Source organism: Bacteroidales bacterium, assembly GCA_029210725.1.
Classification (GTDB): Bacteria; Bacteroidota; Bacteroidia; order Bacteroidales.
The window spans coordinates 943-49,477 of the sequence record JARGFM010000026.1 but is presented as its reverse complement, the minus strand read 5'-3'; the positions used below and the strand labels follow the sequence as shown (position 1 = coordinate 49,477).

Sequence of the window (48,535 nt, the reverse complement as noted above, 5' to 3'; positions counted from 1 at the left end):
TCGGATTGAAGATCAATGTGGACCCGCTCCTCATTAAGCGGAAAGTCCTTGCTACAAGTTAGTACTCATAATATTAATGACCGGCACGCTATTAAGGACCGGCACGCTATTAAGGACCTGCACGCTATTAAGGACCTGCACGCTATGAAGAACCGGCACGCTATGAAGAACCGGCACGCTATGAAGAACCGGCACGCTATTAAGGACCTGCACGCTATGAAGGACCTGCACGCTTACCGTCCCGCCTATGCTCTTTTTCTCCCTAACTGACGCCCTTACAAGATAATAGGACACCCAAAAATATAAAAATCAACCGCCTAAAATGCGGATTTTCTTAATTCTAATAAATCACTCCGAAAACAGTGATGAAAACAGGGGTAATGGCCCTGCTTATGAGGACTTTTATTTTTGCAAAACCCCTCTGGCTTCCAGTATGGGCACTATATTCCTTGTTAAATACAGTGTTAATTATTCAATTAAACGTTTACTTACAGCCGATGCGCTCGTTATTTGTTTGTTCAAAACAGTGTATCATGGAAAAATTCCTCATAGAAATTATGAATGAATGGCGGGGACCAGTCCTCCTGCCTGAGATCCATACATTCCTTTTTGTCCACCCGGACTCATTATGTAAGCAGTGCCGAATGGGGGTGTAGGGAGGGCGAAAATAAAGCCTGGCTAATTATTAAAACCACCAACAGCAATGATGCCATGCGCATCATACCGGCCGCGTACCGGCAGTATGCAAAAATTACCAGACTGCATAAATTCAAAGAGAAAGAAATAGATGACAGCATGCTGAATAAGCAAAAGTTATCCTGGCAGACAGTGGAATTCGACGATATGACAAAGGCTTAAGAACAAGCTCCTTATTACAGAAAAACATATTCAGGACCCCGGAGGACCGCATTGCTTTCTGGACAAACTCTTATGGAGTTTGTAAAAAAATCAATAAATTTATGTCGTGTTTACTTGTCATTTTGTATGTTTTAATTATCTTTGTGTAAATATTAATTTACATATAGTAAAATTTATTATACATAATCTGAGAAATCATGAGCTATCAGGAAAAACAGAACATCGTAAATATTTTCAGCGGATTGCTTATAACAGCGATCTTCGCCTGGATTGTCTACCAGAGACAGTTGCAGGGGGTATTTGATTTAACAAAAGACTTCAGTAAATGGGGCCTGATCTTTCTCCTCTTTATCGGAGTCTCCGTGGTGGCCCGTATCATCATCCAGATTTTCTTCCATATCTTAAATGCCATAGCCACCCGTATGGAGGATGTACCCAAGGAGGATGAACGGGACAAACTGGTTAAGCTGAAAGCCATGCGAAATTCCTACTATGCCTTCACCGGCGGATTTGTACTCGCTGTTATGGCACTGGCCCTGGGAATGCCGGTCTACGGAATATTCATTGCCTTTGTGGCAAGCGGACTGATCGCAGAGATCATTGACAATGGTTCGCAAATATATTATTACCGGAAAGGAGTCTGAAATGGTTAAAAGCAGGATTCAAAACAACATCCGGCGACTGCGTTTTGAGGCCGGGGAGATGACCCAGCAACAACTGGCAGACCTGGTTCATGTATCCAGGCAGACCATCGTGGCCATCGAGAAGGGGAACTACTCCCCTTCTCTGGAACTGGCCTTTCGCTTTGCCCGTATTTTTAAAACCCCTCTGGAGGAGGTATTCACTTATGATCCGGGTAAGGACAATTAATTGATTCGAATCAATAATATAGAGTTAGTTCTGGCTGGGTCGCTAAATTATCATACATTTATATAAGCCATAAAATATATGATATGAAAACCCTGGCAACACTATGCATTGTGCTGTTTTTTGGCAGCAATCTTTTCGCCCAGGAGGATCATGCAGAATTTATTGAAGGTCCTTTTGCAAGCCCCCGGGAAGTTACAGAAACCTGCCTACTCTGCCACGATGGCATTGACAAAGCCATTATGAAAACCAGGCACTGGAACTGGCTGGGAGATACTTTTATCAATAAAGAAGGAGTGAGCATGCAACTGGGAAAACAAAACCTCATCAACAGCTTCTGCGTCTCCCTGCCCTCCAACTGGCCCCGCTGTACCAGCTGCCATATCGGATTCGGATGGAAAGATGAAACATTTGATTTTGAAGATCCGAACAACATTGATTGCCTGGTTTGCCACGACCGGACCGGAACCTATAAGAAGGTACCCACCGGAGCGGGCATGCCGGATCCTGAAGTTGACCTGGTCAGGGTGGCAAAGAGCGTTGGAAAAACCACCATCAGAAGCTGCAGTGCCTGTCATTTTAACGGGGGTGGCGGACCGGGTGTAAAACACGGGGACCTTACCGCCAGTATGTCCAACCCATCGCCCGCCCTGGACTTTCACATGGGGGAGCTTGGTTTCTCCTGTTCCGATTGCCACGCCGGAGAGAATCACATGATCCTGGGTGCAAGTCACGGATCCATGGCCAGCGGCACCAATCATATTTCCTGTCTGGACTGCCACTCGGAAAAGCCACACAGGAAAAAGGTGGTGAACGATCACATCAGCTCGGTTGCCTGCGAAACCTGTCATATTCCGGCCTTCGCCCGCGAAGAACCAACAAAGATCTGGTGGGACTGGTCCACGGCCGGAGAGGACAAAACGGTAGAGCCGGATGAACACGGCATGCCGGTATATGACAAAAAGAAAGGTGATTTCACCTGGGAGAAGAACGTGATTCCGGAATACAGATGGTACAACGGGAAAGCAGATTATTATCTGATGGGAGATAAAATCAATCCGGAAAATGGAGTGGAGATAAATAAACTCTCCGGAAACATCTATGATAAGTCGGCTAAAATAGCCCCTTTCAAAATGATGCGGGGTAAGCAAATCTACGATGTAAAAAACCGTTATCTGATCACTCCGAAAATGTACGGGGAAGGCGGATACTGGTCCGACTTCGACTGGAACGGGGCCGCTGAAAAAGGAATGGCTGCAAGTAAGCTGGAATATTCGGGAGAGTATGGCTTCGTACTGACAAAGATGTACTGGCCCGTAAACCATATGGTGGCCCCCGCTGCTAAATCTTTAAAATGTACAGATTGTCATACCCGGAAAGACACTAAACGACTCAACTGGCAGGAACTGGGATACGAAGACGATCCCATGCGCATTGGCGGCCGGGCCAGATAAACGACCAAATATGAAGAAATCACTATGCTTCCTGATCCTCTCCGTCTGGCTGGGATCAACCGCATGCAACAGCCCCGAAAAGGCTGAATCAGGCAGCGAAACAGCTAACGCAACTCCCGAAGAAGCGGGGATCTCATCCCGGTCCATTCTCCAGTTTGTGGAGGCCCTGGAAACAGCTCAGCCAGATGCCATTCACAGCTTTATGCTTCGCCGGCATGGCCAGGTAGTGGCCTCCGGCTGGTGGGGTCCCTATAATCCCGAAAGTCCCCACCTGCTGTGGTCCCTCTCCAAGAGCTTTACCTCCACCGCCATCGGAATGGCCCAGGATGAAGGATTATTAAGCATAGACGACCTGGTGATTTCCTTCTTCCCGGAGGAGGTTCCGGAGGAAGCATCCGCCAATCTGAAAGCCATGCGCATCAGGGATCTGCTCCGGATGAACACGGGACATGCCGTGGAGCCCGGTTTCCGGCAAATGCAGTCCGATAACTGGGTAGAAGCCTTCCTGGCCCACAAAGTCGATTTTAAGCCGGGAACCCACTTCCTGTACAACAGCATGGCCACCTATATGTGCTCGGCCATCATCCGGAAAGTGACCGGTATGACTACCCTGGACTACCTGACGCCCCGCCTCTTTGAACCCCTGGGTATTGAAAATCCCACCTGGGAGACTTGTCCCCGGGGGATCAGTGTGGGTGGATGGGGACTTAGCGTTCGCACCGAAGATATCTCCAAACTGGGTCAGCTTTACCTGCAGAAGGGCATCTGGGAAGGCAGGCAGCTGGTCTCCGAAGCCTGGGTCGAAGAGGCCACCGGCTACCAGACTTCCAATGGCAGCAACCCGGAGAGCGACTGGGACCAGGGTTACGGCTACCAGTTCTGGCAGTGCCGTCACAATGCCTACCGGGGCGACGGGGCATTCGGGCAGTACTGCATCGTTTTGCCTGAACAGGATGCGGTGCTTGCGATGACCTCAGGCTCCGACGATCTGCAGGGAATCCTGAATGTGGTCTGGGAAGAGCTTCTGCCTGCCATGCAGGAGGGCATCCTCCCGCCCGACGAGGATGGATTAAAGCAACTGAATCAGAAGCTTCAGGAATTGTCCATCTCCCCAGTCGCGGGCGAAAAAAGCTCTCCCCTGGCTTCAGAAGTAAGCGGGCTTATCTACAGCCTGGAACCCAACCAAGGTTCCATCCGTTCCATCTCTTTCAATTTTGAAGCTCCCGCCACAGAGATCACCATCCACACCGTTCAGGGAGAATCGCTTCTCAGGGTGGGATATCTGGAAACGGAACCCGGGGTACTGGCCGATCCACGCGTAGTTTCCGATAAGGTGGCTGCCAGTGGTGCCTGGACGTCCGGGGATACCTATGTGCTTAAGCTTATTTACTATGAAACACCGCAGAGCCTGACCTTCAGCTTCAGGTTCGAAGAGGATAAACTGTACTGGGATACAGAATACAGGGCCTCGTTCGGACCGGTGAATCCGGGACAAATCACAGGCACAGCGACGGATTAGCAAATCCGTCCATGAATCTGCTCACTCTACAACTTCGGTGAGCTCCAGGACCACGCTTGTTCTCCGGAGCGACAGGCCAGGGTTTACCCCGACCTTCATCAGGAAGTCGCCCGAATAAATCCTGTCGCCATTGAACCTGGAACGTGTCCCGGGAAAAAGGTTGATCTCCCGGATTCGATATTTCCGGGAGGGATCCAGCCCTTCCAGCTGAATGGGCTCCTCTCTCGCCGTTATCATGAATCTCTGATTAACCAGGTAGTTAAATACAACAGCCCTGCTTTGCTCCTTATTCACAAATATCATGGAGGATAAATCGTCCGTATGAGGATTTACAAGCCGGTAGAGGTCGCCATGCCAGACCACCTCTTTAAAGGAATGATAGTTTTTTACCGCTTCCCTGCAGAACTGCAGATCATCGGCCGACAATTCACCGGCCACAATATCAAATCCCAGCTTTCCCATACTGGCCACATCCACTTTAAATTTCAGGGGCTGGTCCCCCCAGTTGGTCACGTGACAATCGGTCGCTATAGCCGGAAAAAAGTAAGAATAGTCCCACTGCATATAGACCCTTTCAAGGGGATCCGTATTATCGCTGGGCCAGAATTCGGTGAAATATTTCAGGAGCTCATAATCTCCACGGCCCCCGCCACCTGAACAAAGCATCATGGGAACCCCGGGATATTTTTCCCGGACCCGCTCCAGGACGCTGTACAATCCCTTCACATATTCGATATAGAGATGAGACTGAGGAATCCCGTTTCTCTCCAGGTATTCCGAATAAGCGTTAAATACGGGCGCATTACAATCCCACTTAATAAAAGCCAGGCCTGGATTCTCAGTAAACAGGCCATCCACCACTCCGAAAACAAAGTCCCGGACTTCCGGGTTGGACAAATCCAGTACCAGCTGGGTACGAAAATACTTTTCAGGCCTTTCGGGTTGCCGGATCACCCAGTCCAGGTGATTCTCATACAATTCGCTTTTGGGATTCACCATCTCGGGCTCTATCCAGATCCCAAACTTCACTCCTGCTTTCTCTGCCTCCGTTACCAGATAGCCGATCCCCCGGGGCAATTTCTTAACATTTTCCTGCCAGTCGCCCAGACCGGCCCTGTCGCTGTTCCTGGGGTACTTGTTTCCAAACCATCCGTCGTCCAGCAGAAAGAGATCCACACCCAGCTCCCTGGCATCCTTAAACAGCCCGGTAAGTCGCTCTTCATCAAAACTGAAATACGTGGCCTCCCAGTTATTCAGCAGCGTCAGACGACCGCCCTCTCCATCCAGCACCCGGTATTTTCTTGCCCAGGAATGAAGACCCCGGCTGGCGTCTCCTGCTCCACTGTGAGAGATGGCATAGATCAGGGAGGGTGTTTTAAAAATCTGGTCAGCAGAAAGCTCATATTCTGAAGCATAGGGATTGATTCCTCCGATAAACCGGAGATTCTCGTAAGAGTCCAGTTCAAATTCCAGTTTGAAATTCCCACTCCAGGCCAGATGTCCGAGAATAACGCTTCCCTGATTCTCTGCTGCCGGCTGGTCAAAGGAGAGAATAAAATGGGGGGCCTGCAATAGCATGGCCCTGGTTCCCAGTTTGGAATCGACCGACCGGGTCCCGCGGGAAAGCTTTGTTTCAGATGGCTGCATCTCTTTGGCCCAGCTGTTATGGAAGGTGGTCAGGTAGAAATCCTTACGGGAGAAATAAAGATTTGCCGAGGCAAATTTTTTCATAAGCACCGGTCCGGACTCCCGATGCTCAATTTCTGCCCATTGCTCAATGACATTTTCCCTGATCCAGCTCTTATAGAACAGGGCCACCCGGAAAGGATAGACCTCATCCTCAAGCACCACGGTTGTAAGGGTGCAATTCGCATCAACCTGCTCCTGCTGATGGCTCACATATTTCAGATCCAGGGAGCCGTTCCCGTCTGCGTGAACCACCTGGATGGCCGGCTCGGCCAAATTCCAGGTCCCGGCCGGAGTGTAAACGGCATTATAAATCCCGGCATTGGAGTCCATATATTGAAATCCTTCCTCCACCAGGGCATGCTCCCCGGTGTCCTTCAGCGGTTCTCCAAAATAGATGGTCCGCAGGCGCTGATCCCGGTCGGTCTGCAGGAGCATCAGGCTGTTACCGGTCGAAACCGGGATGCATATTTCCTGGGCCATGAGGACGGATAACGCCCCTGAAAGGAACAGGACAATCATTACTCTTTTCATATCCGGATCTTCATAGTTATTGTAAACTCAATCTGAACGTGCCTTCTGAACCCAGGCATGGGGATTCACATCCACGGCGCCGGTGATCAATTCGGGCCGGTTATAGGAGTAGAAGAACGAATGGTAAAAACCGGGATTCCGCTGGGGAATCAAAAAGGGTTTCTGAAACTCTCCCTCTTCGCTCAGGTAGCTGATATATAGTTTTGTATATCGACCATCGTACCTCCTGCTGCTGAACACAATCCACCGGTTATTCTGTGCCCAGCTGTGGTAGCTGTCTGTATCACCGGAGTTTACCCTGTCCGTTGGCTTACGCTCTCCGCTGAGCAGATCGACCAGGCAAAGATCGGCCTCTTTATGCCAGATGGGGAAGGTACCGTAATCATGCAGGGTGCACAGCAGGTACTTTCCATCGGGGGATATCCTGGGGAAGGAGGCACTCTGCCCCTTTTCCGATGCAGGCAGGACCGGCTCGGTCTCCCCAAACACCCCTCCTTCCGCATCAAAAGCGATCCGGTATATATCGTATCTGATTGAATCAAAAGGCGTTGCTGCATCTGCCTCTGTTCTGCTGAAGTACAGCATTTTTCCATCTGGCGACCAGCTGGGGAAAGTCTCCATAAACCGGTCGTCCTCAGTACCCGGCACATGACTTATCTCTCCGCTGGCCGTATTGTATAGGACCAGGTCGGATTGCCTGTCCAGGACCTCAATGTCTTTTTCAGGACGTGCATGAAAATACTGCTCGATCCGGTTGGTGGAGAATGCAATGTATAAGCCGGAAGGGTGCCAGGATGGATAGACTCCTGCCGAAAGGGTCCCTTCTCTGTTCAGATCCACCTTCCTGATGTCGTTGCCCTGTTTAATCATGGTCCCGCCCATGGTACCCCTGATATGAAACATCATCTGTTCGCTGCTGCCATTCCTGAAAGAGTGGCAGTTCACACAGTTATCCTCGATATGCCGGTTCTCGATGATGGGACGCTCCCTGAAAGAGCTAAGGTCGCGCTGATAGAGCCCCATAGAGGACCAGGTTTCATAACCCGGCGGAATCAGGCGGTAGACCAGGCTGGGATCGATGGCTTCCGGAGCCACCTGGAGAGCGAAGGACTCAAATCCTGCCCATTGCCCGTCCGCTTTTACAAATACCCGGATCCCGATCCGAGTTCCCTGGTTCTCCTCCAGAAACCGCCTCCACTTTTCAGGCGGGATCCTGAATGTCCTTCCTCTGGCTTTCAGCTTTATCTCCACCCCCCTGGCTCCCTCCAGCCTTGCAGCAAAACGCTCTCCATCCTCTTCTACCCTAAAATTAAGCGGTGCGATATTTAAGGGAATGGTAATATCTTTATAGTCCGGAAATATCCGGGGAGAGCCTTCCAGGCTGGCAATCTGCCCACCTCCTGCGCGGGGTGGCCCTTCGCAACTGCTCCAGAAAAAGATCATCCCCAGCAAAAGCATCCATGGAAAACCGGGTCGTATATCATTGCTTTCAGCGCTACTCATAGGTCAATTTCTGGTTAAAGAACTGAAATTCAAATGAAACCAGAATGAACTCCCAAAAGCCGGGTAGAGCATCCTGGCGGCCTCTCCGGGATTCTGATACTGGCGCAGTACCCGGGAATATGCCTGAAACCTCTCCCCGGTGGCCCGGGATACCCGGATGTCAAACAGGCTGTCCTCCGGATGGGTGATCTTATAAACCAGGAGGCTTTCATCCAGCAACACAGGCATCCTGCCTGCACGGATATTCAGATATGCAGGGAGGTTTTCCGCTATCTCATCTATCCGCTTCTCCAGCAGGAAGAGGGCCATCAGATAATCAAAGGCCTGAGGGTTTGCAGGATTGTTCCAAAGCAAGAGGCTGAGATTCTTCTCCAGGTCCGATCCTTCCGCAAAGAAATCCTGGTCCACCCTTATTTCCATCCCCGGACCGAATTCAGGATCCGTCAACATGGCCTGCGGCTTATTTAGAAACTGCCTGTAATGCTCCGCTGTCTTCCGCTGAAAAAGCGCACTTTCCAGATGATCCATATACTTCTCTGCAATCTTATGGTTGCCTCTGACCAGTTCGGTTTGTATAAGCCTCCGGAGGTTCCGCCGGGTAAAACCATCAATCACCATCGACTCATAGGCCCAGTGATGCGCCTCATTCACAAAGCGAACCGTCCAGTAGAAGTCACTTCCCCTCCGCAGCATCTCCCCTTTTGCATCCCACTCAAAGCAGAGGCCCCTTCTGCCAAAGGACTGTGGATAGCGGAACAGGTCGGAACAAAGCCTGTTGCTGTTCACCAGGGCCAGATTTGTATAGAACGAACCAAAAAGATTCCTGGAGGGGTGCTTTTCAGCGTACTGCAACACACCCTCCCAATCCTCCTCTATGGCCCGCTTCTCGATCTGGAAAAATTCTGCATTCTTCCGCTTAAAGGAAAAATGCAATACCAGGGCAGCCACTGCCAGAGAGAGGATGATTTGGGAAGCATAGCTCCAAACAGGTTTCAGCTTTACCATAAGATGGGTCAGTCCCGCCAGAACCATGTATAGCAATATCCAGAACAAAAACAGAAAAGGCCAGGGAGAGGCTCCGTAGCTATTACCAAAAGGTAAATGCATTAGCATAAGCTCCTGCAGAGTATCCAGGTAAATCAGCCGTGCCGCGGCCACGACGAGGATAGCAGGATAAAGCGAAGAGAGCAGCAGGCTTATATAGTCCAGTCGCCTGTTTCTCACCATATCCTCTGCCAGGATCAGTACACAGAAAACCCATACAAATCCTCCGCTCAGCAGATAGACAAGGGGGATCGCGATAGCCAGGAACACCCTCCTCCTGCTTCTTTGTACCGGGACCATGGCCACCAGCCCCATGGCCAGAAAAAATCCCAGCGAATGAATGATCTGATGCAAATAAAAGTTATGCATCCCTATAACAAGTATGGGGGTCAGGATACCCGGGATCAGAAGCTCTTTTCTTCCCGAGATCCGTTCCACGATCCCTGTGGATATATAATACCCGGCCAGTGACAGGCCTGCCAGCAGCAGGGCACCAGCAAAACGGAAGCGCAAAAACTGGTTCAGAAAGCTGCCCGCATATTCCAGCAATCCGCCCGGACGATCCAGGAAAGTAAGCAGGAACTCAGGCTTAAGGATAAAGAGGCCCAGGTCCTGATTGGCGATCAGGGCATACTCGCCCGGAAAAAAGAACCACAGAAAAGATAAGACAGTCACCAAGACTCCTATGACTCTCTTCAGGATTATGGGATCATATGTCCGGACAGGCTCTTTCAAATAGTCTCTTTCAGCTATCTACTGTTCGGTCAGATAGGTTTCCCCGGAAAATTCACTGACTGGAATCATTTTAAATGAATAGGAGTAGCTCTTTTCCGAAAGCCTGTACTCCGGATGTGTCCGGGCTCCCCAGCTATTATCGCCCCCCACTCCCATTTGTTTGTAGTCCACATGAACGGAGGTGAGATCTTTGGGTACCACATCCACCGTGTGCCTGTTTACAGGCTTAACCCCGTCGACGTGCCTTCCATCGGTTCTCTCGGGCGATTCAAAATCTTCTGTCAGATTATGGTGGGCAGAAAAGGCAATTTGGGGATTCCCCTTGAATACCAGTCCCCTGCCACTCTTATCGACGATGCTAACCCACCTGACATCTTCCCGGTTCCCGTTTTCCTGCGGCCGAATATAGGGCCAGCAGAGGTCCGCCACCGAACTTGTATAGAGATCCACGAAGGCGCTGGTTTTCCTGTCCCAGTAAGATTCATGAGGCCCGCGGCCCAACCAGGTGACCCTGTCGAATGCCCGGGGCATCAACAGGTTCATCCCAAACCTCGGCATATCGGGAAGATCCTCTGCGGTCACTTCAAAATCGCTGGAGACAGTCACCTCCCCAAATCCATTCACAGAATAGGTCGAATTATACCGGGCTATCGGGTTTGACTCCCCGTCGTTCAGGATCATTTTGAAAATAACCGAAAGCTGACCGGGATGATCACGGACAAGATTCACCTCCCGGACCATCCTGCCGGCAGCCGCTCCTCTCCATACTCCTGCGCGCTTGTGATTGTTGTTTCCAAAATCATTGTCAGTGGGGGCCCTCCAGAAATTGGGCTCAGGACCTTTCAGCAAAAGCTCTTTCCCCTGGTAAAGGAACTGTGACATCACTCCTTTTTCAGTGTCAAAACGAATGGTAAAGTCTTGTCCGGTCAGGGTGATTGACCGGTCGTCCTGACCGGAGGACAGATCCGGCACCTCTCTTTTTTGAGCGACCCCATCCCACTGGTAAGGCAGCTGAAACTGCTCACGGGCCATTATCGTACCGGCTTCCAGGATCCCGGAAGCGGATTTCAGGGAAGCCTCAATGACCAGGAAGTATTCCCGGTTCCCTTCCGGTGCAAACTGGTAACCCAGTTCGACCAGGGCCTTCTCTCCTGCAGGAAGATTCAGGTTATCAATGAATCCCTGCTGAAGGGTATGCCCGTTTGAACTGAGACTCCATTTAAACCAGAACTGGTCCAGGTTTAAAAAGGAATACTTATTATGAATGTTCAATATGCCGCTTTTCAGATCTTCTGCCTCGAACCCTATGTTCTGGTATACCTTCTTGACTTCCAGCAGAGTGGGTTTGATGCCCCGGTCGGGATTAACAATCCCGTTCAGGCAAAAGTTACCGTCGGATGGCACATCGTCCGGACCAAAATCGCCTCCATAAGCCCAGTACTCCTCTCCTTCCGCGTTGGAGACGAGAATCCCCTGGTCCACCCAGTCCCAGATAAATCCGCCCTGCAGGGCATCGTATGTTTCAATAAGATCCCAGTAATCCTGGAAGTTCCCCAGGCTGTTTCCCATGGCATGGGCGTATTCGCACTGAATCAGGGGTCGGTCCGGTTTTCCGTTTTCACTTTTCGCATATGCTTCCATTCGCTCCATGGTCATATACATGGGACAAATAATATCCGTATTATCGGCCCTGTGCGCCTGTTCATACTGCACAGGCCGGGTTCCATCCACCCCTTTCAGATAATCATACGTTGCCTGGAAGTTGATCCCGTTGCCGGCCTCATTCCCCAGCGACCAGATGATCACCGAAGGCTGGTTTTTATCCCTTTCGAACATATTCCGGGTCCGGAACAGGTGGGCTCCCATCCAGGTGGAGTCTTTGGCGAGCGACTCTTTCCCGTAACCCATTCCGTGGGATTCAATATTGGCCTCATCCACCACATAGAGCCCGTATTTGTTGCACAGCTCATACCACCGTTCGGGCTGGGGATAGTGAGAGGTGCGTACCGCATTCAGGTTGTGGCTCTTCATCAGCAAAATATCTTTCAGCATGGTGGCTTCATCCACCACATGTCCGTTTACATGATGATGTTCATGGAGGTTCGCGCCCTTCAGATACACATATCTGCCATTCACCAGCAATACGCCATTCCGGATCTCCACGCTACGAAAGCCCACAGCCTGCTCCATGGCCTCAATGAACCCGCCCTGTTCATCTTTCAGTGTCAGGATAAGGCGGTACAGACTGGGGATCTCCGCGGACCATGGCTTCACCTCCGGAAATGTTTGTCTCATGCCGGCTGTCGCTACTCCATCCTTCAGGTTTACAGGCAGGTTTTCCTCATAGAGCACCTGATCCAGGTCGTCCAGCAATTGAGCCTGCACCGTGCAGACTGGGGCCGCATCTTTATCCAGGTTGACCACCTCCACCTCCAGGTTCAGGATTCCATCGGTGTAAGTTTCATCCAATCCGGCCACTACCCTGAAATCCCGGATATGCTGGAGATTCCGGGCCACCAGGCTTACATCCCTGGTGATTCCTCCCATCCTCCAGAAATCCTGGTCTTCCAGGTAACTCGCATCGCTCCATTTATAGACTTCCACCGCCAGGCTGTTTTCGCCCGGATGAATATAAGGGCTTATGTCAAACTCTGCCGGGGTCTTGCTGTCCTCACTATACCCCACCCGGGTTTCATTGACCCACACATACATGGCCGAGCTCACTCCTCCAAAGCGAAGGTAGATCTGCCTGCCCTCCCATTCCGGCGGAATAAGGAAACTGCGCTTATAGGAACCTACGGGGTTGTAGTGCTTTTGCATATAAGGAGGATTCTTCTCATGCGGATATGTAATATTGGTATAAATCGGATAGTCGTAGCCCTCCATCTCCCAGTTGGACGGAACCTTTATCCGGTCCCATCCCCCTGTATCATAATCATCCCTAAAGAAATAGTGAGGCCGCTCACCCGGGTTCTGTGCGAGATGAAACAGCCAGGGACCATTTAGTGAGCGGATCAATCCCGATTCCCGGATGGAGTTCCCCTCCATCTCCTCAGGGCTTCCGTATGGAATATACCAGGCCCTGGGAGTCTCCCTGTTGATCTCAAAGATATACTGGTTCTCCCAGTCGGCCTGGACTTTCTCCTCGAAAGCCACCCCTTCGTAGGAAGACTGACTGAAACAGGAGATGGAGATTAGCAGTGCCAAACAGGCGTAAAACATGGAGAGAACAGTCTTTTTCATGGCCTCAGAATTATGTGTATGGAATAATCATGCAAGGTATTTAAAAATAAAAATGAAGGCCACCCATCAGTGCAAGACACTAACCGGGTGACCTCATTCATTTGGCCATTCAGATCCTAGTAACCAGGATTCTGAATAAGCAGCGAATTCTTATTCATCTCATCCCTGTAAATGGGGAAGAAATAGGCCTTATCCAACCATGCCCTGGCATCCCCCCCCAACTCTGCTTCTGAAAAGATGGGATCGCCCCAGGTGCTTCCATCTGCCTGGCGATAGTTGGTGGCGGGTTGATCGGTTTCATAGCGTACATCCACCCGGTGGGTCTGGTGATAGGCTTCGGGGCCAATGACCCAGCGCCTCACATCCCAGAATCGCTGGTCTTCATAGGCCATCTCTATCCGGCGCTCATGACGGTAGTCCTGACGCAAATCATCTCCGGTAGAGGTGATATCAGGCAGTCCGGCACGCTTCCGGATCATATTCAGATAGGTCTTGGCCTCGTCATCCTCTTCCAGCTCGATGCAGGCTTCCGCGTAGTTCAGCAAAGTTTCTGCATAGCGGAAATGCCTGAAGGGAATATCCTGCTTTACGTACTGGGGATCAACGGATTTATCCACGAACTTCTTTACGTAGTATCCGGACTTACCACCGTTCCAGTCCTCAATGGGACCGCTGCGGGTATCCACACCGGGTACAATCAAATCACCGGCCAGGTTGTAGACATGACCCACCTGGATCTTGTTCCAGGGATCAATCTCCTGGACATCTGAAGGACGCACCCTCCAGTCGGCTCCTTCATACAGGATGGTGGCATAAAACCTGGCTTCCCGGTTGGTATAGGGAGCCGCTGCATGGGCCGGATTACTCCAGTCAAACTTCGTACCATCGGCAAACTCGTAATCATCCACCAGCTCCCCCAGGGGAACGTTGTTGCCCCAGTTGTGATAGCCATTGGGGCCGCAGTACAGCGCCGGGTTATATCCATCCCAGTTCTCATCGGTTTTGGGTGTGAAATACTGCAGCAGGATATCCTCCTCTTCGTAGCCATAGGAGATGAAATAATCGATAAAGGTCTGCGCGATGTCATCACCCGGAGCGGGATCAGGAGATACCAGGTCATAAATTCCGAGATTCATCACCGCTTTAGCAGCATCCTTAGCTGCCTCCCATCTGGCATTCTGACTGCCACTTGTATAACCCAGCAGTTCCGGGTTACTGAATCCGGGTGCATATGTCTGCATGGAATGGTGCAGATCACTGGCCGCATACAACAGGGTCCTGGCCTTCAGGTGCATGGCTGCCCCCCTGGTAGCCCGGCCGGCCCGGTCACCTTCCTGTACATCGGGAAGAATGGCCGCTGCTGCATCCAGATCCTGCACAATGTAATTAACAGTCTCCTCGTAAGTGTTCCTGGCAACTTCAAAATCATCACTCAGTCCATAGGGTTCCGTAATGATGGGGACCCCGCCATAGAGTGCAGCCAGATAGTGATAAGTATAGGCACGAAGGAAATGGACTTCTCCGGCCATGTCATCCACTAAACTCTGGTTAATACCATAATCAGCACCGGCAGTTTTCTCAAAAAAGATATTGCAGGCCCTTACATTACTGTAAAGCGGTCCCCACCGGTAATGCCGGGTGTGTTTGCTCGGTGAATTATCACCCCAGTCCACATCCCAGCCCATCAGACCATCAGAGGTCATCAGGCACTTGTTGAAATTGGTCACATCCCAGTCAGGGGTAAAGTGAGACTCATCCACATAGTCTGAGAGTCTCTCAATGGCAAAGGGAAATCCCAGAGCGTTCCTGTAAATGTTGTTTACAAAGGTTTCGATCAGAGCAGGATCATTCCAGACTGCTGCATCTGAATAATCTGATAAGGGATCAAGCTGCAGAAAATCTTTCTGGCATGAACTGGTCAGACCAACTATCAGAAGAAATATAAAAATCTTAAATATCTGTTTCATCGTCTGAGAATTTAAAAGGTTATAGTCAAACCCAGGTTAATAATCCGCTGCAGGGGATAGGCGGTTCCTGACGTAAGCTCGGGATCGATCAGTTTCTCCCTGGAGAGGGTGAACACGTTCAACCCGTTGGCATAAACACGCAGGCCGGCAAGGCCAATAACATTTAAGGCTTTATCGGGCAGGTTGTATCCAATCTCGATATTTTTCAGGCGGATATAGTCCGTATTGTGGAGCCAGAAAGTATTGCCCTGGCTGCGCCAGTACTCGTTATCACGGTTCCATGCTCTTGGATATTCAGAACTCGGGTTGGAAGGAGTCCACCGGTTCACGGCGTAATCGTTATAGTAGTTGCCGATTTCTCCGGATTCCGGACTGATATAGGCTACCGCCCCCGATGTTCCCTGGAACAGGATGGAAACATCGAAACCGCCTACATAAAGGCTTGCCGATAATCCTCCGGTAAAGAAAGGCAGACCACTTTTTTCCTGCCTCACCCGGTCCAGGCCATCGATGACCCCGTCGTCATTCACGTCTTTGAAGATGACATCTCCGGGTTGGGCGCCGGCCCAGTGGGGATATGCATCGACATCAGCCTGGCTTTCGAACACACCAATGGCTTCATAATATAGTGCTGCTCCCATAGGTTGTCCGGTGGATTGCTGGTATTCGGGGATTCCCGGGGTCTCATCCCAGAATAGGATTTCGTTATGGGCATAAGATCCATTCAAAGCCAGGTCGTACCTCACTCTTCCCGAGGAGCCCCCTCTGAATCCCAGAACAAACTCAAATCCCTGGTTCGCTACCTCCCCGATGTTTTCAGGAGGCAGGGAAAGTCCCGCACTGGTAGGAACAGATGCGTTCCTTCTCCAGAGGATGTTAGTCCTCAGGTTGTGGAAGTAATCTGCTTCCAGGGTCATCCGGTTATCCAGGAAGGCTGTATTGAAACCAAGGTTAAACTGGTTGGCCACCTCCCAGGTGACATCGGGGTTGGGAATCGCCTGCTCAGAGAGCATTTTATTATCCACGCTCTGCCCGAAGACATAACTCCTGTTGCTAAATCCATAGAGAGTCAGGTATTTGTACTCCTGCAAGGAGCCATCATAGTAAATCCTGTCGTTCCCTGTCTGTCCCCAGGACCCACGGATCTTGAAGTCGTCGAAGAAACTGATGTTGTTGCTCCAGAAAGCCTCATCCACAATGCGCCATCCCAGGGAAATACCAGGGAAAAAGCCCCAGGCCTCATCAAACATATAGGATCCGTCGTAACGCATAACCACCTCGGCCAGGTATTTTCCGTTATAGTTGTAGTTGATACGGCCAAAATAACTCTGGCGGGCAAACTGGGAAGCAGATCCGTTATTGGCCATATACTGGTCCGTAGCACCGGCAAAGAGCTGATCGATATCACTGGCCACATAATTTTTGCGGAAAGCATACATCCAGTTATTCAGGCCCTTCTGATTCTCGGTACCCACCATCACCTTCAGGGCGCTGCCACCAAACTCCTTGTCATAGGTCACATAGGCGTTATAGGTCATCTTATAGTCATCATTGGCCCTTTGGGTCAGCTGGGGCGCATCCAGACCCCGCTTCCCGGGTGTGGTTTCCGGATCCGTGGTGGATCCGTTCCAGGTATAGAGAAACCAGGGGGTTTCAAAAACTTTCTGATAACGGAAACGCTTGTCATAAGAAAAGTTCCCCTGAACAGCCAGACCTTTCACCCAGGGAATCTTCACATTGAGACGAAGGTTGGTCTCCAGGTAATAGTTCTTATCATCGTTATAACCGGTCGCATCTGTGGTGGTTACCGCCGGGTTATGACCATATTCGATATCGGGACCCGGATCCCCGTTGGGCCAGAAAGCGGGCATATTGGGCTTTCCACGCATCAGCATCCGGAAACTGTTGCCAGCACTGACTGTCGGGAAGTGCCTGTTTTCCGAACGGGCTGCCACGTCGAAGGAAAGATCGATGTTATCCGTGATCTTACTGTCGATATTGCTACGGAAATCCTGCTGCGAATAGTAGGTGGCACTGTTGTAATAGACCGCATCCTGGAACTTGTTCCCAAAGGAGAGGTAGTATTTCAGCCTGTCGTTCCCTCCGTTGACCGAAACATTCTCATAGTGCTGCAGCGACCAGGGCTTGAAGACTTCCTCAAACCAGTCCGTATTGGGATGTCCCCAGGGATCGGATCCGTCGGCGTAAGCCTGTATATCTGCCTCCGAATAAACCTGGTACATCCCGCTACTGGGATCATTATAATAAGAGATCTCATTGAGCATCATGGTATAGGTGGCAGCATCGGCCATCTCAGGGATAACCGTGGGCTGTTGTGCACCCACATTCATATCGATGGTAATGGTGGGCTTCCCGATCTTACCACGTTTGGTGGTAATCAGGATTACCCCGTTGGCCGCCTGAGTTCCGTAAATGGCCGCCGACGCATCCTTCAGAACCGTGAAACTCTCTATCATGGCCGGATCCAGCCTCTCCAGGTTCCTGTTCGGAATCCCGTCTATGACCACCAGGGGATTGTTGTCCCCCAGGGTGTTGGCTCCCCGGATCCTCAGGGTGGCCCCGTCATATCCGGGTTCGCCACTTCGGTTGTAAGCAAACAGTCCGGGTACACGTCCCACCAGGGTATTACTGAAGTTGGTGGACGGCGACTGCTTCAGTTCATCTCCCCGTACCGATGCTACAGCCCCTGTAAGGGTGGCCTTGGAAGCCGTTCCGTAACCGATAACCACGATTTCGTCCAGAGCCGTGGTCCCGCTTTCGAGAACGACATCAATCACCGTTTGATTTCCCACAGGAATATCCTGCGAGATCATTCCCACAAAGGAGAAATGCAGCACCGCATCAGCCGGGACAGTGATGGAATAAGTTCCATCTGCATTGGTGATGGCTCCGTTTGTGGTGCCCTGCTCGATGATATTCACCCCGGGCATCGGAGCATCATCCTCAGCACTGCTTACCGTCCCTGTGACGGTAACCTGCGCATTCAGAAAGGTAAAACCAGTCAGAAATAAAAACAGGAGTAACAAAGCACTCCGTATTTTTCTTCCCGACTTTTGAAGTAAATCTTGTTTCATAGTCTTGAGTTTTAGTTGATCGTTAGGTTAGTTATTACAGGTAGTGTTTTGATCAGAATAAATTCCAGGCTAAGATTCAAAGGTAAAACATTCAAAATTTAAGAAATTCAGATCAAATAGAAATGTATTTTTAACACTTTTTTTTTTGATCTCAGAAGGGGTAGCCTATGGCGAAGTAAAAAAGGGCAGAGGATAAGGTGCTTCCTTCTCCGGAGAACCAGTACTTATCATCCTGAAGATAAGGGGTTCTGAGGGGGAATCCCAGGTCCGTCCGCAGAACAAAAAAGTTAAAATCAAACCTCAGTCCCACCCCGCAACCCACTGCCAGCTGTTTATTAAAGCTATCAACATGGAACCGGGATCCGGGCCTGTTCTCATCCTCATTGATCAGCCAGATATTCCCGCTTTCCAGGAAAACAGCCCCCTTCAGGATGCGGGAGATCCCAAAACGGAATTCAAGATTGGCTTCCAGCTTCATATCGCCCGACTGGTCTATGTAACTGTTTTCCACCTCGTGGTAGGAGCCCGGTCCCAGTGTCCGGGCTGTAAAGCCCCGGATACTGTAGGCACCCCCACTGAAGAACTGTTCCACGTAGGGAAGAACGGAAGAATTGCCGTAGGGAATCCCGATACCTGCATAGAGGCGCATGGCCAGGGTTTTTTGGAACCCGTTCAGGTAATAACGGAAATCGGATGTAAGCTTCAGGTGCTGGGAATACACCGTGTTCAGAATTTCAAACGGTCTGTCCGACGCTCCCCTCCCGATTCCCTCAAACAAATCCAGAGCATTACCTGAACTGCTGACTCCTGCCTGGTAGAAAAGGTTGTGAGCTTGTTTTTTATACGTATTGTCGTAGCTGAAATCATACCTCATTCCTATAATCAATTGCTCTTCGAAACTTTTCCGGATATAAATATTTCCATCAATTACCGAATCAAAAGCCGGCGTAGTGGCCAGCAGAGAAACAGAATTTAAGTATACAGGAGCATAAGTATGCCTGATCTCCCGGCGTTTTCCCCAGCTGTATTTCAGATTGGTCAGGGCCGAGAACATCGAGTAATAGTTGGTACGGTTCCGTAGATTAAAATTCAGGTTAACCGAGGTCTCCTGATTCATAAGAGCTTTGATTCTTTGATGATTGCCCAGAAGAGTGAGTTTCGGAAAAGTTATACCGGAATTTAATCCCAGTTCATAGGAGAAGGTTCCCAGCTGATTCTCCTGTTTGGGTCCCCATTGCCATTCCAGGGCGCCGGTGGGTGAGAACTGTACCTTTTCCGCCCCCCGGAAGGTGTTGCTGTGAGAAATACCGGCTGAAAGGGCAGGACCGACGAATCCCGTGGATTTCATAGCCATATCAGCCGCTATATTCAGATTGACGGGTTCGGCCAAAATCAGGTCAATCTTCACATTCAACAAATGACTCAGACTATCCCTGCTGTTTTTCTCATAGTGAATACGGACAAAACTGAATACTCCCAGCTTATTTAACCGGGTGAGGGAATTCTGATAACTGGTATAGGAATACGGATCGCCTGAATTAAAAAACAGCGCTGCCCTTAACACCTCGGGTTTCAAATAATCGCCCGATGAAAAGATGGTCAGCCCCTCATACTGAAAAGCTTCCACAACGGACTCCGCGCTATCTCCAGGGGAGCGAACGATGACCAGGATACTATCAATGCTGTATTTTGAAAGAGCAGAAGCCGGAAGGTCTCCCCGGCTGCGAACCAGTAGATTTATCTCCTTGTTCCCCAGACTTGTATCGGCATCCAGCTGAATAAAGTCCCTGGCGAAATAGAAATAGCCCTGGTTTTGAAACTGCCTGGAAAGATCGTTCCTCGCTCTGGATAGTTTGTCAAGATTAAAGGGATCCCCGGGCTTGATCTGAGTTCTGAAATCATCCTGTTTAATAGTAGTATCCATGGATGTAAAGGCCGGATCAAAGTCAATCTTCGCATACCTGTAGGGCGTGTCCACTTCAATGAAGTAGGAAATCCTGGCTTTGCGCGGATTTCGGGCAATGGTATCCACCACCGGCCAGGCCCGTGCCCCGAAATAACCCTGATCAAACAAATCATTGGCCATCTTTTGAGCCCTTAGTTCGGGCCTTATATCTGAAATCAAAACCGGTGCTTTGGAGACGCTTTTATAGATCCAGTGTTTGAGCTTTCTTTGTTCCTCATCCTTACAGTAGTTATAAACCCACAAACCGACAGGCGGCAATAGACGCCGGTCAAACAGGGAATTGTTGGGTTTCTGAGCCGGCACCGACTTGACAATTTGTTTCACGTCGGAGGGCTTTACGTCATCATCTCCGATTCGAATGTCAATACCAGTCTGTCCGGTATACAGCACCTGGTCCTCAGCGAGAAAACGGATATTTGAACACCCGCCCAGGATAAGCAGAAGGACTGCCAGACCTATGTTGGATCGAAACCTCATTTCTTGCGCCTCCAGATATCGCGGAATGACCGGTAGCTTTTCCGATAGGTAAATCCCAGTCCGGTTTTTGTTACTTCCCCTTCAAAAACATCATCGTAGCTATGCTCGTTGTATACTTTCAGGTACATAGTGGCCGCAGAATCAAGACTGTATTCGAAAGATACATTATTCACAGCGTGGTCGGAGGCCCCGGGTTGCTGGTTCAGATCGTGCAATCGTCCAGAGACTTCAATCTGACCCCGGTTATTCAGCAGCGATTTACTTACTTCGTAGGAAAGACTGGTGCTGGACTCACTCCCACCCTCGGCAGAGGCCTGATCATATGAATCAAGTCCAAAGGAGATATCAACTCCCTTGATGGTGTTTTTGGTAAGCTGGTTTAACTGGGATGCCAGAATCTGATTCACCTGCTGGGTCATATAATCGGTCGACTGGGAAATCCCGGGCAAATCAATAGTCTCAAACAGAAGCACCTGAATGGCCTGGCGCATCTTCTCTTCCGGGCTCATGGTGTTAAGGATGCTCATCACATACTGATCCGGGGTCCGGATGGTAAACAATAGCTCCAGATCGGACAGGTAGCCAGACATCTGCAGTATCACCAGAAACTCTATATCCCTTCGTTTCCCGTCCACCGGATTCACTAAGGCACTCCTTACCCTGTTCTCGGCCTCAAACCTTAATTCCGGATTCTCAACCACCCCATCCCAGCGGATATAGCCACCCTTCGCAATGGCAAAAGACTTCCTGGGCCAGCCTATCATATTAAGCCTGGCGGATCCTTCATTTATCTCATAACTACCCGATAATGTTACCCTTTCATTTTCAAGCATATTATACAACACCTGTCCGCCTCCCTTCACATCCAGGTCGATATGGAACATTCGCCTGTCCAGAGTGAAGTTGATCCTGGTAGAGGGATCAATTTCAATGAGCGTTTCGATAGAGGAGTTTATGAATTGTTGCTGCCTGACCGCTAACGGGATTCGGGACTCATCGTTCCCGTCCGCATGGCTGACAAAATTTACGATCTTCTCACTTTCCGAGATCCTTAAGTCTTCTTTCTGCTGGTAAAAGATCTCAGAGCCCTCTGTAAGTAAGATTTTTCCTTCGATCACCGGTTTGGTAAGCGGGCCCTTTACGGTAAGCCTGGAATCCACAAACACATTCCCTGTAACTGGCGCTGCAGTATTTTCATCTCTGCTCATCAACTGCAGTTTTGAGGAAGATATATTCAGATCTGCCGTAACCGGCCCTTTTCCCCCAAAATCCACATAACCATCAACTTTCAGGGCATTGCCGAGGGTATCCAGAACGGTAAAACCGGCAAACATTACTCTTTCATTTGTAAGCCGGATGCCCTGGGAAGGAATTCTGAATGAACTGTTTAAGAGCTTCACTTTCACCCGGGCATCTTCAAAATTCAGTTCGCCCCGTGACTGTTCACTCCCCTGAACCGTTGAGATCGCAAATTTTCCTGAAACAAAACCTCCCAGATCCGAAAGATACTCCCTGGTGAAAGGTTGAAGGGCGATAAGTGGGAAATGAGAAAATGAGGCATCCATGCTGCGTTCTCCTTTCCCGATTTTCTCTCCCTCTAAAATAAAACCGGAAGAATCCATTTGCGCCCTCAAATCAATGGTATAACTTTCAGAAGGCCCGGCATTAAAAGTCCCATCCAGGCGAATATCGCTGAAATCCTGCCCGGAATACCTGACATCACTTATCTGCAGCCCGGTCGATACTCTCTTCTCCTGATCCTCGCCTGTATCATAGTTAAGGGTGCCGGTAAAGGTAGCATCAGGCCTGCCCGGGAAAAGGCCCCTGCGCAAAAGAGAACTAAGCTCAACCTGTTTCAGATCAAGGTTGTAGCTAATAGTTTGATTCTGATCCAGGGTTCTGATCTGAATAAGTGAACTATCGTTTTCCAGGCGGAAAGATGGAGACACTGTTCCGGTTGAGATATCCATGGTCAGCAGATCCGGACTCTGCATCTGCCACCGGTGCCGGTTCAGAATAAGCTCCCTGGAGGGTATCTCCAGAACAATCCGCTTGCTGTCCGCCTTTCCGGCTATCTCCAACCTGTAGACGCTTTTTTCCAGGGAATCAACTGCAGAGATAGTGGTAACCGTGCTCCCCTTACTCAGGTTGCCACTGACCTTCACCCTGTTCTCCGGTCCTGAATTCATGGAGGAACGTTCTGCCACAGCCTCATAAAAAACGGTTCCTGCCGAATCGGTTATGGATGCATCAAGATGAGCCGTACGCGCCTTCCCGTATGAAATCTCATCTCCCCGTACAGAGGCACTCAGGATGTTTTCTCCCGGACGGTGGTCGATGGAAAGATCAAAGGTGGTGAAATGGATCCCGGTATCCGCCAAAAACAGGTCCAGGACCCCGTGACTGGATATCTGCCCTGTAAGGTCTATTTCGGGGAGGCCCGACAGCCGGTCCGCCGAAAAAATATGAGCGGGTTCCCGGAAGGATGCAAAGTAATCTCTGTAATCCTTTCCTGCCGAATCGAGCTGATTCAGAGGCGCCCGTAGGATCATGTCCAGATGGAAGAAATCTGCCCGGGCCTGAATCCATGAAGCTAAGGTGTCGGATTTAAAGCTTACCCTCAGTTCGTCTGCCAGAGCAGTTTCGCCAGGGGTGGAAATCCGGATCTCACTGGCGGTAATCTCCGATTCCAGACTACTCTCCTGCCTGCTCAGTTGCCCCTCCAAAGCCAGCTCTATGGCCAGGGTATCCTCATACAAATTCAGATGATCAAGCTGCGCCATCAGGCTACCGCTGCCAGCTGCCATAAGCACCGAATCACTTAGGTTCAGCTCCAAACTCAGGTCACCCTTCAGAGAGGGGTCCCTCGCAACCAGATTGAGCTCATATTCACCCGGTTCCATCCTTCCCACCAGCAATAATTCCCGGTAGGTATAAGCCTTGAACTCGAGGCTGTTAATCTGCACAAAGAAATCAGCATTCAGCCCTCCTTGCGGCAATCCGGCACCTTTTACTTCTCCGGAAGCGCTCAGGGTCCCCAACTCAGGGATAAGGAGAAACTCCCCGAGAGCAAGCTGATCCAGGGAACAGGCCAGTTGAAAGCGACGCCGGGGAATATCCACGGAACCGGCAATTCCGACACTTCCGGAAGAGCTCAATAAGTTCAGCCGGATATCCGGTGTTTCTATTGAACCGGATACATGTCCCGTGACAAGCAGGTCCCTGACATCCGGGATGGAATCCTCAATCCCCAGTTCCTGCAGCAGGTTCCCGGCCCAGGACGGATCGATCCCTGTAATCTCCAGATCCAGTTCAGTCCTTGATTCCGGGAAGCTGAAAGGCTGGTCAAAGTTTCCTTTCAGATCCAGATTAAAGCCATCTGCCCGGGAGACCGAAAACCCGGATATATTCAGGGTGGAATCCCGGTAATTCAGGGCAGTTCCCAATTCAAAAGTCTCCGGTGAGAGGAAAGCATAGACCGGAGATTCCACGGGATGCCTTAAAATGAATGAAAGATCCTTCAGGGATATCCGGCCAGACCGGATATCCAGGGAAGCGTTCTCCAGCTGTTCAGGACCTTTAAGGAGTACCGGCAGACTTGCGCCTGCAAAGCCCTCCAGGGCAATCTGACTGTTCCCGGTCTCAAGCTCCACTTGAAGTGCAGTCTGCTCGCTGCCGGAATCAAGCTCACCCTGCATCTTCTTCAGGATAAATCCCCTTTCCGTTTCAAAATTCAGTTTCCGCACTTTCATCCCTAGCTGTTCCGCTCCGAACCTGACATCTCTCATATCCAGATCAATACCGCTGAACAGATCCCCCGGTCCGCTGCTTTGGGATTGCAGGGAGCAGGTGGCATCCTTTATTTCAAATCTTTTTAGATCCAGGGTTTTTGACGGGAGATCGATTTTCTCGGCCTGCATGTTTGCCTCCTTCAGCTGTGCTTGCAGCTTCAGACTATCGGCAAGCTGCATAAATGTAAAATCGATATTTTTCAGTGCCAGGCTTTGAAACCCCATATTCCAGGGGAATCCTGAGTTTTCATTTGACGTTTGCAGGCTGGAGTTCAGGAGCAAATTGCCCCTCGACCCGCTTACTTCCAGAGATCTGAAAAACAATTCCTTTTCAGCGAGCAAAAGCCGGAATCCGCGCATCCCCAGATCTGAAATGTGCTGTGAAACCCGTATACCATTCAGGCTGTCGTTCATCCGGAAACTGATGTTGGAAAGCCTGCCCTTTCTGATGAATATCTTCCAGTGGGCAGGATTCTTTTCCGGGACTTCGGGCTCCTCTTTCTTCCCCGTTTGAAAAACCGAAGCAATATTCAGTTCTTGTAAAGTGCTATCCCGTGCAATTTCGACCCGAACACCATCCAGTTGAAGATCCCGGATGACCACCCTGCTTCTGAGCAGCGCAAGAAGGCGGATATCTGCCTCAAGCTCCCCGGCATACAGGATGGTATCCCCCCGGGGTCCCGCTATCAGGGCGCCCTGAACCTGAACCGAAGCAGGCAGTATTTTCTTTATGGCCTGTATGCGGAGCGGCAGCTCTGCCTGACTGAGGATCTGGTTGACCCGACTGGTGGCAAAACGCCGGGAGAAAGGAAGGTTAATAGCCGTAAACAGCACGATCACCAACCCCAGGGTCACCACCAGGAAAATCAGCAAAAACCTGCTTAACTTTCGCCGGCTCATTCAACATAGCTTTATTAATTTACCAAGATAAACTATTGTTAGATTCTCTTCGGGGCAATGATTAAAAAATGTCGCCTTTTTATGACCGGGAAACCTGCAGATCGATTTTTCTTTCAGAACTGGGGTCAACCACAGAATGAATTACATAGCTCTGGGATTCTGCTGGAAAGTACGGAAGGATCATTAAGAGGATCGTTCCTGGATATTACGCCCGGTTTTTCTGAAAAAGCAAGGCGGTCAGGAACAGAACCAGCAGGGCCAGCAGCGCGTGAATATGCATTGCCTTCAGCATCCCGGTGGCATCCCTGAGATAGCCCAGAATAATATTTCCGACACTGACTCCTGCCCCGTAATGAAAAGCCCATATCAGGGCCTGACCGGTATTCTGAAGGTGATCGGGCGTGCGCGCCTGCACATATTCCACCACCCCTATCAGGAAAAAGGCAATGGTGATGCAATGAAAAATGCTGAAAAAAATGGCCACTTCCGGCACCTCGATCAGACCGTAAAATACCAGACGCAACATGGAAATCCCCATGGAAAGAAGAATCATCTTTTCGGCGCCGATCCGTTTTACAATCCTTGTCCCCACGATATAAGCCGGGATTTCGGGAAGGGCCTGCAGGAAAAACACCCAGCCGATAAAGGAAGCCCCTGCGCCAATATCGTAATAGTAGAGATTGATAAACTGCATCAGGGGGGCAATGGCTATGCCCAGGAAGAAAATAAGCAGCAGGAAGAAGAGCAAGCGATAGTTACGAAAGAAGATGCCGAAGCTCCGGAAAGTAACCAGGCCTTTTCCCCTTACAGGCTTATCGGGCAGGGTTAAGAGGTTAATCATAGAAAGCAGCAGGAAGAGTCCGGCCGAGACTTTAAATATGATATCCGTTCCATGCCGGGCCAGGTAGCCCACGATCAGAGAAATAGACGCATACCCCACCGAGGTCCAGAGTCTGAACTGTCCATAGGAGAAGCGGGGGTTTGCCCGGACGAATCCAACAGTCATTCCATCCACCACCGCTCCCGAGGGCTGATGAAACACAGATATCACAGCAATAAACATGAGCATCCAGTGAAATTTGAAGGTTTCCCCGATCAGGATAACCATTACGGCACAAACAGAGGATAAGAGAAGCAGTATCCTGTTACCTCCATACCTGTCGGCCAGAATGCCCCAGAAAGGGACCACCAGGGCCGAGGTGAAAATAAAGACCGCATTCAGGATGCCGATCTGCATGCTGCTGAACCCGATGCCATCGAGGTGCAGGTTGTAATAGGATTGCCAGCCGGCAAAGGCGCCCAGAACAAGAAAGTAAAAAAGCGGAAGCTTATGCTCTTCTCTCATGGGAAAAGACCACTGCTCAAGGGCCCGGATTAAACTCATCTTCTAAAAATAAACACTTCTTCTGTAACTATGAACATCTTCTGAAACTATACACTTCATGTCAGTATGTCCCCTGTTTTGCTTACTTTAGGTAAGGAAGATTTCCGCAGGAATGGGTTTGCAAAGGTTCAATCTGAAATATATCACGGGCATCTCTCTGGTGGCAGCACTGGGGGGACTGTTGTTTGGATATGACTGGGTGGTCATCGGAGGGGCAAAACCCTTTTACGAGCAGTTCTTTCAGATCGCCCAAAACCCATCCCTTCAGGGATTGGCCATGAGCAGTGCCCTGGCAGGCTGCATTCTTGGCACGGTCCTCTCCGGGCTTCTTGCCGGGCGCTATGGGAGAAAGAAACTGCTGATGCTTGCCGCATTGCTGTTTCTTGTTTCCGCCGCAGGAACCGGTGGCTCTCAATATTTCTCCGCCTTTATCGCTTACCGGATTCTGGGAGGAATGGGGATCGGACTGGCTTCAACTCTTTCCCCGGTGTATATCGCAGAGATTGCCCCGGCCGGCCTCCGAGGTCGGTTTGTGGCCCTAAACCAGCTGACCATTGTCATCGGGATCCTGCTGGCTCAGATCGTCAACTGGATCATTGCAGAACCGGTGCCGGATCATGCTGCCGGATCTTTCATTATTAATTCCTGGAACGGGCAGACCGGCTGGAGGTATATGTTCCGGGCAGAAGCGGTTCCGGCCATACTTTTCTTCCTCTGCATGTGGTTTGTCCCCGAAAGTCCCAGATGGCTCATCAAAAAGGGATACCCCGACAAAGCCAGGGACATATTGAGCAGGATTGGCGGCAATCGCTATTCAAAACAGACCACTTTGGAGATTGAAGCCTCGCTTGATGCCGAAGGAGGAAAATCCGGGTCCGCTTCCATTTTGAGCAAATCCATCTTTCCGGTGCTTGTCATAGGAGTTATCCTGGCGCTGTTCCAGCAATGGTGCGGGATCAATGTAATCTTCCTGTATGCCGAGGAGGTCTTCTCTGCTGCAGGATACACCATCTCGGACATGCTCTTCAATGTAATGATCACCGGCAGTGTAAATCTGGTCTTTACCCTGCTTGCACTGAGCCTGGTGGACCGGATCGGACGTAAAAAACTACTGCTGTCAGGAGCAGGGGGCCTGGCCCTGATCTATTCCATTGTGGGGGCCCTCTATTTTACCGGTTCCACCGGCTTGCCACTCCTGATTTTTGTGATCGCCGCCATTGCCTGCTATGCCATGACCCTTGCACCGGTAACCTGGGTGGTTCTGTCTGAAATATTCCCCAATAAGGTAAGGGGTGCAGCCATGGCCGTTGCCACTTTTGCCCTCTGGACCGGAAATTTGCTGCTGGCCTATTTCTTCCCTCTTATTAATAATAAGATACATGCCTCGGGAAGTTTCTGGTTGTTTTCTCTGATCTGTGTGGCAGGCTTCTTCTATATCAAAGCCAGGCTTATTGAGACCAGGGGGAAATCTCTGGAAGAGATAGAGAAAGCTCTGTTAAACAAATAGGATTCAATATTTTATAAAGATAAAAGTATGAAAAAATTATCCGGATTACTCCTTATCCTGCTGGCTCTGACCGCATGCAATCATCAAAAAGAATTGTATATGGATCTGTCCGGTAAGTGGAAGGTTTACCTGGACAAAGAAGATTCTGGATTCACGGAGCTTTCGAACCATGCCGGTATTTCCGAAACGGTCATCCTGCCAGGTTCTCTGGTGGAGAATGGACTGGGAGATGAGATCTCGGTAAATACCAGATGGACCAGCCAGATTGTGGACAGCTCGTGGTACCGGATGGACCGTTATGCCCCCTACAGGGAGGAGGGAAATATCAAGATCCCGTTCTGGCTCCAACCTGAACTCAGGTATGTAGGCGCCGCCTGGTTTCAAAAGGAAGTCACGATTCCTGAAAACTGGAGCAATAAACATATCGTCCTGTCCCTGGAGAGACCGCACTGGGAGACAAAACTCTGGATAGATGATCAGGAGATCGGGATGCAGAACAGTCTGGCGACTCCCCACTCCTACCGTCTGACCGGTCAGCTTGATCCAGGAGAACATATAATAACCATTCGGGTCGATAACCGGATCAAAGAAATCAATCCCGGGATAAATTCGCATAGCCTTGCCGACCATACCCAATCGAACTGGAACGGACTGGCGGGGAGTCTATCCCTGAAAGCCCTGCCACTTGTTTTCATAGAAAAAATAAGGCTCTTCCCTGATGTGGAGCGTGGCCTGCTAAAGGTGGCAATAGAAGTCGGGAATTTAACCGAGGGTCCGCGGTCCTGTATCCTGAAACTCCGGGCCAGCTCCAGAGAAAGTGGTGAGAAGCTGAAGCCGGTGGCAGATGAGTTCGTTGTTAAAAAGAGTGAGGATGGAGAGATTTTCGAGCTTAGCTATCCCATGGGTGACTCCCCGGCTTTGTGGGACGAATTCGATCCGAAGCTCTATCTCCTGAACGTGGAACTGAAATCCGGAGAAGGTGTGGATACCAGGCAGCTTAGTTTTGGAATGCGCGAGTTCGAGGCCGAAGGTTCCCGCTTCACCATCAATGGTCGTCCCCTTTTCCTGAGGGGCACTCTGGAATGTGCCATCTTTCCCAAAACAGCTTATCCTCCCACCACTGCCGGGCCATGGATAAAACTTTTAAAAGCCGCCAGGGCACATGGCCTGAATCATATCCGCTTCCACTCCTGGTGCCCTCCCGAAGCAGCCTTTGAGGCTGCCGATGAGCTGGGGGTCTACCTGCAGGTGGAGTGTTCCAGCTGGGCCAATTCCGGGGCTGCCGTCGGAGATGGCCATGCCCTGGATTTATGGCTCTACGAAGAGGCTGAACAAATTCTTTCCTCATACGGGAACCATCCATCCTTCTGTATGATGGCCTATGGGAACGAACCGGCCGGTGCCAGTCAGGTTCCGTACCTGGAAGAATTCGTCAGCTATTTCAAAAAGAAAGATCCCCGGAGAATCTATACCGGCGGGGCCGGATGGCCCTATATCGAGTCGGCCGGTTTTTTCAGCGACCCAAATGCCCGCATTCAGCGCTGGGGGGAAGGACTGAACAGCATCATCAACGGCCAGGCTCCCCAGACCGCCTTCGACTACAGGGAGATCACCGGTAAAGTTCCCAAACCTTATGTGAGCCATGAAATAGGACAGTGGTGTGTCTATCCGGATTTCAAAGAGATCGGGAAATACGACGGGGTACTGAAAGCCCGGAATTTTGAAATTTTCAGGGAAACCCTGGAGGCGAGCGGAATGGCTTATCTGGCAGACAGCTTTTTGCTTGCTTCCGGCAAACTCCAGGCCCTGTGCTACAAGGCCGATATTGAGGCAGCCCTGCGTACCCCCGGTATGGCCGGATTTCAGTTACTCGACCTGCATGACTTTCCTGGCCAGGGAACAGCCCTGGTAGGGGTTTTGGACCCCTTCTGGGAAGAGAAAGGCTATATCACCCCCGGGGAATACAGCCGTTTCTGCAATGCAACAGTACCCCTTGCACGGATGACCAGAAGAATCTTCACCAACGAGGAAACCTTCGAAGCCACCGTGGAAGTGGCCCATTTTGGCAGCGAAGCTTTAAACAATCCGGATATCCACTGGAAAATCAGTACCCGGGATGAGACCATCCTGGCCCGCGGTCGCTTTGAAAAGAAGGAGATAAAGCTCGATAATAACCTGCTTGGATGCATTCGGTTTGAGCTCAGTCAGGTCAGCGGACCTGAAAAACTGAATCTGGAAATCTCGGTGAACCAGTATTCCAACGACTGGGATTTCTGGGTATATCCGGAGCATCTGCCAGTATTCAAGGAAAACGACATCTATGTGACGGGCCACCTGGACCAGGCTGCCCTGGAGGTCCTTAAGGGTGGCGGGAAGGTCCTCTGGACACTGGTACCAAATAGCCTGTCCGACTCAACCGGAGGGAATATTGCCCTGGGATTCTCTTCCATATTCTGGAACACGGCCTGGACAAGCGGACAGGCTCCGCATACCCTGGGACTCTTATGCGATCCCGCTCATCCTGCGCTTGCGGATTTCCCCACCGAATTTCACTCCAACTGGCAATGGTGGGATGCCATGCATCATGGCCAGGCCATCAGGCTGGATGGTATTGAACAAAGGATAGAACCCATTGTGCGGATCATCGATGACTGGTTCGAAAACAGGCCGCTGGCCCTTGTCTTTGAAGCCCGGGCAGGAGAAGGACAGATCCTGGTGAGCGGTGTGGATCTGCTATCCGACCCGGACAAGCGGCCGGAGGCTAAACAATTGATCTACAGCCTTAAAAAATATATGAGCTCATCCCGGTTTCAGCCCGGGCCTGAGATTTCCATGGAGGAACTCCAGAGATTAACAAAACCGGATTTTTGAACTTAGTCCTCCCGGACCGTAAAGGTGGTCTCAGCCAGAACAGCTTCCCCCCGGTCGTTCTGTCCCCGGAAAAAAACCACATACTCCCCCGGGTAATCCGGCGCTTTAAAGGATATCCTGCCAGGGAATCCCTTCTGAACCCGGAAATCGGGCAGCCAGAGGTGGGTGTTCCGGGTATCAGGCATTCGATCCCCGGGGGCGACAGGATCCGGAAGAGGTTCAATGACAGGCTGAAGGGCCAGGTAATCAATAAAAAAGGAGTGCTCCGGCAAATCTATCCCGGCCATGTCGCCATCCCTGGAAAGCAGATTGATAAGCCCCCCATAACGAAGATCCCCCTTGACATATACATCTTCAACCACATCGATCTGTCTGATCTTTGCAGGGGAGAGCGACATGAATTGTTCCATATCCAGGACAGGCACCTGATCGACCATTACCAGGGATTCATACAGGGAGAGGGAGGGGTTCTCGCTCTCGATCAGCAGGGTGGTCCTTCCCTTCCTGGTATGCAGGCTGACACCCGGAATAAGATTGATAAATACCTCCCGGAGGGTAGGCAATTGCACGTACTCGTCCAGATCGACTGAAAAAGTGGGAGTACCATAGAAAGCCGGGGCTCCGATGCCTGAGTCCGGATCCACAGGATCTTCGGCCGGACCATAAATCTCCGATAGCTGAAGATTCCTTGCCATAAGCGTCGCCCATTTCAGCTCCCCTTCTGTCAGACTAAAAGCATGAAGGCTGACGGGTACCTGGCGGGGATCAAAATCCTGGTCGATTCGCACCTCTACCTCCTCTCCATCCGGTCCTTCCGGCAGGACAAATATCTCATACTCTCCGCTTCTCACGGGAAGCCCGAGGGTGAATCTTCCCAGCGAATCGCTGCGGCAAACCAGATAGCCGGACACATCGCTCATCAGGGTCAGGTGGATCACAGCCGGGGAAAGTCCTTCCCCGGACCTGTCCGGGTACTCTACAGTTCCTGATAGCGAGGGACCATACCTGTCGGGCAGGTAGTCCACCCGGAAATCCGCACCTGACTGCTGATCCGTTCTACGGCTGGAGGAGGGTGCTGCACTGAGCGGAACAACTGCAAGGCTGCCCGCGACAGAATCCGGACCCAACTCAGCGGAAAGAGATAATTCCAGGGTCAGACTGTCCCCCCGTCTGCAGGACGAAACAAAACCGTTAAATCCCGGTGTAAGCTCTGCAACCCCGGTGAGGGGCAGTAAGGTCAGTCCATTTTCCGAGGGAAGCACCTGGCAAAGTTCCGGCCGGTTTGGGTTAATGATACGCAGGGGGAGGTAACTGAAATTACCGGGCCCCCGGTTTCTCATCCAGCGGGTATAGCCCCTGAACAGGTAATTCCCCGTCAGTAAGTCAGCGGGGATGCGGATCTCCCCGGAGGACACCTGGTTCAGAACCGGATACTTGCCCCGGGATACAGACTGACCATCGACCGACAGCAGTTCCACATAGAGTACCCTGCTCCATGCACCCGGACCGGTGGGTCCCGAAACAGTAAGCCTGGCACTGAAGCGGATCAACTCGCCGCTCACATAAAAAGAACGATCTGTCATAAAGTCGACCTCTTCCCGGATCTGAGCAGCCTCGCTGGTCCGGGCCGGATCAAAGGGAGAACGCTGCGCATCAAGACCCACAGCACATACAAGCAGCAGCACCGGCAAAAGCATGACCTGCATATACCCCGGAATCCCCCTTCCACAGTATATCCCCTTTTGAACGCTATGTTTGTGAGCTACCATGTTTCCCAGTGGATTGGCCGAATGGTATCCCCTCCCTGCAGGCGGCAGTCGAAACACTCCGAGGGGCCCCAGAAAGAAGGCTGGAATGGACCCGGAATATACAGGTATACCGGGAAAAGGCCGGGACCCAGCACACCCAGCGTACTCATGGACTGATACTCGCACTGGATGTGTGGCACATGAAAATCAAAGAGACTATTGTTATGCACAAAAATGCGCTGTTCCCTGAGTTGTGTGGCATAAAAGCAACCCAGCACCACCTCCTCCGGATCATCCACGTTATAGATGTTCCCGGTAACGGATGCGGGTTGCTTCTCGTACATTCCCCCCGACCCCACCGACTGATCATTCATTCGCCGCCAGTAGTCGTATGACTTCGATGATAAGGACTGTTGCTGCACATGCAGACTGTAGGTCACGGAAAGCCGGTCCATTTCATTGGATACAAAATTCAGGGGCAGCCTTCTCAGCTCATTGGCCGACAGGCTACGTGTGCTTGCGATATACACATGATCCAGGGGAAGATGCTTCCAGCACTTAAAGACTACATTGGACCGGAACTCCTCCGAATGTCCCCAGTCATACAAAATATGGGTTCCGAAAAGAGAAGCCCAGTACTCCCAGGTTTCATCCACCATCCAGATGATGTTTCTGGAATCGGCAGGCCTTCCTGTCATATCCAGGTAGAACTGGATGCCGGGACGGGCAAACTCCGGATCGGGAGTCTCCAGGGTGCCCGCTTCATAATAAACCCTTTCCAGCTGCGGACAGGCAAGAAGAGTGTCAAATTCAGAACGATATACCCGGTCCTCCGGGGTAATCACCAGCAGGCTGACGGCATCCCCCACTTCCAGGAAGGATTCGGGAAGATCGGCCACATAAACACCTTCCCCGGTATTGGTGTAATGAACCAGGTTGCCCTCCTGGTCCTCCACGGACACCATGCAAAAATCGACTCCCCGGAACGCGGGTTCCCGGTATGGAGCCGACCGGGATATGGTAATTTCATGGGGCCCCGGCCGGTCACTGACCATCCCGCTGATCACCAGGACCTCCTGTGATTCCTCCAGTACGGGTTCGTAAGGCTCCACGCACGATCCGCACAGAAGGGCCAGGGTCAGTATGGGAAGAAATTTATTCGCTGGCATAATTTCCAAGTCTAACATTCCACGATACCGTAATAATGGGCCGGGCGAATATGGAAAGCTTATATCCCCGGATCAGGCCACTTTCGTTCTGGAAAAAAACCGAATACGCATTTTTCCTCCCGGTCACATTATAGACTCCCAGCATCCAGAAACTATGGAAGCGTTTGTGTTTTCTCAAACTCCCTTCAATATTCATGGACAGGTCCACACGGAAGTAATCCGGTATCAGGTATTTGTTCCGGTCCGAGTAGTGAATGTAGGGAAGCTCATATTCGTAATAAACGGCCACCGGGTAGGTGCTCGGCCTGCCGGTCATATAGACCAGGTTGCCCGACAGGCTCACCCGTCTTCCCCGTTTGTAATTCACGACCAGGGACACATTGTGCGGCCGGTCAAAATTAGAGGGATAGGGCCTGCCCCCATTGATCTGTTCTCCGGTCTCCTCCATATCCACCTGCATAAACGAACGGGAATAGGTGTAGGACAACCAGCCATTCAGTCCGCCGGCTTCTCTCCGGATCATGGTTTCCACCCCGTAAGCCTTTTGCTTTCCCTGCAGGGTGGCACTCTCTACATAGGGGCTTTCGGTAAAACTGGCTCCGTCGCGATACTCCACAATCCCTTGTCCCCATTTGCGATAAAATTCTGCCGAAGCACTCATGGCCGATCCGGGAAAGTCCAGATAATACCCGGCAGACAACTGATCCATGAACTGGGGTCCAATGTGATAGTCACTCAGCTTCCACTGATCCGTGGGTGCCATGGCTACCGTGTTGCTCAGGATAAAAAGATACTGGTATCCCCGGTTATAGGAGAATTTCAGGGATGCCTGGTCGTTGATCAGGTACCTCATATTCAGTCGGGGCTCCAGTCCGGCATAGGCCCGGCTGAGTTCTCCCCGCCCGAAACTCAGGGTGTCCGCAATGTTCTCCTCCAAGAGGGGCATGCCCGGAGCGTATGTTCTTAGCTCCGAAGGCCCCAGAGAAAAGAAACTGGAGAAACGAAAACCGGCGTATACTTTGAGTCTCTCCGTCAGGGTCAGCTCATCGGCCAGATAAAGCGCCGTCTCCACTCCGTTTTCCAGTCCCAGGTCCAGGCTCTCTCTCAGAGAAGCGGCTCCAAATGGCTCCATGGAGCCCCTGTCCAGCTGGTAATAAATCCCACTTCCCCCGAAGGTCAGCTTATGCCGTCCCAGGGACAACCACTCAAAATCAGATTTCAGCTCATAGTGCCTGATGTAACTCTCATGCTCAAATCCGGCTGTCCGGAGGTGGGTATCCTGGTTCCTGAAACGATAACGACTGTATATCAGGGCGAGGGTCCCGCTGATCTGCTGATTGAAGCGGTGGCGGACATCCAGCGCTGCACCGGCATTGCCATAAGCATATTCCTGAACCGTACCCAGTTTGAAACGGTCCCTGCTCAGGTAGCCAAATACATTCAGTCGGGTCCTATCGCTGGCATTCCAGGTGTACACCCCGCTGGCATCGCTGAATCCTGCTTCACTTTCCCGGAGTTGCGGATCCTCCATCAGTTTCAGGATCCAGTCCGAATAGGTGGATCGCAGGCTCAGGGCAATGGAGCTTTTATCCTTCTTCAGAGGCCCCTCCACGGCCGCGTAAGCTGATACGGAACTGATCCCGGCCCTCGCCGACAAACGTTTCATGTTCCCCTGCCTGGTCTGAATATCAAAAAAGGAAGCCAGCCTTCCCCCGTACAAAGCGGGCAGATTACTTTTGTAGAGACTGAAATCCCTTACAATTTCCGGGCTGATAGCCGTGAAAAAACCGAAGAGGTGGGAACTGTTGTATACCGGGACTTTATTGATATAAATCATGTTCTGGTCCGCACTGCTTCCACGAACATTAAATCCGGACGAGCCTTCTCCCACACTCTGTACCCCCGGAAGCAGTTTCACCACATTCAGAATATCCCTTTCGCCCATAAGCAGCGGAACCTGCTTCAGAACCGAGTAGTTGAGCCTTTCGTAGCCCATCTGATTACCACTTACATGATCATGTCGTCCGGCCGTAACCACCACTTCGTCCAGCGGAATCAGGGTCTTCTTCATTTCCAGTTTCAGTTCCCCGCCGGAATGCACCACCATGGTAAACTGCAGCGACTCCATTCCCAAACTCTGACACAATACCCCGTAGGTCCCGGGTACGAGTAAAAAGTTAAAGCGCCCGTCCGAAGCGGTGGAGGCCCCTTTGCGAAGGACTTCCATATATACGGTGACCCCCACCAGGGGTTCCCCGCTCTCTTCGTCATGGATCTGCCCGCTGATCAGGGCTTTTCTCCCGGACCCGGCCTGTTCGGCCGATCCCACATGGATCTCTTCCAGCACCCTCACCCTCCGGCCGTTGATATACTTTTGTTCGGCCAGGGTGAGGTCCTCCTCCACAGCTTCCGGGAGCTCCCCATACTCCGGAACGGGGCTCTTCCTGGCACCTTCATAATCCGGCAACGCGCTTAATAAGGCGGCCCCGTCTGTCAGAAAAAGATGACCCCACTCATCGAGGTAGTAATCCAGTCCGGCGGGCTTCAGGATGGAATCCAGGACCGCAGGAAGAGAAAGGTTTTGTCCCTCCAGGGTCACCTGAAGGTCCCGCACCCAGGTGTCGAGGTAGTATATGGTGGTTCCGGTTTGTGCCTCCACCGCTGTTGCAAATTCTGAAAAGGGAACTTCCTGAAATGAGCCGCTGAAGCTCAGCCCTGCTTCCTGAGCACTCAATCCCCTCAGGAAAAACGCCAGAACAAGCAGTCCCGTTAAGACTCTCTCCCTCATGCCCCACCCCCTTCTTCCAGGAGCCGCATGGTGTCCAGAAGCATCTCCACCATCTCCCTGGTGGTGGCTCGTTGAAAGTTATAGTTCCTCTGCCTAAGCAAGCGTTTAAAGTCCCTTTTCCGCTCTTTGGGAAATACGCGCAAATAAGTTCTCTGGTCCCTGAACACCTTCCACTGATCCCCCTGCAGGATCCGGTATCTGCGTTCCGGGGGAGCAAAGCTGGTTCCGGACGAACTGTTGCCCAGCAGATCCCGGCTCCACCCGACATAGCAGATAGTGGTTCCGGAAGAAACCACCTGGTAATAAGCAGGTAGCTCCTCCGCGAACTGCATGCGTCTGAAGACATAGCCTTCCAGGGAAAAGTCCGAAATATTCTCAGGCACCGTCATGATCTGGTTCAGATGGCCCTCCGGGCTGTGATATTCCAGCTCCAGCTTCTGGGAATAGAGGTTGTAGCGTATTTTCACCTGCTCGTACCACTGTTGATTGATACACACACTGCCTTTGCGGAAGTGCCCGTCAATCCAGTACGGTTGGCCTTCCGAGCGAATATACTGATTGCTGAACTGAATCCCGTTTACCAGTTCCTGCTTGCTTCCAAAGCTCCGGTCGACCAGTTCCGAAAAACTTCCCTGAGCCCGCAGTTCAAAAGGGTCAAGGAGGGATAGGCCCAGCGCGAATCCCATAAATATAAACAAGGAAGGATATTTCATCCGGATCGGACAAATATGGGGAAAATTACCACTTTTTTGGCCAGGAACCTCAGTCATTCCGATGATCATAATCCAGAGGTTCCAGGTGAATGGTGGATTTCAGGTCCAGTTTTTCATCGATCAGCTCCTCAATAGCCGTAGCTATGGCATGCCCATCTTCCACCGAAACACTGTTTTTAATCTTGATATGAAAGGTTAATTCTTTGCTGCTGATATAATTATGGATATGAAAATGGTGAGGATGCAGGTCATAATCATACAGTGAGCGGATATGAGCCTTTATCTCCCGGATCAGCTCTTCACCCGGTTCCTCCCCCAGGATTTTATAGACAGCCTCCAACAATATCTCATAGGCCGCATACATCAGCATCAGGGAAACGACAATGCCCAGGACCCCGTCGATCCACCAGAAATAATCCTTGACCAGGATTCCGACCAGGATGACCAGGGAGGACAGGGCATCGGTCCGGTGATGCCAGCCATCAGCCTTCACCGTTGAACTACCCGATCTCCTTCCCAGATAAAATGCAAACTGGGCCATCAGCTCCTTGACCGCAATGGACACTATCGTTACAACAAGGGCCACGGTGCCAAAGTTTGCAGATTCCCTGGTTTGCAGGTTAACTATGGAATCCCGGACAAAGCCAATGGCAATCCATACCAGTATCAAAGCGATTATAATGGAAGAGATCAATTCCCACCGGCCATGGCCGTAAGGATGACCCTTATCGGGCTTCCTGGAGGCCAGCCTGGCACCCACGATAACCACCACGGAGCTGATTGAATCCGACAGCGTGTGCCAGGCATCGGCCATCAGGGCTACGGATCCGGAAACTATCCCTGCCCAGTATTTCAATGCGAACAGGGCCGTATTCACAAGAATCGAGACGGTCCCCTCCAGGTAACTTGCCTTTTTTCGTTCCATCTTGATCTATAAATGTATGGAGTTTTACCTGAGATAACAAGCCTGGCCGGACAATTGCCGGCCGGAAGGATACTCCGTTCATGCATCTGTAAAAATAGAAAATATATTTACGTACTTTTATTCGGAAAGATCAAATCAATTCATACAGCAGCCTTATGCATAGCTTTGCTTCAACAGTTCTCAGGGGACTTACTCTCCTCCTTCTGATCAGCCTTTTCTCATGCAATCAGGATTATGTCACCATTCCATTCGACAGTGACATGGAGGTTTCCGGAATGAAATTTGCCCTGGAGGAAATCTCAGCGGGACTGCCGGATAACTGGGATGGATATGAGTTTGTGGTTCTGGAATTTATGATCAGCACCCCGCAGCGTTTTCATGTGGGATTCACCACAGAGACCGGCTATAATGAACTGCGTATCATGAGTTATACCCCCGGTGGATGGAACCGCCTGGCCATCCCGCTGCGTTTTTACAGGGAACCACCAGATGCCCGGGGCGACCTGGCGGGAACCTTCAACCAGCCCAGGTATACGGGATGGATCAATCTGAGTGGCACCCGGATGCCTTTAAAGGGAGTGGATTCGATAGGCATCCGCATGCATGTCCCCATCGGCAACCCGCACATGAAATTGCGTTCCGTAAGTCTTTCCAAAGAAGATCCGGGCGATCAGTACCTGGGGGAGCTTCCCGTGGTGGACGAGTTCGGACAATACAACCTGGGAGACTGGGAGGGAAAGATTTATTCCCTGGAACAGTTGCAGGAGGAGTGGACGGCAGAAGATGTTTTACCCGCAGACCCGGCCCGGTTCAACTACTCCAAATATGGAGGGTACCTGGATGCCAGGATCGATCAGGGCACCGGTTTCTTCAGAACGGAGAAAGTGGATGGCCGCTGGTGGTTCGTGGACCCGGAAGGCTACCTTTTTCTGTCCCACGGAGTGAACTGTGTGGGGCCCGGCGGAGGAGGCGGGGTCTATCGGCTGGAACAGCGCCGGAACCTTTTCAAGGAACTTCCGCCTGAGGATCCCGGCTCCCGGAACGACAGGTACCGCGCCACTTCCTTTGGAAGATGGAACCTCACCCGGCGCTACGGGGAAGAGGCCCGTAAAAAATCTGTAGACAACATCCTTACCCGGATGGACCGCTGGGGTCTCAATACCATTGCCAACTGGTCCAACCGGGAAGTATACCAACGAAACGAAAAAGCCTTCACCCTTCAACTCAATGACATTGGCATTGAGGGCGGACTGATGGGACTTGCAGATGTGTATGACAGCGATTTCGAAAAAAATATTGACGAAGCGATCCGGACCAGTGTGGAGCCCTACCGGGATAATCCATGGCTGCTGGGATATTTTACCTATAATGAGCCCTCCTTCCTGGGACGGGAACAGCGACTCTGCGATCTGATCCTCCAGGGAGAGGACCGGGCCATTAAAAAAGAACTGCAGGATCATCTTGCGGAGGAAGACACGCCTGAAAGCAGGATCCGGTTTATCCACCATACCTTCCGGATCTTTATTGAAACGGTCGACCGGGTACTGGAAAAACACGATCCCAACCACCTGACCCTGGGAATCCGCTTCGGCCAGGAAGCCGACAGTAAGATCCTGGAACTGTGCAAGGATGTGTTTGATGTATTCAGCTTTAACTGCTACGACCTCTTCCCGCGTAAAGAGATGATGGACCGCTTCTCGGAGGTGACCGGTAAACCCCTGTTCATCGGGGAATATCACTTCGGAACGGTGGACCGGGGCATGGCGCAGTCCCTCTGGCAGGTTTCTTCGCAGGAAGAGAGAGGGGTGGCTTACCGTTATTATACCGAAAGGGCCTATGAACACCCGGCCCTGATAGGCACCTCCTACTTTCAGTGGTGCGACCAGGACCTGACCGGACGGGGCTACGACGGCGAAAACTACAACTGCGGACTGGTCGATGTAAGCGACCGGCCCTACCCCCTCCTGGTGGATGCCATCTCCGAGACAGCCACCCGGATCTACGGGATTCACTCCGGCAGGACAAGAGCCTTTGACCAGGCTCCTTCTAAGGCACGTGGACATCATGCCATCCCGGACCTGTGGAACGAATGAAACATACGGCGAGGAAGACCGTCCCGACGCTCCTGTTCCTCTTTCTTGTCTGGACCTCCTGCAGCAGGGAGCCTGAGACCCTGGAAATTGTTCCGGTGGAGAACCTCAGCACACAGTTCATCTTTGCCCTTCTGGCTGCAGGAGTGGATACCAATAACGATGGCATTATCAGCCATGCAGAGGCCCGGGAGGTCCTGGATCTGAATGTACAGTTCAGGGGGCTTACCGATCTGAATGGAATTGAGGCATTCACCAAGCTGCTGAAATTAAATTGTTATCAGAATCGACTGGTTGATCTGGACCTGAGCAACAACCCTTCCCTCAGCCATCTGGACTGCGGATTCAACCAGCTAACCAGCCTCGATGTCTCAGAGTCGCCCGGCTTAAGCTTTCTGAATTGCTACGGTAATGAACTGAAAACCCTGGATGTTTCCGCGAACAGCGGACTGACCTACCTTGCCTGTGGGGGGAACGCCCTGAGGAGTCTGAATATCTCTGGCAATAAGAATCTGACCCATCTGTTTTTGGAGGACCTTCCCGACCTGCAGGGAGTATGTGTATGGACCCTGCCATTTCCTCCTCCCGGGCTTCAGGTGGATATAAAGGGCAGCCCCCGGGTGATCTTCACCTCCGGATGCAGTCCATAGAAAAACTTTTTGAACTCAGCCTGCCGGATGGGATACCCCTAATCCGGAACAGAGACCTCGTTTACGATCAACCAGGTCTTTTTATCCCTTTGGTGCCATTCGCAGAGGTATTCGCCCCCGACTCTCAATCCCGATTCCAGACGGATCATCCAGCGGCCTTTTTCCACGGCCATGGATTTCGAAGCATGAAGGGAAGTAATATCCAGGCTCTCAAACTGGAATTCGCCCATCTGAGACCGGTAAAAGTCACGGATGGCGGATGTACCGCATCCCTCCCCCAGTACGCAGGCACCTTCGCTGTATTTGGTCAGCAGGGAATCCACATTCCCCGAATTAAACCAGCGAATGGAATTGGCGTTGTTGTTGGTAATAAGCTCCCTGACCTGGTTCTCAGACTGAGCATTTCCATCCACGCAGATACTCAGCAAAACAAAAATGGCGGCGGCACATGCCATGGCCAGAATCGAAAGTTTTTTCATGGTGTTGGTTTTAAGGTTAAATACATTACTTACCTGTTTGAAAAACAGCCTGAGCCGGATGTTCGATGAATCATAAACCTGGTAATCGAGCGCTGAAAAAATGACCCTGATGGTGTGACTCCTGGGTTCGACCTCCCCGGATTCGATCCGTTGAAGGGTCCGGACACTCAGGTTGCACTTTTCCACAAGTTCCTCCTGAGTATAGCCTTTTGCTTTTCTCAGGTCTGCGATTTTTCTGCCTAATTCGGGCTGTTTCATTTTCATTTGAATTCTCAGGCAATTTTAGGATTTAACTTCAAAACGGAGAACGACGTAGCGGTGACTTTCACATGACTTTCTAGCGACATGCACCTGACTTACAGGGTATTCCGGTCAAATAGCCCGGATATATACGACATCCAAGTTAATGAATAAATTCTCCATCATCAATCAGGCTGGTCCTCCAGGCTTCCACGAAAAAATAATCTTTATGGATTGTAACGAAAAGGATATTTATCCGTCTTTACTACTAAATCCGAAAGGAAAACTCCGAATCCTGAAAATATTTTTGACCACAAGACTCCATGATCAAGCTCCTGACCCTCACTACCCTGATCACTTTAGCCACAACATCCCTTCTCAGGGGGCAGACCGAATACCTGCCAAAAAAAAAATATGAAGCCTTCCGGATAGAGGAAGCTCCTGTCATTAACGGGATCTTCGATGATGAGGCCTGGAAGCAGGGCAGCTGGGCAGGCGATTTCACCCAGCTCGAGCCCTATGCCGACAGGCCCCCGTCGCAGCCGACCGAGTTTAAGGTGGCCTTTGACAATATGAACCTCTATATTGCCGTGAAGGCACTGGACAGCGCCCCGGACAGCATTACCAACCGGATGAGCCGGCGCGACAACGGAGACGGGGATATGGTCTTTATCATATTTGACAGCTATCACGATCTGCGAACGGGTTTTATATTTGGACTGAGCTCCTCAGGGGTCAGGTTTGATATGATCCAGACCAATAACGGACAGAATGAGGACCCCACCTGGGATCCTATCTGGCTGGGAAAGGCGCAGCTTCACGATTGGGGATGGGGAGCTGAAATGAAAATCCCGTTTACCCAGTTACGTTTCAAAAAAAACTCCCGGGAGGTCTGGGGTTTTGAGGTGGCGCGACAAATATTCAGGGAAAATGAACTGAGTCTGTGGCACCCCATCCCGAGGAATGCACCGGGACTGATGCATGCCATGGGGGAACTCAACGGCCTTCAGGATATCGAACCCAGGAAACAGCTCGATCTGATGCCATACGGGGTTGCCGCACTAAATACCTACGAACCGGAGGAGGGAAATCCTTATGCAGATGGATACGATTACAAACTCAACATGGGACTGGATGGCAAGATTGGCGTTACCAATAACCTCACCCTGGATTTCACCATCAATCCCGATTTCGGACAGGTGGAAGCGGACCCCTCAGAAGTGAACCTGACCGCCTTTGAGAACTTCTTCGAAGAGAAACGGCCCTTTTTCATTGAAGGGAAAAGCATCACCAGTTTTAATGTGGGACTGGGCGACGGGGATGTGGGAAATGACAATCTCTTTTACTCCCGCCGCATAGGACGAAGGCCTCAGGGCTACCCATCCATCGATGATGATGAGTATACCACCGTACCCAGGTTCACCCGTATTCTGGGAGCTGCCAAGCTTACCGGAAAGACAGAAAACGGATTGTCAGTGGGCATTATGGAGGCCCTTACAGCCGACACAAAAGCAAGGATCGATCAGGAAGGTAGCGAACGAAAGGAAACCGTAGAGCCACTTACCAACTACTCTCTGGCTCGGGTACAAAAGGACTTCAACAAGGGAAATACGATTGTTGGAGGAGCCCTTACCAGCACCATACGCAGACTGGAGGGGACCGAAATGGACTACCTGCATAAAAATGCCACTACCGCCGGAGTTGATTTTACCCAGTATTACAAGGAGCGCAATTACATGCTTAATGCCTCCCTGTATATGAGCCATGTGCAGGGGAGTGAAGAAGCCATCTCCCGCACCCAGCAATCTTCGGCCAGGTATTTTCAGCGACCCGATGCCGATTACATGGAATTTGACGGGACCCGTACCAGCCTCTCCGGAGCCGGGGGGAAACTTGAGTTCGGGAAGATAGGCGGGAACTGGAATTTCCTGTTTATGCATATATTCAAAACACCTGGCCTCGAGCTCAATGACATGGGCTATATGCAGCTTTCCGATCATATGCTGAATGTGCTGTGGACCGGATATAATTTCACAGAACCCTTCAGTATCTTCCGGAGCCTTCGCCTGAATACCGATGTGCACATAAGCAATGATTTCGGGGGTACCATCACCGGTATCGGTTACGAGTATAACGCAAATGCCAGCTTCAAGAACTTCTGGAGCGCAGGTTTTGGAGGAGGAATCACCGCTCACAATATTTCGAACAGAACCCTGAGGGGCGGACCCTCCATGTACCTTCCCGGCGACGGGAGGTTCTATTTCCGGGTGATGTCCGATGACCGCAAAGCCATTTCCGGGGGATTCTTCGGAAATATCAGCCGGGGTGCAGATAAGTATTATGAACGGTACTCCTATTCTCTTTTACTGACCATCCGGCCCCTGAATACCCTCTCCGTTTCGCTCTTCCCGTCCTTTTCTCCCAGCAAGCAGGAACTTCAGTATGTAAACCAGACGGATATGAATGAAGATGCCCGGTATATCTTTGCTTCCATCGATCAGAAAGTGCTTAGCATGTCGCTGAGGATCAACTACAATATCACTCCCGACCTGACCATCCAGTACTGGGGCCAGCCCTTCACAGCCTCCGGCAAATACTCTGATTTTAAAATGATCACCGATCCCAAAGCGGAGCGTTTTTCCGACAGGTATCATCTCTATGCAGCCGATCAGATCCATCTGAATGATCAAAGCTATGAGATCGATGAGAATCTGGATATGAATGTGGATTACAGTTTCGAAAACCCCGATTTTTCAGTGGATGAGTGGCTGTCGAACCTGGTTATCCGGTGGGAATTTTTGCCTGGATCCACAGCCTACCTGGTATGGTCACAGACCAGGGACTATTACATACAGGACGGGGATTTCGCTCTGTGGGAGAACATGAACCACATGTTTACGAATAAGCGGGCCACCAACACCTTCCTGGTGAAATTCTCCTACCGCTTTGGCCTGAGGTAAGATCAATTCTCCGGGCGCCCGATCAGCTCCCTGAACTCTGTGTCCTGCCTGAGGTCCTTGTATAAAGGAGAATACCTGACCTCATTCCAGCCATAGCCCCGTATTAGTCCGCTCTCCAGGTAGGAGAATGCCGGTTGCTTCTTTCCCAGAATCAGGAAGAGTTCACCTGTAACAAAGGCAGCTGTGGTATCCAGATCTTCCGGATCTTCCGGGGGATCAAAGCGCTCCAGGTAAAACAATGCTGAATCCTCCAGCCCCAGCAAACCAAACCAGGTGGCAAATTTCAAATCCGGACAGTTGGGGTCCTGGTGTCCAATGGATATGGCATTCCGAAAGGATTCGCTGGCCAGAGATTCTTTGCCCGATAACAGGTAGGCGCGACCCAGGGCCCCATGAAGATTATAATTCTGAGGAGTATAGTTCAGCGCTTTCTGATAACAATGGATCGATTTTTCAAATTCGCCCTGATAATAATAAATGATTCCCATATTCCACAAGACCTGTCCCTGCGCGCTGTCCTGCTCCAGAATCTCCCCGAAACCCGCCAGGGCTTCATCAAACTTTTCCAGTTCAAAATTACACGCAGCGATAGCGTGCATAATGGTCAGATGACCGGGCGAAAATTTCAATGCCAGCTCAAATTCCTCCATGGCCTCCCTGAATCTGGTCTGTGCAAAATAGAACCCTCCCAGATAGTAATGCGTCAGATGGGAATCGGGATCCATCTGTATCGCTTTGCGATGGTGCTGCTCGGCCTTTTCCGCCTCCCCGGTCATTTCATAGAGATAGGCCAGTTCGGAGTATATATCGGACCTGACTGAATCCAGGGATCTGGACTGCTCGTAGTAGGACAGAGCCTCTTCAAACTCTCCCTTTTCAACGAGGGCAGAAGCCAGGGTCATCAGGGCATAGGCATCCTGGTCATTGAGTTCCACAGCTTTCCGGCCATATTTCAGGGATTCATCGTTCCAGGCCGCATTCAGCGTAAAATGGTATTTCAGGGTATAGGCCTGGGCAACCCCCGCATAGGCCTGGGCAAAGAGAGAATCTTTTTCAATGGCCGAAAGAAACAGCTTCAGGGCCTCATTTATATGCTCCTCTGTCTCTATCCCTTCCCTTAGAATCCCCCTTCCTGTCAGGTAGAGTTCATTAGCCTCATGGAGGCTTGGTCCGCCCAGGGTGATCCGTTCCTTTGTTTCAGATTCCAGTTCCAGCCCGAGCATGGACACCATGACCGAAATCACTTCATCCTGGATAATCAGGTTTTGCCCTTTGGAATAGTCGAGTTTTTCGGAGCGGATCAGGCTCTGGGTTCTGGCATCAATCAGGTTCAGGATCAGACGACTGGAGGTCTGATCCATCTGGATGCTGCCCGAAATAACCAGGGAAACACCAAATTTCTTCCTGGCTTCTGCTGCGGTTATGGCTTCTACAATCTCACTGGGCGGAATCACAGAAAAAATCTGTTCCGAATTCCCCACCCTGGACAGCATATAGGTGAGCGATTCCACCAGTCCACTGGCAAAAAAGCCCAGTTCCGCATCGTTCCCGATAATCTTTAAGGGCAGCACAGCAATGGAGCTCTGGCTGACCCCGCTCAGGGGAGAATTGCTGTTCCTGAATATCTTTGGATACATCAACAAACCGATAACTACAACGAGCACCGCAATAATGATGTTACTGACCACGGGTCTTCTGACCCGCTCCTGCACTTTCTTTCCAACGGTCCCGGCCGCCTCATCCGATGGGGTCTTCACAATGCCGGAAGGAGAAATGTCGTAGATCCAGGACAGAACCACAGCTATAAGCGCCCCCAGCAGCAAGAGATACAAAACCAGGTCCACCGTCCAGTCGGGGAATCCCCAACGGGGGAATATAATATCGGCCGCCTCTAATATAATAAAAGCGGTCCCGGCATAAATAGCCAGTACCCTGGGGACATTCCGTCGTTTTAATTCCTGCCAGAACTTAAAGAATCTTGGGTCCCTGCCGGTCATCGGGCGTTTAAGTTGGTGTTCAGGTAAACTTATGAAAAAAAAGCCGATGACCGGAACAATTCTGTATGAAACAGTCACCGGGAATATGTCCCGATCCATAATAATAGAGGTTAATAACTTATGATAACGCAACCTATTTGCAATCTCATCCCTCCTTACCTTAGAGCCTGAAGAAAAAATTACCGGTAATGAAAGTCTGGAATACACTCATTTTTGCTTTTTTTATTTTCTGCATGTTCCTGGTCAGACCGAGACAGGATATCGTATTTGGAGCGGTTGACAAGTCGGAGTATATCAGGCTGTTTGAAAAAGGCAAAGATTTTGTGCTCTGTGTGGACGACAATCAGACATTTACAGGAACCTATACCATTGCGAGGGATACCGTTTTTCTTTCCTACGGAGAACACCGGAACCAGGCGGCCGGCAAACAGGCTTTTACGCAGGCAGATTACCGTGAAATACTCCCCACAAAACTACTTATAAACAAAGAGGCTTCGAATATCAAATCCACGGAAGGCGATGAATTCTCCGCTCAGATTTATCTGGATATCCGCCAGAAGCCAAACAAAATTGCAGCTGAAAAAAACAGATTCCCGGGTAATTCAAAGGCAAATATTCTAGCCTCGGGTACCGTGAAAGAAGACCCGGACTAAGCAGGAGTCCGTTTCGTATAAAGCTGAAGTTCCTTCTTCTTTATTAACTTCCCTTAAACTGAGAGAATTCGCTAAGGCCACGGAGGAAAATTTTCCTAACTTGCTTTCGTAATAAATAGGGCTTCACAAAACTCTTAACCATTTAATATTCAATATGATACAAAGCATCAAAAATAGGCATTTCCTAACTTTTTATAATTCATTGATATCCAAATATATACAAGGGTCATTTCACCCAAATTTAACCATTTTTCACCCATTTTCGACCCGAAAAATACCCGAGTTAGGAAATTGGAGTTATGTGAAAGCCTTAGTTTCTACCATTGTAATGATTTGTATGCTTGACATTTAGTTTCCTAACTCTTAATTTACTGGTATCCGCATCATGAAAAATGTCATAGACTTTCACAAAACTAGAGGGTACCGGTCATGGGGGGTGCACTCCCAATTTGTGGAAAAGATTAGTTGTATGATACCGGATAAATAAAAAACATTGGGTTTACGAATCGCTAAACACGTACAACCCAATGAAAAACTACGAGAGTTTATTTTCAAAAGTAGCAGAAATCACCGAAGAGTTCAAGGAGAATCTGCGATATAATGAGTTTGAACAATCCTTGACAGAATTGATGAACAGGTTTCTTGCAGCAAAGATCGAAGAGGTGTTGAACGCCTTGATGCAGGATGTGTGGTTCAGATCCTTACTGTGCTCCATTGCCAGC

28 protein-coding genes are annotated in these 48,535 nt (G+C 50.7%); 12 read left to right on the top strand and 16 right to left on the bottom strand.

What is annotated here, in order from left to right:
- Window positions 1-48 precede the first annotated feature (48 nt).
- From P1P86_13170 to P1P86_13145, 6 genes are all read left to right on the top strand, one after another.
- Window positions 49-270, top strand: a complete 222-nt coding sequence (locus P1P86_13170; GenBank protein MDF1576132.1) for a hypothetical protein — start codon at window positions 49-51, stop codon at window positions 268-270.
- Between the two features lie 291 nt (window positions 271-561).
- Window positions 562-858 carry a hypothetical protein gene (locus P1P86_13165; protein MDF1576131.1) on the top strand — a complete coding sequence of 99 codons (297 nt, stop codon included), beginning with the start codon at window positions 562-564 and terminating at the stop codon, window positions 856-858.
- Window positions 859-1,055: 197 nt separating this feature from the next.
- A complete protein-coding gene (locus tag P1P86_13160) occupies window positions 1,056-1,502 on the top strand; it encodes a hypothetical protein (protein ID MDF1576130.1) in 447 nt (148 codons plus the stop codon).
- A gap of 1 nt (window position 1,503) precedes the next feature.
- Entirely contained in the window at window positions 1,504-1,728 is a 225-nt protein-coding gene (locus P1P86_13155; protein ID MDF1576129.1) for a helix-turn-helix transcriptional regulator, read from the top strand.
- A gap of 83 nt (window positions 1,729-1,811) precedes the next feature.
- Window positions 1,812-3,179 carry a tetrathionate reductase family octaheme c-type cytochrome gene (locus P1P86_13150; GenBank protein MDF1576128.1) on the top strand — a complete coding sequence of 456 codons (1,368 nt, stop codon included), beginning with the start codon at window positions 1,812-1,814 and terminating at the stop codon, window positions 3,177-3,179.
- A gap of 10 nt (window positions 3,180-3,189) precedes the next feature.
- Window positions 3,190-4,698: a serine hydrolase gene (locus P1P86_13145; GenBank protein MDF1576127.1), complete on the top strand. Its 1,509-nt coding sequence runs from the start codon at window positions 3,190-3,192 to the stop codon at window positions 4,696-4,698.
- Window positions 4,699-4,719: 21 nt separating this feature from the next.
- On the opposite strand, the gene P1P86_13140 is transcribed toward P1P86_13145, so the two are convergent.
- From P1P86_13140 to P1P86_13100, 9 genes are all read right to left on the bottom strand, one after another.
- Window positions 4,720-6,918 (bottom strand): alpha-galactosidase, encoded by a 2,199-nt coding sequence (locus P1P86_13140; protein MDF1576126.1) that lies wholly within the window; start codon window positions 6,916-6,918, stop codon window positions 4,720-4,722.
- 27 nt (window positions 6,919-6,945) lie between these two features.
- Window positions 6,946-8,421 carry a hypothetical protein gene (locus tag P1P86_13135; GenBank protein ID MDF1576125.1) on the bottom strand — a complete coding sequence of 492 codons (1,476 nt, stop codon included), beginning with the start codon at window positions 8,419-8,421 and terminating at the stop codon, window positions 6,946-6,948.
- A gap of 3 nt (window positions 8,422-8,424) precedes the next feature.
- The gene (locus P1P86_13130; GenBank protein ID MDF1576124.1) at window positions 8,425-10,200 is read right to left on the bottom strand and encodes a DUF6057 family protein; all 1,776 of its coding nucleotides are present in this window, start codon (window positions 10,198-10,200) and stop codon (window positions 8,425-8,427) included.
- A gap of 18 nt (window positions 10,201-10,218) precedes the next feature.
- Entirely contained in the window at window positions 10,219-13,443 is a 3,225-nt protein-coding gene (locus tag P1P86_13125) for a glycoside hydrolase family 2 TIM barrel-domain containing protein (protein ID MDF1576123.1), read from the bottom strand.
- A 116-nt stretch (window positions 13,444-13,559) separates the two neighbouring features.
- The gene (locus tag P1P86_13120; protein MDF1576122.1) at window positions 13,560-15,410 is read right to left on the bottom strand and encodes a RagB/SusD family nutrient uptake outer membrane protein; all 1,851 of its coding nucleotides are present in this window, start codon (window positions 15,408-15,410) and stop codon (window positions 13,560-13,562) included.
- Window positions 15,411-15,421: 11 nt separating this feature from the next.
- On the bottom strand, window positions 15,422-18,505 hold the full coding sequence (locus P1P86_13115) for a TonB-dependent receptor (protein MDF1576121.1): 3,084 nt from the start codon (window positions 18,503-18,505) through the stop codon (window positions 15,422-15,424).
- 151 nt (window positions 18,506-18,656) lie between these two features.
- Window positions 18,657-20,948 (bottom strand): BamA/TamA family outer membrane protein, encoded by a 2,292-nt coding sequence (locus P1P86_13110; protein ID MDF1576120.1) that lies wholly within the window; start codon window positions 20,946-20,948, stop codon window positions 18,657-18,659.
- A complete protein-coding gene (locus P1P86_13105) occupies window positions 20,945-25,639 on the bottom strand; it encodes a translocation/assembly module TamB domain-containing protein (protein MDF1576119.1) in 4,695 nt (1,564 codons plus the stop codon). Before P1P86_13105 ends, P1P86_13110 begins: the two co-directional genes overlap by 4 nt.
- Window positions 25,640-25,844: 205 nt before the next feature.
- Window positions 25,845-27,023, bottom strand: coding sequence for an MFS transporter (locus P1P86_13100; protein ID MDF1576118.1), 1,179 nt, complete (start codon window positions 27,021-27,023; stop codon window positions 25,845-25,847).
- 112 nt (window positions 27,024-27,135) lie between these two features.
- On the opposite strand from P1P86_13100, the gene P1P86_13095 reads away from it, so the two are divergent.
- Both P1P86_13095 and P1P86_13090 read left to right on the top strand, forming a co-directional pair.
- A complete protein-coding gene (locus P1P86_13095) occupies window positions 27,136-28,530 on the top strand; it encodes a sugar porter family MFS transporter (GenBank protein MDF1576117.1) in 1,395 nt (464 codons plus the stop codon).
- A gap of 27 nt (window positions 28,531-28,557) precedes the next feature.
- On the top strand, window positions 28,558-31,401 hold the full coding sequence (locus P1P86_13090; GenBank protein ID MDF1576116.1) for a beta-galactosidase: 2,844 nt from the start codon (window positions 28,558-28,560) through the stop codon (window positions 31,399-31,401).
- A 2-nt stretch (window positions 31,402-31,403) separates the two neighbouring features.
- Here the strand turns inward: P1P86_13090 and P1P86_13085 are convergent, their stop codons facing one another.
- From P1P86_13085 to P1P86_13065, 5 genes are read right to left on the bottom strand one after another with little or no spacing between them, the layout of a single operon-like run.
- Complete coding sequence (locus P1P86_13085; GenBank protein MDF1576115.1) at window positions 31,404-33,170, bottom strand: hypothetical protein; 1,767 nt, start codon at window positions 33,168-33,170, stop codon at window positions 31,404-31,406.
- Window positions 33,164-34,318 carry a DUF4249 domain-containing protein gene (locus P1P86_13080; GenBank protein ID MDF1576114.1) on the bottom strand — a complete coding sequence of 385 codons (1,155 nt, stop codon included), beginning with the start codon at window positions 34,316-34,318 and terminating at the stop codon, window positions 33,164-33,166. The genes P1P86_13085 and P1P86_13080 overlap by 7 nt, the downstream gene beginning before the upstream one ends.
- A complete protein-coding gene (locus tag P1P86_13075; protein ID MDF1576113.1) occupies window positions 34,305-37,106 on the bottom strand; it encodes a TonB-dependent receptor in 2,802 nt (933 codons plus the stop codon). Before P1P86_13075 ends, P1P86_13080 begins: the two co-directional genes overlap by 14 nt.
- Window positions 37,103-37,819 (bottom strand): hypothetical protein, encoded by a 717-nt coding sequence (locus P1P86_13070; GenBank protein ID MDF1576112.1) that lies wholly within the window; start codon window positions 37,817-37,819, stop codon window positions 37,103-37,105. The genes P1P86_13075 and P1P86_13070 overlap by 4 nt, the downstream gene beginning before the upstream one ends.
- A 49-nt stretch (window positions 37,820-37,868) precedes the next feature.
- Window positions 37,869-38,744: a cation diffusion facilitator family transporter gene (locus P1P86_13065; GenBank protein ID MDF1576111.1), complete on the bottom strand. Its 876-nt coding sequence runs from the start codon at window positions 38,742-38,744 to the stop codon at window positions 37,869-37,871.
- Window positions 38,745-38,899: 155 nt separating this feature from the next.
- On the opposite strand from P1P86_13065, the gene P1P86_13060 reads away from it, so the two are divergent.
- Together P1P86_13060 and P1P86_13055 are read left to right on the top strand one after the other, a co-directional pair.
- A complete protein-coding gene (locus P1P86_13060; protein ID MDF1576110.1) occupies window positions 38,900-40,837 on the top strand; it encodes a hypothetical protein in 1,938 nt (645 codons plus the stop codon).
- The gene (locus P1P86_13055) at window positions 40,834-41,484 is read left to right on the top strand and encodes a hypothetical protein (protein MDF1576109.1); all 651 of its coding nucleotides are present in this window, start codon (window positions 40,834-40,836) and stop codon (window positions 41,482-41,484) included. Before P1P86_13060 ends, P1P86_13055 begins: the two co-directional genes overlap by 4 nt.
- Window positions 41,485-41,522: 38 nt before the next feature.
- Here P1P86_13055 and P1P86_13050 read toward each other — a convergent pair whose 3' ends face one another.
- Window positions 41,523-42,227, bottom strand: a complete 705-nt coding sequence (locus P1P86_13050; protein ID MDF1576108.1) for a helix-turn-helix transcriptional regulator — start codon at window positions 42,225-42,227, stop codon at window positions 41,523-41,525.
- 299 nt (window positions 42,228-42,526) lie between these two features.
- On the opposite strand from P1P86_13050, the gene P1P86_13045 reads away from it, so the two are divergent.
- Complete coding sequence (locus tag P1P86_13045) at window positions 42,527-45,163, top strand: DUF5916 domain-containing protein (protein ID MDF1576107.1); 2,637 nt, start codon at window positions 42,527-42,529, stop codon at window positions 45,161-45,163.
- A 2-nt stretch (window positions 45,164-45,165) separates the two neighbouring features.
- Here the strand turns inward: P1P86_13045 and P1P86_13040 are convergent, their stop codons facing one another.
- Complete coding sequence (locus P1P86_13040; protein MDF1576106.1) at window positions 45,166-47,160, bottom strand: tetratricopeptide repeat protein; 1,995 nt, start codon at window positions 47,158-47,160, stop codon at window positions 45,166-45,168.
- Window positions 47,161-47,348: 188 nt separating this feature from the next.
- Here P1P86_13040 and P1P86_13035 point away from each other — a divergent pair, with 188 nt between their 5' ends.
- Window positions 47,349-47,813 carry a hypothetical protein gene (locus P1P86_13035; protein ID MDF1576105.1) on the top strand — a complete coding sequence of 155 codons (465 nt, stop codon included), beginning with the start codon at window positions 47,349-47,351 and terminating at the stop codon, window positions 47,811-47,813.
- Window positions 47,814-48,535: the final 722 nt, after the last annotated feature.

Coding starts and splice junctions, on each gene's coding strand:
- P1P86_13165 (MDF1576131.1), top strand. CDS start 562: ATGAATGGCGGGGACCAGTCCTCCTGCCTGAGATCCATACATTCCTTT.
- P1P86_13160 (MDF1576130.1), top strand. CDS start 1,056: ATGAGCTATCAGGAAAAACAGAACATCGTAAATATTTTCAGCGGATTG.
- P1P86_13155 (MDF1576129.1), top strand. CDS start 1,504: ATGGTTAAAAGCAGGATTCAAAACAACATCCGGCGACTGCGTTTTGAG.
- P1P86_13150 (MDF1576128.1), top strand. CDS start 1,812: ATGAAAACCCTGGCAACACTATGCATTGTGCTGTTTTTTGGCAGCAAT.
- P1P86_13145 (MDF1576127.1), top strand. CDS start 3,190: ATGAAGAAATCACTATGCTTCCTGATCCTCTCCGTCTGGCTGGGATCA.
- P1P86_13140 (MDF1576126.1), bottom strand. CDS start 6,918: ATGAAAAGAGTAATGATTGTCCTGTTCCTTTCAGGGGCGTTATCCGTC.
- P1P86_13135 (MDF1576125.1), bottom strand. CDS start 8,421: ATGAGTAGCGCTGAAAGCAATGATATACGACCCGGTTTTCCATGGATG.
- P1P86_13125 (MDF1576123.1), bottom strand. CDS start 13,443: ATGAAAAAGACTGTTCTCTCCATGTTTTACGCCTGTTTGGCACTGCTA.
- P1P86_13120 (MDF1576122.1), bottom strand. CDS start 15,410: ATGAAACAGATATTTAAGATTTTTATATTTCTTCTGATAGTTGGTCTG.
- P1P86_13115 (MDF1576121.1), bottom strand. CDS start 18,505: ATGAAACAAGATTTACTTCAAAAGTCGGGAAGAAAAATACGGAGTGCT.
- P1P86_13110 (MDF1576120.1), bottom strand. CDS start 20,948: ATGAGGTTTCGATCCAACATAGGTCTGGCAGTCCTTCTGCTTATCCTG.
- P1P86_13105 (MDF1576119.1), bottom strand. CDS start 25,639: ATGAGCCGGCGAAAGTTAAGCAGGTTTTTGCTGATTTTCCTGGTGGTG.
- P1P86_13100 (MDF1576118.1), bottom strand. CDS start 27,023: ATGAGTTTAATCCGGGCCCTTGAGCAGTGGTCTTTTCCCATGAGAGAA.
- P1P86_13095 (MDF1576117.1), top strand. CDS start 27,136: ATGGGTTTGCAAAGGTTCAATCTGAAATATATCACGGGCATCTCTCTG.
- P1P86_13090 (MDF1576116.1), top strand. CDS start 28,558: ATGAAAAAATTATCCGGATTACTCCTTATCCTGCTGGCTCTGACCGCA.
- P1P86_13085 (MDF1576115.1), bottom strand. CDS start 33,170: ATGGTAGCTCACAAACATAGCGTTCAAAAGGGGATATACTGTGGAAGG.
- P1P86_13080 (MDF1576114.1), bottom strand. CDS start 34,318: ATGCCAGCGAATAAATTTCTTCCCATACTGACCCTGGCCCTTCTGTGC.
- P1P86_13075 (MDF1576113.1), bottom strand. CDS start 37,106: ATGAGGGAGAGAGTCTTAACGGGACTGCTTGTTCTGGCGTTTTTCCTG.
- P1P86_13070 (MDF1576112.1), bottom strand. CDS start 37,819: ATGAAATATCCTTCCTTGTTTATATTTATGGGATTCGCGCTGGGCCTA.
- P1P86_13065 (MDF1576111.1), bottom strand. CDS start 38,744: ATGGAACGAAAAAAGGCAAGTTACCTGGAGGGGACCGTCTCGATTCTT.
- P1P86_13060 (MDF1576110.1), top strand. CDS start 38,900: ATGCATAGCTTTGCTTCAACAGTTCTCAGGGGACTTACTCTCCTCCTT.
- P1P86_13055 (MDF1576109.1), top strand. CDS start 40,834: ATGAAACATACGGCGAGGAAGACCGTCCCGACGCTCCTGTTCCTCTTT.
- P1P86_13050 (MDF1576108.1), bottom strand. CDS start 42,227: ATGAAAATGAAACAGCCCGAATTAGGCAGAAAAATCGCAGACCTGAGA.
- P1P86_13045 (MDF1576107.1), top strand. CDS start 42,527: ATGATCAAGCTCCTGACCCTCACTACCCTGATCACTTTAGCCACAACA.
- P1P86_13040 (MDF1576106.1), bottom strand. CDS start 47,160: ATGACCGGCAGGGACCCAAGATTCTTTAAGTTCTGGCAGGAATTAAAA.
- P1P86_13035 (MDF1576105.1), top strand. CDS start 47,349: ATGAAAGTCTGGAATACACTCATTTTTGCTTTTTTTATTTTCTGCATG.